General features: G+C 40.4%; 55 protein-coding genes, 3 pseudogenes and 1 riboswitch (1 of these 59 running past the window's edge). Of the genes and pseudogenes, 8 read left to right on the forward strand and 50 right to left on the reverse strand.

Features of this window, described 5'->3' with window-relative positions; translation table 11 throughout:
* Nucleotides 1-59: 59 nt before the first annotated feature.
* The 6 genes from OCV43_RS09685 to OCV43_RS09710 form a co-directional block, all read right to left on the reverse strand.
* A protein-coding gene (locus OCV43_RS09685) for an IS3 family transposase (RefSeq protein ID WP_255667861.1) occupies nt 60-1,480 on the reverse strand; the annotation gives its coding sequence in 2 pieces (ribosomal slippage) (nt 60-994 and nt 994-1,480; 1,422 coding nt in all).
* A gap of 58 nt (nt 1,481-1,538) precedes the next feature.
* Nucleotides 1,539-2,054: a transcription repressor NadR gene (locus OCV43_RS09690; protein ID WP_227700395.1), complete on the reverse strand. Its 516-nt coding sequence runs from the start codon at nt 2,052-2,054 to the stop codon at nt 1,539-1,541.
* Nucleotides 2,055-2,078: 24 nt separating this feature from the next.
* Nucleotides 2,079-2,345, reverse strand: coding sequence for a hypothetical protein (locus tag OCV43_RS09695; RefSeq protein ID WP_022242313.1), 267 nt, complete (start codon nt 2,343-2,345; stop codon nt 2,079-2,081).
* Between the two features lie 3 nt (nt 2,346-2,348).
* Nucleotides 2,349-3,122 carry a TrmH family RNA methyltransferase gene (locus OCV43_RS09700; RefSeq protein WP_117841733.1) on the reverse strand — a complete coding sequence of 258 codons (774 nt, stop codon included), beginning with the start codon at nt 3,120-3,122 and terminating at the stop codon, nt 2,349-2,351.
* A 9-nt stretch (nt 3,123-3,131) separates the two neighbouring features.
* A complete protein-coding gene (pfkA, locus tag OCV43_RS09705) occupies nt 3,132-4,106 on the reverse strand; it encodes a 6-phosphofructokinase (RefSeq protein ID WP_117841732.1) in 975 nt (324 codons plus the stop codon).
* Nucleotides 4,107-4,194: 88 nt separating this feature from the next.
* The gene (locus OCV43_RS09710) at nt 4,195-7,656 is read right to left on the reverse strand and encodes a DNA polymerase III subunit alpha (protein WP_262623976.1); all 3,462 of its coding nucleotides are present in this window, start codon (nt 7,654-7,656) and stop codon (nt 4,195-4,197) included.
* A 470-nt stretch (nt 7,657-8,126) separates the two neighbouring features.
* On the opposite strand from OCV43_RS09710, the gene OCV43_RS09715 reads away from it, so the two are divergent.
* Nucleotides 8,127-8,984, forward strand: coding sequence for a patatin-like phospholipase family protein (locus OCV43_RS09715; RefSeq protein WP_022242317.1), 858 nt, complete (start codon nt 8,127-8,129; stop codon nt 8,982-8,984).
* Here OCV43_RS09715 and OCV43_RS09720 read toward each other — a convergent pair.
* The 7 genes from OCV43_RS09720 to OCV43_RS09750 all read right to left on the reverse strand — a co-directional run bounded on the left by OCV43_RS09720 (nt 8,981) and on the right by OCV43_RS09750 (nt 18,683).
* On the reverse strand, nt 8,981-11,233 hold the full coding sequence (locus OCV43_RS09720) for a hypothetical protein (RefSeq protein ID WP_262623977.1): 2,253 nt from the start codon (nt 11,231-11,233) through the stop codon (nt 8,981-8,983). The genes OCV43_RS09715 and OCV43_RS09720 overlap by 4 nt on opposite strands.
* A 228-nt stretch (nt 11,234-11,461) precedes the next feature.
* On the reverse strand, nt 11,462-12,220 hold the full coding sequence (locus OCV43_RS09725) for a DUF6577 family protein (RefSeq protein WP_262623978.1): 759 nt from the start codon (nt 12,218-12,220) through the stop codon (nt 11,462-11,464).
* A 40-nt stretch (nt 12,221-12,260) separates the two neighbouring features.
* Nucleotides 12,261-13,760: a radical SAM protein gene (locus OCV43_RS09730; protein WP_022242699.1), complete on the reverse strand. Its 1,500-nt coding sequence runs from the start codon at nt 13,758-13,760 to the stop codon at nt 12,261-12,263.
* A gap of 157 nt (nt 13,761-13,917) precedes the next feature.
* Nucleotides 13,918-14,823, reverse strand: a complete 906-nt coding sequence (locus OCV43_RS09735; RefSeq protein WP_262623979.1) for a hypothetical protein — start codon at nt 14,821-14,823, stop codon at nt 13,918-13,920.
* A 120-nt stretch (nt 14,824-14,943) separates the two neighbouring features.
* The gene (locus OCV43_RS09740; protein WP_262623980.1) at nt 14,944-15,825 is read right to left on the reverse strand and encodes a GDSL-type esterase/lipase family protein; all 882 of its coding nucleotides are present in this window, start codon (nt 15,823-15,825) and stop codon (nt 14,944-14,946) included.
* A gap of 12 nt (nt 15,826-15,837) precedes the next feature.
* Entirely contained in the window at nt 15,838-17,253 is a 1,416-nt protein-coding gene (locus OCV43_RS09745; protein ID WP_117841725.1) for an MBOAT family O-acyltransferase, read from the reverse strand.
* Between the two features lie 104 nt (nt 17,254-17,357).
* A complete protein-coding gene (locus OCV43_RS09750; protein WP_262623981.1) occupies nt 17,358-18,683 on the reverse strand; it encodes an MATE family efflux transporter in 1,326 nt (441 codons plus the stop codon).
* A gap of 78 nt (nt 18,684-18,761) precedes the next feature.
* On the opposite strand from OCV43_RS09750, the gene OCV43_RS09755 reads away from it, so the two are divergent.
* Nucleotides 18,762-19,574, forward strand: a complete 813-nt coding sequence (locus OCV43_RS09755; protein ID WP_262623982.1) for a MerR family transcriptional regulator — start codon at nt 18,762-18,764, stop codon at nt 19,572-19,574.
* A 46-nt stretch (nt 19,575-19,620) separates the two neighbouring features.
* On the opposite strand, the gene pflA is transcribed toward OCV43_RS09755, so the two are convergent.
* The 5 genes from pflA to OCV43_RS09780 form a co-directional block, all read right to left on the reverse strand.
* The gene (pflA, locus tag OCV43_RS09760) at nt 19,621-20,355 is read right to left on the reverse strand and encodes a pyruvate formate-lyase-activating protein (protein WP_227710852.1); all 735 of its coding nucleotides are present in this window, start codon (nt 20,353-20,355) and stop codon (nt 19,621-19,623) included.
* A 147-nt stretch (nt 20,356-20,502) separates the two neighbouring features.
* Entirely contained in the window at nt 20,503-22,755 is a 2,253-nt protein-coding gene (pflB, locus tag OCV43_RS09765) for a formate C-acetyltransferase (RefSeq protein WP_262623983.1), read from the reverse strand.
* A 195-nt stretch (nt 22,756-22,950) separates the two neighbouring features.
* Nucleotides 22,951-23,030, reverse strand: a riboswitch (ZMP/ZTP riboswitch).
* An 83-nt stretch (nt 23,031-23,113) separates the two neighbouring features.
* The gene (locus OCV43_RS09770; RefSeq protein ID WP_022242706.1) at nt 23,114-23,854 is read right to left on the reverse strand and encodes an amino acid ABC transporter ATP-binding protein; all 741 of its coding nucleotides are present in this window, start codon (nt 23,852-23,854) and stop codon (nt 23,114-23,116) included.
* Nucleotides 23,844-24,530: an amino acid ABC transporter permease gene (locus tag OCV43_RS09775; RefSeq protein ID WP_227700414.1), complete on the reverse strand. Its 687-nt coding sequence runs from the start codon at nt 24,528-24,530 to the stop codon at nt 23,844-23,846. The genes OCV43_RS09770 and OCV43_RS09775 overlap by 11 nt, the downstream gene beginning before the upstream one ends.
* A gap of 20 nt (nt 24,531-24,550) precedes the next feature.
* Nucleotides 24,551-25,348 (reverse strand): transporter substrate-binding domain-containing protein, encoded by a 798-nt coding sequence (locus OCV43_RS09780; protein ID WP_262623984.1) that lies wholly within the window; start codon nt 25,346-25,348, stop codon nt 24,551-24,553.
* Nucleotides 25,349-25,595: 247 nt separating this feature from the next.
* On the opposite strand from OCV43_RS09780, the gene OCV43_RS09785 reads away from it, so the two are divergent.
* Nucleotides 25,596-26,459, forward strand: a complete 864-nt coding sequence (locus OCV43_RS09785) for a type II CAAX endopeptidase family protein (protein WP_262623985.1) — start codon at nt 25,596-25,598, stop codon at nt 26,457-26,459.
* Here OCV43_RS09785 and OCV43_RS09790 read toward each other — a convergent pair.
* From OCV43_RS09790 to OCV43_RS09835, 11 genes and pseudogenes are all read right to left on the reverse strand, one after another.
* Complete coding sequence (locus tag OCV43_RS09790; protein ID WP_262623986.1) at nt 26,456-29,227, reverse strand: DEAD/DEAH box helicase family protein; 2,772 nt, start codon at nt 29,225-29,227, stop codon at nt 26,456-26,458. The two genes, OCV43_RS09785 and OCV43_RS09790, sit on opposite strands and share 4 nt — an antisense overlap.
* Entirely contained in the window at nt 29,224-29,856 is a 633-nt protein-coding gene (locus OCV43_RS09795; protein WP_262623987.1) for an NUDIX domain-containing protein, read from the reverse strand. Before OCV43_RS09795 ends, OCV43_RS09790 begins: the two co-directional genes overlap by 4 nt.
* A gap of 345 nt (nt 29,857-30,201) precedes the next feature.
* Nucleotides 30,202-30,402: pseudogene (locus OCV43_RS14030) on the reverse strand (hemerythrin domain-containing protein); the annotation flags it as partial.
* Nucleotides 30,389-31,648, reverse strand: coding sequence for an HD-GYP domain-containing protein (locus OCV43_RS09800; protein ID WP_416906624.1), 1,260 nt, complete (start codon nt 31,646-31,648; stop codon nt 30,389-30,391). The pseudogene OCV43_RS14030 and the gene OCV43_RS09800, both read right to left, overlap by 14 nt.
* A gap of 8 nt (nt 31,649-31,656) precedes the next feature.
* Entirely contained in the window at nt 31,657-32,031 is a 375-nt protein-coding gene (locus tag OCV43_RS09805) for a desulfoferrodoxin family protein (RefSeq protein WP_023920586.1), read from the reverse strand.
* 27 nt (nt 32,032-32,058) lie between these two features.
* A complete protein-coding gene (locus OCV43_RS09810) occupies nt 32,059-33,003 on the reverse strand; it encodes an L-lactate dehydrogenase (RefSeq protein WP_117841718.1) in 945 nt (314 codons plus the stop codon).
* A gap of 27 nt (nt 33,004-33,030) precedes the next feature.
* The gene (gene rbr / locus OCV43_RS09815; RefSeq protein WP_117947600.1) at nt 33,031-33,573 is read right to left on the reverse strand and encodes a rubrerythrin; all 543 of its coding nucleotides are present in this window, start codon (nt 33,571-33,573) and stop codon (nt 33,031-33,033) included.
* Nucleotides 33,574-33,596: 23 nt separating this feature from the next.
* Nucleotides 33,597-33,986 (reverse strand): Fur family transcriptional regulator, encoded by a 390-nt coding sequence (locus tag OCV43_RS09820; protein WP_118639247.1) that lies wholly within the window; start codon nt 33,984-33,986, stop codon nt 33,597-33,599.
* Nucleotides 33,987-34,115: 129 nt separating this feature from the next.
* The gene (yaaA, locus tag OCV43_RS09825; protein WP_262623989.1) at nt 34,116-34,865 is read right to left on the reverse strand and encodes a peroxide stress protein YaaA; all 750 of its coding nucleotides are present in this window, start codon (nt 34,863-34,865) and stop codon (nt 34,116-34,118) included.
* On the reverse strand, nt 34,865-35,320 hold the full coding sequence (bcp, locus tag OCV43_RS09830; RefSeq protein WP_005604299.1) for a thioredoxin-dependent thiol peroxidase: 456 nt from the start codon (nt 35,318-35,320) through the stop codon (nt 34,865-34,867). Before bcp ends, yaaA begins: the two co-directional genes overlap by 1 nt.
* A gap of 332 nt (nt 35,321-35,652) precedes the next feature.
* Complete coding sequence (locus OCV43_RS09835; protein WP_262623990.1) at nt 35,653-37,335, reverse strand: GGDEF domain-containing protein; 1,683 nt, start codon at nt 37,333-37,335, stop codon at nt 35,653-35,655.
* Between the two features lie 237 nt (nt 37,336-37,572).
* Here OCV43_RS09835 and OCV43_RS09840 point away from each other — a divergent pair.
* A pseudogene (locus OCV43_RS09840) lies at nt 37,573-37,873 on the forward strand (flavodoxin family protein).
* A gap of 51 nt (nt 37,874-37,924) precedes the next feature.
* Here the strand turns inward: OCV43_RS09840 and OCV43_RS09845 are convergent.
* The 7 genes from OCV43_RS09845 to OCV43_RS09875 all read right to left on the reverse strand — a co-directional run bounded on the left by OCV43_RS09845 (nt 37,925) and on the right by OCV43_RS09875 (nt 44,407).
* Nucleotides 37,925-39,616 carry an EAL domain-containing protein gene (locus tag OCV43_RS09845; RefSeq protein WP_262623991.1) on the reverse strand — a complete coding sequence of 564 codons (1,692 nt, stop codon included), beginning with the start codon at nt 39,614-39,616 and terminating at the stop codon, nt 37,925-37,927.
* A gap of 46 nt (nt 39,617-39,662) precedes the next feature.
* Nucleotides 39,663-41,189, reverse strand: a complete 1,527-nt coding sequence (locus tag OCV43_RS09850; protein WP_262623992.1) for a methyl-accepting chemotaxis protein — start codon at nt 41,187-41,189, stop codon at nt 39,663-39,665.
* Between the two features lie 367 nt (nt 41,190-41,556).
* Nucleotides 41,557-41,946 (reverse strand): hypothetical protein, encoded by a 390-nt coding sequence (locus OCV43_RS09855; protein ID WP_022242644.1) that lies wholly within the window; start codon nt 41,944-41,946, stop codon nt 41,557-41,559.
* Nucleotides 41,939-42,604: a helix-turn-helix domain-containing protein gene (locus OCV43_RS09860; protein ID WP_262623993.1), complete on the reverse strand. Its 666-nt coding sequence runs from the start codon at nt 42,602-42,604 to the stop codon at nt 41,939-41,941. Before OCV43_RS09860 ends, OCV43_RS09855 begins: the two co-directional genes overlap by 8 nt.
* A 207-nt stretch (nt 42,605-42,811) precedes the next feature.
* On the reverse strand, nt 42,812-43,195 hold the full coding sequence (locus tag OCV43_RS09865; protein WP_262623994.1) for a VOC family protein: 384 nt from the start codon (nt 43,193-43,195) through the stop codon (nt 42,812-42,814).
* Between the two features lie 131 nt (nt 43,196-43,326).
* Nucleotides 43,327-43,953, reverse strand: coding sequence for an alpha/beta fold hydrolase (locus OCV43_RS09870; protein WP_262623995.1), 627 nt, complete (start codon nt 43,951-43,953; stop codon nt 43,327-43,329).
* Nucleotides 43,954-43,981: 28 nt separating this feature from the next.
* Nucleotides 43,982-44,407, reverse strand: a complete 426-nt coding sequence (locus OCV43_RS09875) for a GNAT family N-acetyltransferase (protein ID WP_262623996.1) — start codon at nt 44,405-44,407, stop codon at nt 43,982-43,984.
* Nucleotides 44,408-44,633: 226 nt separating this feature from the next.
* On the opposite strand from OCV43_RS09875, the pseudogene OCV43_RS09880 reads away from it, so the two are divergent.
* A pseudogene (locus OCV43_RS09880) lies at nt 44,634-44,775 on the forward strand (ATPase); the annotation flags it as partial.
* A gap of 242 nt (nt 44,776-45,017) precedes the next feature.
* Here the strand turns inward: OCV43_RS09880 and OCV43_RS09885 are convergent.
* Entirely contained in the window at nt 45,018-46,316 is a 1,299-nt protein-coding gene (locus tag OCV43_RS09885; protein ID WP_012744117.1) for a tyrosine-type recombinase/integrase, read from the reverse strand.
* An 84-nt stretch (nt 46,317-46,400) separates the two neighbouring features.
* Nucleotides 46,401-47,021, reverse strand: coding sequence for a helix-turn-helix domain-containing protein (locus OCV43_RS09890; RefSeq protein ID WP_005604344.1), 621 nt, complete (start codon nt 47,019-47,021; stop codon nt 46,401-46,403).
* A gap of 175 nt (nt 47,022-47,196) precedes the next feature.
* On the opposite strand from OCV43_RS09890, the gene OCV43_RS09895 reads away from it, so the two are divergent.
* Nucleotides 47,197-47,427, forward strand: coding sequence for a helix-turn-helix domain-containing protein (locus OCV43_RS09895; RefSeq protein WP_005604346.1), 231 nt, complete (start codon nt 47,197-47,199; stop codon nt 47,425-47,427).
* 351 nt (nt 47,428-47,778) lie between these two features.
* A complete protein-coding gene (locus OCV43_RS09900; protein ID WP_005604347.1) occupies nt 47,779-49,305 on the forward strand; it encodes a MobA/MobL family protein in 1,527 nt (508 codons plus the stop codon).
* 85 nt (nt 49,306-49,390) lie between these two features.
* Here OCV43_RS09900 and OCV43_RS09905 read toward each other — a convergent pair whose 3' ends face one another.
* The 5 genes from OCV43_RS09905 to OCV43_RS09925 form a co-directional block, all read right to left on the reverse strand.
* Complete coding sequence (locus OCV43_RS09905) at nt 49,391-50,077, reverse strand: SdpI family protein (RefSeq protein ID WP_005604349.1); 687 nt, start codon at nt 50,075-50,077, stop codon at nt 49,391-49,393.
* Entirely contained in the window at nt 50,074-50,343 is a 270-nt protein-coding gene (locus OCV43_RS09910) for an autorepressor SdpR family transcription factor (protein WP_005604351.1), read from the reverse strand. Before OCV43_RS09910 ends, OCV43_RS09905 begins: the two co-directional genes overlap by 4 nt.
* A gap of 257 nt (nt 50,344-50,600) precedes the next feature.
* Nucleotides 50,601-50,840: a DUF6061 family protein gene (locus OCV43_RS09915; RefSeq protein ID WP_005604353.1), complete on the reverse strand. Its 240-nt coding sequence runs from the start codon at nt 50,838-50,840 to the stop codon at nt 50,601-50,603.
* 365 nt (nt 50,841-51,205) lie between these two features.
* Nucleotides 51,206-52,501, reverse strand: a complete 1,296-nt coding sequence (ltrA, locus tag OCV43_RS09920) for a group II intron reverse transcriptase/maturase (protein WP_262623997.1) — start codon at nt 52,499-52,501, stop codon at nt 51,206-51,208.
* A gap of 496 nt (nt 52,502-52,997) precedes the next feature.
* Nucleotides 52,998-53,375: a translation elongation factor Tu domain protein gene (locus OCV43_RS09925; RefSeq protein ID WP_021748087.1), complete on the reverse strand. Its 378-nt coding sequence runs from the start codon at nt 53,373-53,375 to the stop codon at nt 52,998-53,000.
* Between the two features lie 312 nt (nt 53,376-53,687).
* Between OCV43_RS09925 and OCV43_RS09930 the strand changes: the two genes are divergently transcribed.
* Entirely contained in the window at nt 53,688-53,927 is a 240-nt protein-coding gene (locus tag OCV43_RS09930; protein ID WP_008115692.1) for a DUF6061 family protein, read from the forward strand.
* 370 nt (nt 53,928-54,297) lie between these two features.
* Here OCV43_RS09930 and OCV43_RS09935 read toward each other — a convergent pair whose 3' ends face one another.
* The 7 genes from OCV43_RS09935 to OCV43_RS09960 all read right to left on the reverse strand — a co-directional run.
* Nucleotides 54,298-54,924, reverse strand: coding sequence for a DUF3879 family protein (locus OCV43_RS09935; protein WP_262624011.1), 627 nt, complete (start codon nt 54,922-54,924; stop codon nt 54,298-54,300).
* A 121-nt stretch (nt 54,925-55,045) separates the two neighbouring features.
* A complete protein-coding gene (locus OCV43_RS09940) occupies nt 55,046-55,300 on the reverse strand; it encodes an HTH domain-containing protein (protein ID WP_306723472.1) in 255 nt (84 codons plus the stop codon).
* Nucleotides 55,301-55,313: 13 nt separating this feature from the next.
* Nucleotides 55,314-55,964: a hypothetical protein gene (locus OCV43_RS09945; RefSeq protein ID WP_262623998.1), complete on the reverse strand. Its 651-nt coding sequence runs from the start codon at nt 55,962-55,964 to the stop codon at nt 55,314-55,316.
* 26 nt (nt 55,965-55,990) lie between these two features.
* On the reverse strand, nt 55,991-56,170 hold the full coding sequence (locus tag OCV43_RS14035; RefSeq protein WP_317246661.1) for an HTH domain-containing protein: 180 nt from the start codon (nt 56,168-56,170) through the stop codon (nt 55,991-55,993).
* Nucleotides 56,118-56,408: a hypothetical protein gene (locus OCV43_RS09950; RefSeq protein WP_243242036.1), complete on the reverse strand. Its 291-nt coding sequence runs from the start codon at nt 56,406-56,408 to the stop codon at nt 56,118-56,120. Before OCV43_RS09950 ends, OCV43_RS14035 begins: the two co-directional genes overlap by 53 nt.
* 79 nt (nt 56,409-56,487) lie before the next feature.
* The gene (locus OCV43_RS09955) at nt 56,488-57,261 is read right to left on the reverse strand and encodes a hypothetical protein (RefSeq protein WP_262623999.1); all 774 of its coding nucleotides are present in this window, start codon (nt 57,259-57,261) and stop codon (nt 56,488-56,490) included.
* 46 nt (nt 57,262-57,307) lie between these two features.
* A protein-coding gene (locus OCV43_RS09960; RefSeq protein ID WP_262624000.1) for a DUF6033 family protein crosses the window boundary here: on the reverse strand, nt 57,308-57,671 show its 3' portion. The gene runs 257 nt beyond the window's last position; 364 of the gene's 621 nt are visible here — the last part of the coding sequence; the start codon falls outside the window, past its right edge; its stop codon occupies nt 57,308-57,310.

Genomic DNA, 57,671 nt, shown 5'->3' on the forward strand with positions numbered 1-57,671 from the left:
TTGAGGTGACCCCTCAAAGTTAGACTTTTACGAGGCGACTTCGGTCGTCTCGTTTTTCTTTATGCAGCTAAAAGATGGAGCCTGTATTGAACAGGACTCATCCATCCCAACTTTTCTTTTATTCGTTTCTCGTTGTAGTATTTTATAAAACGTTCTATCTCTGATTTTAATTCCTCGTAGCTGTAATAAACAACACCGTAGTAAATTTCTTGTTTGAGCAGTCCAAAGAAATTTTCCATTACGGAATTGTCCAGACAGTTTCCTTTTCTGGACATGCTTTGAAATATCCGTTCTTCTTTTAGTCTATGGGAATATGCCTTCATCTGGTAAGCCCATCCCTGATCTGAGTGAAAAGTTCTTCTGTATGGGCAGTCCGCAGTAGTTTCAATTGCTTTATCTAAAGCATCCATTACGTTTTTGGCAGAAGGTCTCTGATCTATCCCGTAGCTAAGTATTTCACCATTACACATATCCATAAACGGATCGAGATAAAGCTTATGCATAGTCACATGTCCTTTCTCATCAATTTCATAATACTTGAACTCACTGGTATCTGTAGTGATTTTCTGATGAGGTATATGTGTATCAAAACGTCTGCGAATCCTATTCGGTGCAACGGTGCCAATCTTACCTCTATAAGAACTATACTTCCTGCTTTTACGAGTATAGGATATCACCTGTAATCCGAGCTTTTGAACAATACGTTGAACTTTCTTTTTATTTATGGAATATCCTTGATTACGAAGTTCTCCGAGAATCCTACGATATCCATAATCCTTATGTTCTTTACGAATTTCGAGTATCTTTTCCTCAATTTCCTGATCCGGATTTTTTCTATCAAAACGCTTTTGCCAATACATATATGTGGCTTTTGGCATTCCAGTATATGAGAGAAGGTCTTTTAATTTGAACTGTCTTCGGAGGCTGCTGATGATTCTTGCCGTTCTCTCATTTTTGCTTCGTCCTCTAAACGCAGTCTCCTCAGTTCTTTTAAAAACGCATTCTCGATTCTTAATTTAAGAAGTTCTTCTTCTAGTTCTTTTACATGCTCTGCACTTGTATCAACAGAAGATTCTTCAACGAGTTTGTTTTGTGTATTGTCATCAGATGTGTTCAATGTTTTCTTTCGTCCTTTTTTACGTGGTCTCAGCGCATCAGGACCCGCCACTCGAAAGCGATTAACCCAATTGACAATCATTGACGGATTAGTAATTCCTTCTTGTAGAGCCAAATCTTGATACGAGATTTCACTTGATAAATATAACTCTACAACAGAAAGCTTCTTTTTGAAAGAGTAGTTCTCTTTTTTTCGAGAACGTTTTAATCCTTCATCTCCGAATTCTTTATACGCAGCAAGCCATTTCCTGAGCTGAGAATTTGATCCAAGCCCATACTTTGTAGAAAGATACTGTGTGCCACCTTCTCCATTTATGTATTCTAGAACTACTTTTTTCTTGAATTCAAAAGAATATTTAGCCATAAAAATACCGACCTCCAATCGTTAGATTTTTAGGTCTAACTTTTGGGGGTCGGTACAGTTATCTTGCGTAGCCTTTTTCCCGTAATTTTTCTTCTATGATGTCAAGTAATTGTTCTGAATCTGCTTCTACGGTATGAAAGTGTTTATTTCCGGTCAGTGTCTTAAGCGGCTTTGCCTTGCTCTTTGCAACCTTTGCAATAAATTCGTCCACATCCTGACGGCTCTTTAAAATCAGATCCACCGTTATCTGTCCGTAAATATCATGCTCGATTACGACGTCTAAGACTTTTCCACCGAAATCCACGATGGTATAAAGCTCATCCTGTGTCTGTTCATCACTGTGGCTTACTGCAATGGTTCTTCTTGCTTTCTGTATCTCTTCCGAAGGGTCATAGAGCACATAGCCTTTGTTGGTGCTTAAAATATTCTTATTTACTGCACGAAGCAATGCAATATCCTGTACAATCACCTGACGGCTGACTCCTAATTCTTTTGCCAATTCTGTTCCGGACAAAGGTTTTCCCTTCTCCCCCAGCATCTTAATGATGGTATCCCGGCGCATCTGCCCTTCCATTTTCTTTCCTCCTGACACAGTTACTTAATCCTCTTCAATCACATGAATTTCCAAAAAATCAAATTCAATTTCTTCCACAAAATTATCCTGATAAAACCTGGTCTTTGCATGCCGCTTAAATTCATCCACATTGCGGTCTAACCAGATTGGTTTTCCCAAATCAAAGGTATAGCACACCTCATCTAATGCCCGGAACACCTTATGGGTTCTGGTATCCCCGGAGTCATCACAGATGGTGGTATCCTTTAACATATGATTGTCTTTAAATTCTTTTGCCCATAACCGGAACATCCCTTACCTCCTCTGACGTGCTGCCTCATACATCAGCAGTGTTGCCGCAATTGCTGCATTCAGTGATTCTACTTTTCCTGCCATTGGAATGTGGATATAGGTATCTGCCATTCTGGCAATCTCATCCGATAATCCATTTCCTTCATTTCCAATTAAAAAGCCTGTGGGTTCTTTATAATCCGGCTCCTCATAAGAAACACTGCCCTGCAGATGGGCACTGTAAAGCTTTATTTTCCGGGACTTTAACTGCATCAATATATCCTGCAGGTTTTCCGTCACGAAAAATGGTACGCGAAAGATACTGCCCATAGTGGAGCGGATGGTCTTTGGATTAAAAACATCTACAGTGGTGCGGTTCATGATAATTCCGCTGATTCCCGCTCCCTCTCCGGTCCGGAACATCGTGCCTAAATTGCCCGGATCCTGAATACTTTCTAGAATCAGAAGATGGGCATTTTCCTTTGGTATTACTTCTTCTAAGGTATAATCCGGCATTTTCACAAGACAAAGGATTCCCTGCGGCGTCTTGGTATCAGACACACTTTCAAACACATGATTGGCAAGTACTTCATAATTTTTCCCCTGCAGAACTTTTACATGGGATTCCTCTTCCATGAAATGCTCGGAAACATAAATTCTATCAAGCCAGCCTTCCGGGATTTCCCGGAACATACGGATTCCTTCCACAACAAAAAGCCTCTGTTCATTACGAACTTTGGCTTTTTTTACTAACTGAATTAAATTTTTTACCTGCGGATTTGCTGTACTGGTAATCATAATAACATCCTATCTGGAAAGATTTCTACAGATTTCATACTGATATTCCGGAATGGATTTGGTCATTGCCAGTGCCTCGTCAATATCATAATCTACGAATTCACCATTTTTATATGCTACAAGACGGTTGGATTTGCCTTCGCACAGCAAATCTACGGCAATGCATCCCATGGTAGATGCATAAACACGGTCTTTACAGGTCGGGCTTCCACCACGCTGCATGTGTCCTAAGATGGTCGCTCTGGTTTCAACTCCGGTTGCTGCTTCAATTCTCTTTGCCATGCTTGCGGAATGACCGATACCTTCTGCATTTACAATAATATGATGCTGCTTTCCACGTTTTCTGTTCTCTATAATATTATTTACAAGCTTCTGCTCGTCATAATCATATTTCTCCGGAAGCAGGATATCCTCTGCTCCATTGGCAATACCACACCACAGTGCAATGTAGCCTGCACCTCTGCCCATTACTTCAATGATGGAGCAGCGCTCATGGGAGGTTGAGGTATCACGTACCTTATCAATGGCTTCCATGGCAGTATTTACTGCGGTATCAAAACCGATGGTATAATCGGTACAGGAAATATCAAGGTCAATGGTTCCCGGTAATCCGATGGTGTTGATTCCAAGTGCTGCCAGCTTCTGTGCGCCCTTAAAGGAACCGTCTCCACCGATTACGATAATTCCATCAATGCCATGTTTTCTGCAGATTTCAGCACCCTTCTGCTGTCCTTCCGGTGTTACGAATTCCTGACAACGTGCAGTCTGTAAAATTGTTCCACCTCTCTGGATAATGTCTGCTACATCTTTTGCTTCCATATCAATAATCTCTTCCTGCAAAAGACCTGCATAACCTCTCTTAATTCCTTTTACTTTCTTTCCCTTTGCAATAGCTTCCCTTACTACCGCACGGATAGCAGCGTTCATGCCCGGAGCATCCCCGCCACTGGTTAAAACACCAATTGTCTGAATTTCTTTTGACATTCCCTGTTACCTCCTATATGTAAACACTTCTCTTTGTTCTTTATCCAATCATTTTTATTCTAATCCTTAAACTGTGGTTTTGCAATGGCTACAACGACTTTTCTACAACTTTTACATTGTCTTTACCTAAGAAATTCCCAAGTTCTTCTAAAAGCTCTTTTGTAATTGCAACATTTCTGTTTTCCGGCAGACGCTTCATCTGTTTTTCTGCTGCAAGATAAATAACGACATGCTCTGAGCCATCGGCATCCATCATTTTTCCATAAAGAGTACCTTCTTTTTCTTCGAAATCGCTCTTACTTGGAAACTGCAGCCACAGCTCCTGTTTCACTTCATCAAAGGAAATGATTTTCTCACAAATAAGCTTGCCGTTACGGTCTTCTTCTGCAGTTACACGGCCTTCCACAAATACTTTGGCATCATTTTCAAGATATTTTGCATAACGCTCATAATCCTTCGGGAAAATGATGATTTCCACTGTTCCCACCAGATCTTCTAACGTAATAAATGCCATTGCCTTATTACTCTTGGTATACTTGATGACTTTATCGGTAATCATTCCACCGATACGCACCTTTGCGCCATCCGATACCTTAAGGGTTCCGGTCTCTTCATCCAGTACAAAGTCTGTGGTAACGGCATTGGTATTCTTCTTTAAACGCTCCATATATTCTTCCAGCGGATGTCCGCTGATATATATGCCCAGGACTTCCTTTTCAAAGCCAAGAAGCACTTCTTTGTCATACTCTTCTACATTCGGAAGCTTGATTTCGTACTCTGCCTTGTCCTCTTCCGGTGCAATATCAAAAAGTGTCATCTGACCAGCCATTGTGGTCTTCTTTTCCTGATTCAGTGCATCCAAAAGAGAACCGTATATCATCATCTTCTGACGGCGGTTTCCTTCCAGTCCGTCTAAGGCTCCCGCTTTGATAAAGTTTTCTATGGTCCGTTTATTCACTTCTCTTCCGGAAAGTCTTGTAATAAAATCCTTTAACGTGGTAAACGGCCCACGGATTTTACGCTCCTCCACAATGGCATCAATCACCGGTCTTCCGATACTCTTAATGGCAGAAAGTCCATAGCGGATTGCTTGTCCGGATACGGAGAAACCACCCTCGCCTTCATTGATATCCGGCGGCAGAATTGCGATTCCCATCTGGCGGCAGGTGTAGATATATTCTGAGACTTTGGAAGTATTGTCTAAGACTGATGTCATTAACGCTGCCATAAACTCTACCGGATAATAGTATTTCAAATATGCGGTCTGATATGCAACCACTGCATAAGCTGCCGCATGGGATTTATTAAATGCGTATTTGGCAAAGTCAATCATGTTATCATAAATCTTGTTTGCCACTTTCTCATCGATTCCTCTTGCAATACAGCCCGGAACATTTTCTTCCGGATTACCATAGACAAAGTTCTTCCGCTCCTGCTCCATTACCTTGCCCTTTTTCTTAGACATGGCACGGCGCACCAGGTCAGATCTGCCCCATGTATAACCGGCGAGGTCACGTACAATCTGCATAACCTGTTCCTGATATACGATACAGCCATAGGTCGGCGCCAGAATCGGCTCCAATTCCGGGCAGTCATAGGTAATGCTTTCCGGGTGGTCTTTTCCCTTGATATAAGCCGGAATAAAGTCCATTGGACCCGGACGGTAAAGAGAAATGCCTGCGATAACATCCTCTAAGCTCTGTGGCTTTAACTCCTTCATGAAGTTCTTCATTCCGGCACTTTCCAACTGGAAGACACCATCGGTTTTGCCAGTTCCAAGAGAGTCTAGCACTTTCTTATCGTTATAGTCGATGGCATTCATATCAATTTTTTTACCGCTGCTCTTTTCTGCAAGACGGACTGCATTCTGGATTACAGTCAGTGTCCGGAGTCCTAAGAAATCCATTTTCAGAAGTCCTAATTCTTCAATGGTAGTCATGGTAAACTGTGTGGTTATGGTGCCATCGGATGCTCTTGACAACGGAACATATTCATCCATCGGCTTCTGACTGATTACAACACCTGCTGCATGCATGGAAGTGTGCCTCGGCAGGCCTTCTAATCTTCTTGACATATCGATAAGTTTCTTTACTGACTCGTCGGATTCATACATGCCCCGAAGCTCCGGGTTCATCAACAGTGCCTTATCAATGGTAATTCCCAGTTCATTTGGAATTGCCTTGGCAATCGTATCCACAAAATTATAAGGCAAATCCATGACACGCCCCACATCACGGATTACTCCACGGGCTGCCAGCGTACCAAAGGTTACAATCTGTGTCACACAGTCCTTGCCATATTTTTCTACCACATAATCAATAACTTCCTGTCTTCGTTCAAAGCAGAAGTCCACATCAATATCGGGCATAGATACACGTTCCGGATTTAAGAAACGCTCAAAAATCAGATTGTAACGAACCGGGTCAATATCTGTAATTCCGGTGGTGTAAGAAACAAGGCTTCCTGCGGCACTGCCTCGTCCCGGTCCCACCATAATATCATGCTCTCTCGCATAATGGATAAAGTCCCACACAATCAGGAAATAGTCCACATATCCCATATTTTTAATAACGGCAAGCTCGTCATCTAATTTCTGTAAGTATTTTGGTGCATCGGCTCCATACCGCTTATCCAGTCCTTCATGACACAATTTATTTAAATAAGTCCAGGAATCATAGCCTTCCGGCACCTCAAAATGCGGTACCTTGGTATGTCCGAATTCAATTTCCACATGACAGCGGTCTGCAATCTTCTGGGTATTTTCCAGTGCCTGCAGTGCATATGGAAAAAGTGATTTCATTTCCTCTTCGGATTTGACATAATACTGTCCGCCTTCATAACGCATTCTGTCTTCGTCCGCTAATTTTTTTCCGGTCTGAAGGCAGAGCAGGATGTCATGAGGCTCTGCATCCTCTGCATTGGTGTAATGCACGTCATTGGTTGCTACCAGCTCAATTCCGGTCTCCTGACTCATGCGAAGAAGCTGCTGGTTTACCAGCTTCTGCTCCGGAATTCCATGATCCTGCAGCTCTAAAAAGAAATTGCCTTTTCCAAAACAGCGTTCATAGCGGTAAGCTACTTCTTTTGCTTCTTCATACATTCCACGTACCAGATTACGCTGTACTTCACCTGCCAGACAGGCACTTAGGGCAATGATTCCCTCATGGTATTTTTCTAACACTTCCATGTCCACACGCGGCTTATAATAGTATCCCTCCACAAAGCCTTTGGATACAATTTTCATCAGATTGCTATAGCCTGTGTTATTCTCTGCCAGAAGCACAAGATGATAGTATCTGTCCTCTCCATGTACCATCTCGCGGTCTAATCTGGAGCCGGGAGCCACATAGACTTCACAGCCAAGAACCGGGTTAATTCCCGCCTCCCTGGCTGCCTTATAGAAATCAATGACACCATACATAACACCATGGTCGGTAATCGCCCCTGCTGTCATGCCAAGTGCCTTGATTTTCTCCACATATTCTTTTATTTTATTTGAACCGTCTAACAGACTGTATTCTGTATGTACATGTAAATGGGCAAATGCCATTCCCGCTTCCTCTCTTCCACTGTTTCTATTCTTCGCCTTTTATCACTGTCTCATATTATAGCGTTTTTTGCAGAAGGTTTCAACGACTGGAAGGAGATTCTGTGTGGATTATTCCGGGGAAATTATATCAATTTGCGGCATTCGTGCTGCTACCCATATATTAACGAAATTGTTTAGAGACTCTTAGAATTTCTCACCAAAACTGGCAATGCTGGCACATGGACGTGCCAGCAAGGCACAGATGAACATGGATGTGAATTTGTGCCGGTTGCCGGAACTTTTTTTATATTTCATGAAATTCTTAGAGACTCTTAACAATGCAGTGACATATGGGTAGCAGCCCGAATGCCGCAAACTCTTATATTTTCCCGGAATATACATACAATAAAAAATGTATTTTGACTTTCTTCTTCAATGTGCTAAACTATATGTGAAAAAATTAACGAAGTATATCTCAAGAGGTGAATATCATGGAAAAGTCTGGATTGATTGTAGAAGGCGGCGGTATGAAATGTGCTTACAGTGCCGGAATTCTGGATGCCTTCTTAGACGACAATGTTACATTTGATTATTGTATGGGGGTATCTGCCGGTGCGGCAAATACTGCTTCTTACCTTGCCGGGCAGCGTGGCCGTAATCTGCGTTTCTATATAGAGCATGTAAAAGACCCCCGCTACATCAGTATCAAAAATCTGATTAAAACCGGTTCTCTCTTCGGGCTTCAATATATTTACGGAACCTTAACCAATTCCACAGGAAACGACCCGCTGGATTATGATGCCTTAGCAGCAAATCCAAGTGAATTTCATTTTCCGGCAACCAATGCTGCCACCGGAAAGGCAGAATATTTTTCCAAAGAAGATTTAGGCCGTGATGATTACCGCGGCATTATGGCAACCTGTGCCCTTCCGGGCTTCTGCAAACCGATTTCTTTTCACGGCAATTATTACTATGATGGCGGTGTTGCAGATTCCATTCCGGTTGAACGTGCCATTGCAGATGGCTGCGACAAGGTAGTAATTATCTACTGCCGTCCACTTGGCTATGTCAAGCAGCCGGAGAGTTACCGTTTTCTTTACAAAAAGATGTTACGGAAATTTCCAAATACGATTACTGCAATTGATAACAGACACTTAAATTACCGGCACTCGGTAGAAGTTGCTGCAAAATTACAAAAAGAAGGACGGGCATTTCTCTTTGCACCGTCCCATCAGGTTAAGATTGGCACTTTTACCACTGACCCGAAAATCATGCAGGAGCTTTATGATTTAGGAATCAGTGATTATAAAGCACAAAAGGATGCGCTGCGTGCCTTCTTAAACAATTAACAATATTTCTTTCTGCCAGCAGCTGCCACAACCAGTAATCCAGCTGCGGAAAACATCAGAAGCAGTATTCTTCCAACCGGTGTTTCATCACCAGTTTTTATGGTTGCCGTCTTCTGTGTTGTTCCCGTCAGGGCTACCGTATTGGAACCGTTTCCAGTGGAAGGGTCTTCCTTTACGGCAACTGTCACCTTTGTAGATGCAGAAGCCAGATAGTTCCCTGTCTCTGCATACCGTACGAAATAGTCACCTGCTGTAAGCTGGTTTATCTTTGTACCATCTGTAACCTTGGTCCAATGAATTTCATCTGTGCTGTATTCCATTGCAGTAGTCAGGTTTTCAATGGCTCCATCACTTGCACCTGTTTTACTGATATTTACAGCCTTCAGTCCTGTTGGTGCCGCCTGACCTGCCTTCCCTATCGTAAACTGCAGATGTGCTGCTTCATGATACACTCCAATACCTGTTATTGTTACCTCTGCATTTCCTGCATTTTTGTTATCCGAATAAGCAACGGTATAATCCGTATCCTTTGTCAGTGTCTGTCCGTCATATACCACAAGTACTTCCGGTTCCTTTGCTGTTCCATCATAAGTATAGGTCGTTGGATTCAATGTTGCTGATAAATCTGCATCTGTCATCTTACGATAACGAAGCTCCACATTCTGGGCAATCTGACCATCTGCATCCACAATGGTATTTCTGTAATCAACATCTGCCGGATTTCTCTTCCTATTTGCGATAGAAAAATCTTTTGGCAGGAATCCCCGGATTGTTCCCAGGCTTTCTTCCAGTGCAACATTAGCATAATTCGAAATACCCTGGCTTACATTCTTTAATACCAGCTTTGAATCTTCATCCATTGTAAGCTTCTCTAACCAGCACTGTCCAGAACCGTCATTTCCGGATACTGTAACTTCACTTCCCTCAAGCTTTACTCCATTGTTCGTCATCCACTGTAAATCATTCAGTGCTGCTTTTGCATTTTTAAAGATCAGTTCCTTTGTAAGTCCGACACCGCTATTAGTAATCTTTCCCTTATAGTTACCATTTGCAATGGTAAGATTGTTCCCTGAGGAAATCGTATCCAGAATCAATGTATGTCCGTTCAGGTCAAGGGTTACGGCTTTACTGTCTCCGATTGCTGCGGTTCTTCCATTTCCATAAATATCCTTCACAAATTTGATGGTATCTCCATCTTCCAGGTATCTGAAATCATTACGTGCTCCGGTTCCACCGAAGTCTCCATTCAGCATTCTCTTAGTCGTTCCATCCGTTCCAATCAGCTCTGCATATTCTATGTCATATTCTCCACAGACCATACATCTGCCAGAATATCCTGCTAAAATCGGATGTTCACAGTTATCTGCATCATATGTCTCGCCGGTTGCCATTATCTGTACCCAGTTTTCCCCGCCATCGCTATATTTTACGATATCATTCTGCGTCTGCAATGTTCCTCCCAGAAGTGGCGGAGTATCGGTAGCAGCACTTCCGGTTCTGGATATGGAAAGCTCACCGCCTGCTGCATTCATTAAAATGTTGCTTCCCCCTATTACAGAATGCCCTTCTGCTCCCAGAAGTGTAATGTAATTTCGTGCCTGAAGGTCTGCATCCCCTGCAATTGCTGCATTGTTCGCACTCTGCATGGATATTATATTTGCATTTATCTTTGCATTTCCCTCGATTATGGCAGCATCTCCATTTGCCTGCAGCATAACAACTAATGAAGATGCCGTAATCTCTGTACTTCCGGTTGATACCGCTCCCCCTTCACTGGTTATCTCAACACCATATCCATTTTCTGCATTGACAGCGAGATTTCCTTTTACCGCAGTCTTCTTTGCGCGGATTGTTACATCTTTTACTGTTTCTAATTCAAGATTGCCTTCTGCTATTGTTTCACCCACAAGAACTATCCTGCCACTCGAACTGTTCGAATTACTGTTTCCATTGGATGACAGGAAAGTATCTGTTGCTTTAAAAAATGCCTCTGTTACATTTATATTATTTCCATTTACCAGATTAAACGAATTCAGGGAACCAGTCTTTTTCAGGCTGATTTCTCCATTCTGCTCATCCGTTGCCTCTATCAGATACTTCACCGCTCCACCTGATAAATAGATATCCAACAGATCCGCCTCAAGCTTAACTGAACCGGCAGAGATAAATGCATCACCAGTAACATCGTCTGCATCTAAAGTTATCTTCCCGGCGGTTTTTAAGTCCACCAGAGATGTTCTTTTTCCCACTCCTGTCTGTATGCCTTATTGCATATTTTATTACGGTCCGCCTGAGCAATCTAAAGCTCTGGTATTTATATTTATGTGCCACCGCAGCCCTTTCCTTTGGCTGCATTGCCAACGATTATATCATTGCTTATACCGTCCCTGCTTCCAATGCAGATGATAGCTCTGTTCCGGGACTGCTCTTACAATACGCCATGCTATAATTCTCTCTAGTAATCATTGATAACTACTCTACTCCAATCGTAATTTTGCATCCGTTTCTTCCTGTATAAATTTCTTTATCTTATCTGCGCTTTTTCGTCTTTTAGCATACCTGAACATCTGACTCTCATCCACAACATAAGAATTAAATGCTGTTTCATATATTACTGGATACTCTGATTCACTAAACATTGCTTTTATCAGCTTCTCCGAAAAAATGTCTACCAGCAATTTTTCTAAACCTGTATGCCAGACCTCATTTTTCCCTTTTGGTGATTCCGTCAAAAGATTTCTTACAACAATCATATCTTCTCGTCTATAATTAAAAAAATCTTCTTCCGTTGGATTTATAAGTATGTTGCCTTCATACTCTTTTTTCAATCTTTCAAAGGCAGAAATACACAATTCTTTCTCTACGAAGACAAAAATAACATTATGTGCAATTTGATGATTCAAAAAACGATTCATTTGATACAGCTCTGAAATTCTGAAATCTAAATCGTAAAAATCCTCCTTCAATATTTTCGCTATATGAACTGCTATATCAGAATAATCATATTCATAATCTTTTAGTTTTCCTCTGGCACAATACGCATTTCTTCCAATACGCACTATTTCACCAGATTCCAAATACTTTTTCAAATATTTTTCCAAAGTACTTTTGCTCAATACACCAACATTATCTGTAATTGTATCAAAAAATGTCTTCTTGTTAAAAACTGCTGCAAGTCCATTCGACCATTCTTCTGAAATAAAAAGAGGACCAAACCAGCTGATGGAATATTCCATCACAAGTGCTGATTTAGTCCTATTTTAACATCTGATTTAATTACTGAAGATCCTCATCTCTTAATCCATCGGAACCATCCGCATGCTCAAATGCTGCAAGTTCCGGATGTTCTCTCTTTTCTTCCGTATAGTTCTCATAAGGTGCTTTCTTATGTTTCTGTTCTGCCCAGATACGGTCTGCAACCGGTCCCCACTCTTCTGCATAGTGGTCACACTTAGAGCAAAGATGCTCAACAGTCTCTTCTGCCTCAGCGTTTGTTCCCTTCGCACCAGTCTTGTTTACCATTTCCCTTAAGAGCTTTGGATTCTCAAGCATCGGACATGGACGCAGGTGGTTTCTGTTAAATGGCTGTCCTTCATGATATGCCTTAAACAATGGACTCTGTAGCATCTCAAGGATTGACTTATCATGGATATTCGAATCCGAAAAATGGATAAATACGCACGGTTCTGCGTCTCCCTGTGCATTAATATGGAAGTAGTTACGTCCACCGGCAATACATCCGCCAACAAATTCTCCGTCATTCTGGAAGTCCATTGGGAAAAATCCGATATCATTGTCTCCGGTACGAACCCAGCGAATCTTCTTAATAATTTCTTCCCGCTGTTCCAATGTCGGCATCAGCTCCGGAGCTGCGTTCTGTCCTACCGGCATATAATGGAAGTAGAAACCGAAACGTGCGCCCTTATCAGCAATGAAACGTAAGAATTTCTCATCGGTAACAGCCTCAACATTGGCTCTGGTATAGCAGATAGAAGTTCCGAATATGATACCATATTGTTTCAGCAAATCCATTGCCTTCATAACGGCTGCATAATGTCCGTCACCACGACGTCCGTCATTTGTCTCAGGTGTTCCCTCAATGGAAAGAAGGAATGTAATATTTCCAAGTTCTACAATCTTCTTACATAACTCCTCATCAATCAGAGTAGAGTTGGAGAAAAGACCGAACATACAATCATTATGCTTCTCAGCAAGTTTTAAAATATCATTCTTACGAACAGTCGGTTCTCCACCTGTCATAAAGTAAAGATAAGTTCCAAGTTCCTTACCCTGTGTAACAATCTTATCCATATCCTCATAGGACATGTTATTCTTGTGGCCATATGTGCCAGACCAGCATCCTACACAATGCATATTACATGCGTCTGTCGGGTCAAAAAGAATCAGCCATGGAATATTACAGTTGTACTTCTCACGGTTTGCCCTGATTGTCTTTGTTCCACGGAAAAATGCTTCATATCCTAAATTCAGAAGGAATTTCTTAGCATAATTTGGATTTGTCTCATCCAGAACACGGTTTACAAACTTCACCCATCTATTCTCCGGATTCTTTACATACTCTCTGACCTTATCCAATGTTGCCTTGTCTGCGCCATTTCCCCAGAAAGTCTCTGCCTTGTCAATAAGTTCAAGGAATGTTTCCTGTCTTTTCGCGATATCATCTGTCTTAGTCAACTTACCTACGATGCTATTGGTCATTATCTCAAAAGCTTTTCTTTCTACTTTGTGCTGTGTGTTTTCAACGAATGAAGCCATGCTAACTTCCTCCCTCTTTTTTCTTCTATGTATTTTAACATTTATTAGTATAAGAAACAATGCGTTTTTTTGACATATACAATAAAATTTTTTTGTATGGTCAAGTTATACTTTTTCGATAATTTGTATATCTGACAGCACAAATTGTCCATTTTGTTTATAACTGCTCATCATAGACAAGTCCTTTGATATCGTCCTCGGCAAGTTTATGCTCCGCAACCTTTTTCTCTGCTTCACTCTTTAAAAGGCTGCTCTGGGTTTCCTTGTCTAATTTTGTATCAGTCTTCTTATCCTCTTTCTTGTCTGCATCCTTCTTATCCGTATCTTTCTCATTTTCTTTGATAGTCTCATCGATGTGGTCTACTGCTTCCCCAATCAGTCCTAATGTTGCTTCATCGGATGCATTGTCTAATATTTCTTCCGCTTCCTTCTGGCTGTCTATCATATCATGATGCTTTAACCGTTCCGTATGTACTGCCCGGAGGTATCCGTTATCCTCGGCTCTTTCCTTTCCAAGGTCTTTTATCTTGCTTCTGTATTCTGACTCCATTTTATAGTAGTCCATGGACTCTTTCTGATAGTCTGTCATTCCGCCTTTCTTTAATTCTGAGACATGCTCTAATTCTTCTTTGGAAAGCATGCTTCTTCCTTCTGCTGTACTGGCTTTCTTTAAAAGGTCAAGGTCTGCCTCTTCCTGGCTGCCATCCGCTACCTGGTAACGTCCCTTTAATTCAGCTTCCTTATTCTGTAAGTCGCGGATTTCACTCTGATAATCTTTTATCTCGCTGTCAATTTCCTTAATGTGGGCACGCCGCTCGTCCATCTCTTCATCCACTGCATGCTCACCGGAAAATGTATCCATAATCTTCTTTAATGCTTCTTTCTGGGCATTTGCCATCTTCTGTCCAATCAGATCTGTCTGATTCAGGTTAAGACCGGCACCTTTTATTACATTGCTGTCATTCTTATTATCCTGCTTCTTATCATCTGACTTTGCACTTCCCTGTGTCCCGTCATTCTGATATAAGCTCTGTGTCCTAAAGCTGGTATTGATTCCATTCATATACGCTTCCCTTGCCTTTCTGCAACGCTTATCCGGTTATCGGATATTTCTTTCGCTGTTGTATACACTTTTATAAATAATATATCGGTTTTCCACTGCGTTTTCCTAAGGGTTTTGGTCTTATTTTTCCTTTACAATAGCTTTCGTCAGAATCCATTCTGCCCACTGGGCATAATATTTTCCTAGAGGATGGGCATCATCACTGGTATACTGGGCATCGAGGTTTCCTGCCCCATCATCAAAGATTTCATTCACATCAATATAATAGGTCTGCTTCTGGTCACATAAGGACTCCACCACACCATTGAGCCAGTCAATATTGGCATTGTTATAAAGGCTGTCTGAATCGGATTTTGCCTTGGAAACATGAAGACTCGCCTCTAAGAATAAAATGGCATCCGGCTGCATTTCCCGTATTTTCTCTACCACTTCACGATATTGCTTTTCTATGCTCGCATGTGGATATCCCAGTTCATTGATACCTAGCATCAGATAAATCTTTCCGTAATTCTTCCGGCTTAACACTTCATCCAAAGTTTCTTTTCCATAGCCCGGCATATCCACCTCTGTTTCAAACAGCTTAAAGGAACTTAAGCCAATCGTTGCAAATACATCCGCATCCCCAAGGTCTGCATACTCCGATAATCCTACTGTTCTGGAATCTCCAATAAATAAGGCATCGGAAAAATAGCTGATATCCTCTGTTGTAAAGGTTCCCTCCTGCTCCGTATCTGCCACCGTTTCATTATCCTTGATACCTGTTTTATCTTCTGTATTTTCTGTACTATCAATATCTGCCTGTCCTGTACCGGCTTTATCTGTGCTGTTTTCTTCCGTTCCGGCAACTGCTTCCGCCGGCTCTTTTTCTGTGTCTGTCACCTGTGCCAGTTCTTCCTGCCTTGCCTTCTTCTCCTGCTCCGCAGTTACAAGCTTTACGGTAATCACCGGGAATGCAATCACAAATGTCAGCAGTAAAAGTATAGTAAATTTATATTTTTTCATCGTATTTCCTCACTAGAATCTGAAGTATAAGAATGGATCATCCATTCCAAGATACATACAATATACACTCGCCCAGAATAATGCCAGCAGCAGTAAGATCACCCAGAGGCGGTTCTTATTCTTCTTAAGGAGTTTCTCCTGAACACCTGTTGCAAACAGGATACCAAGCACCAGATAAATGCCATAGGTCTTACCATATTTCAGATAATCTCCCTGAAACAATACCGTTCCGGTACTGCCAAAGAATGGAAATAATTTCTGTAAATAAATGCCAAGCTGGCTTAAATCCGTAATCACAAAGACCAGCCAGGAAAGCGGTATCCAGAGTATCATATAAATATGACCAAGCGCCTTATGCCGTTCCAGCACTTTTCCAAGTCCGGCTTTTTCCACGAATAATAAGACAAAAAGCAAAAGTCCCCACAGTACAAAGTTCCAGCTTGCGCCATGCCAGAGCCCTGTCAGAAGCCATACCACAAACATATTGCGGACGGTCTTTGCAAAACCACCGCGGTTGCCGCCCAGCGGAATGTATACATATTCCCGGAACCAGCCACCCAGTGTCATATGCCAGCGGCGCCAGAAATCCGTCATGGACACTGCCATATACGGATTGTTAAAGTTCTGTGGGAAGTCAAAGCCCATCATCCGCCCCAGTCCGATTGCCATCAGGGAATACCCATAGAAGTCAAAATATAACTGCAGGCTGTATGCCACAATGCTCATCCATGCCAGCGGTGTGGAAATGCTCTCATAACCGATTGCTGTCACCTCTGTCCAAAGATGTCCCACCCGGTTTGCCAGCAATACTTTATAAGCAAGTCCCAGTGCAAATACCTTTAGTCCGGATTCCACCTTTACCATGGAATGTTTTCTCTTATGAAGCTGTTCCTGAATCAGATGGTAATTGACAATCGGTCCTGCAATTAACTGCGGGAACATGCAAAGATACGTTCCCAGTGAAATCAACGATTTTTCCGCTTTTGTTTCCCTCCGGTACACGTCCACCAGATAGGAAATAATCTGGAACGTATAAAAGCTGATTCCAATCGGCAGAATCAGATTCCATGTTTCCAGCTGTACCTTAACGTGCATTGCACCAAAAAGGGCATTCAGATTCTCTATAAGAAAGCCCAGATATTTAAACAGAATGAGCCATCCTAAATCATAGACGATTCCAACCACAAGCCAGGCTTTCCTCGCCCGCTTCGTCTTCTGTGCTTCAATCAGTTTTCCAGCCACGAAATTGACCACCACAGACATAATCATAAGTAAAAGATAACCCGGATTTCCCCTGACACCATAGTAATAAAAACCAAGGCTGGCAAGGAAAAGCCAGGCATTCTTATAAGAAGCCGGCAGGATATAATAAACCAGAAAAAATACCGGCATAAAATACATGATAAATGCTATGCTGCTAAAAACCATCTTTCGTATCCTCTCTTTACTATCTTAAAATAGTATTATCCATTCATTCTTTACCATTCATTATACTCTTTATAGATTAGACGTTCCAGATAAAAAAAAGTTTCTTAAATTCCGTATTTCGATAAATTTCTTCTCTGACAGTAAAAAGAAAGTCCTGATGTCACAAATTCTGCCACCGGAACTGCCAGCCAGACTCCCTTTAATCCGATAATTTGCGGCAGAATCAGTAAAGAGGCCAGAATACAGACAAAGGTTCTGCTGAAGGATACCAGTGCAGATGTTTTTCCATCAGAAAGTGCCGTGAACAGCGAAGAGGTAAATACGTTATAGCCGCTGAAAAGATAGTTGATGCCAAACAATGCAAATCCCGTAACTGTCATTGCAAAGGTATGACTGCTTTCTGAGACAAATACTGATGTAATCGGCTTCGCCAGAAGGATGGATGCCACCGCCATAAAACCGGAGGATATTTTTACAAACCGGTTGCTGATATGGTAAACGTTACTTAATTTTTCACTGTTCTTTGCTCCGTACTGGAAGCTGATAACCGGTGCCACACCCATGGAAAATCCAAGATACAGCGCATTGAATAAAAACTGTCCGTATAAAATAATGGTAATTGCAGCTACCCCGTCCGCTCCAACCATACGCATCAGAATAATATTAAAAAGGTATGTAATTACTGCATTGGAAAGGTTCGTTACCATCTCGGAAGAACCGTTGGTGCAGGACTGCCACAATGCTTTTCCATCCCAATGGAAGCGGGTAAAATGAAGTCCTTTTCTTTTCACCAGGAAATAGATGACTCCCACTACCGCAGGAATCATCTGTCCGATGCCTGTTGCAATAGCTGCTCCGGCAATGCCGAGCTGCATTGGCCCCATAAAGACATAATCTAAGATTGCATTGGCTACACCTCCGGCAGTAATCAGTCCGAGTCCATATGCAGGTTTTCCTGCAGTCACAAAGAAGCACTGAAATAAACTCTGCAAAATACAGCACGGTCCAAAATACATCATATCAATAAGATATGTTTTCCCATTTTCGAATAAAGAGTCGTCTGCTCCTAATGCATATACAATCGGTTTATGAAAAAGTAATACAATAACCAGCAGCACCAGGCTTACAGCAACTCCTACCACTGCAAGAAAAGTAAAGTTCTCACATGCTCCCTTTTCATCTCCCTCACCCATTTTTCTTGCTACCACTGCACTTCCACCGGTTGCTAACATAACACCGATTGCAATGAGAATACAAATAACCGGCCATACAATATTGACTGCAGAAAGAGCGCTTTCTCCTATCAGTCTTGACACAAAGATTCCATCTATGATTGTATACAATGACATAAATACCATCATAATCATAGATGGCAATGCAAATTTCAATAAGGATAATGTTTTAAAGTTCTGATTTAATGAATTCGACATGATAACCTCCTTGTCTTATGAATCACTATTTGCTATCATAAACTATATGGCAACCATATAGTCAAGGAGATTTTTTTAATGAGTAGAAATGAATATCTGACCACCGGAGAAGTTGCCCGGATGATGGGCACTACAAAAAATACACTGTTTCACTACGACCAGCTTGGCATTTTTTCACCCGAAGCAAGAGGGGGCAATGACTACCGCTACTACACCGTCCGCCAGATGGATGTGTTAGATGCCATTATCACGCTGCGGGAACTTGGCATGCCTCTGCCGGAAATTAAAGAATACATGGAACACCGAAGCCCGGAAAATTATGCCACACTTCTTACGAAAGAAAACGCTGTCATCGAACAGCAGATTCGTGCATTAAAAGAAAAACAGAAGTGGATTCAAAGACAGCAGAAACGAATTAAAACCAGCCTGACTATAAATCCGGATATCATTGAAGAAGTCTCTCTGCCAGGATTTTATATTGCAGCACACCCTATCAGTTCTTCCGATGATAAGACCATCTCCGTAAAAGTCAGTGAACTTCTGAACTCCTATTATGAAAGTAAGGAAACTACCGGTTTTACAGTGCTTTATATCCAGATGGAACGTGACCTTGCCCGGGGTGCCCATAATCTTTATCACGAGGTATGCCTTGCCATGCAGACCCCTCCCAAGAAAATGCCTTACCGGATTCTTCCGGCTTCTAAATGTCTCGCCGCCTATCACCTGGGAGACTGGGATGATATTTCACTTGCCTATGACAGGCTGCGCAGCTACATGAAGCAGCACCAGATTGCTTCATCCGATGGCAGATTCTATGAAGAAGAATTGATTAACGCTACCATGACGGATAAACGAAGTGAATATCTTACCCGCATTATCGTCAGAATCTAAAAAGCAGCATTACAGTTTCATTTTCCTCTACATTTGCTTATCTATTTTACAGTGCCCCGAGAATCTCTTTTGCCCGGTCTATCTGCTCCTTTGTAGGCGGGTCTACGCCTTCTAACTGGTATGGAATTCCAAGTTCCTTCCATTTAAAAACGCCTAAGGTATGATATGGCAGCACTTCCACCCGCTCTACTGTCTTAAGGGTATCAAGAAAACTTCTTAAGCGGTAAAGCTCGTCCTCTTCTGTTGTAATACCCGGCACCAGCACATGGCGGATCCACATTGCTTTGCCATGGTCTGATAAATAAGCTGCCATTTCCAAAATATTCTGATTCGTCTGTCCGGTGAGTTTCCGGTGTGTCGCATCATCCATATGCTTAATGTCTAACATAAAGAGGTCTGTATATTTCATCAGCTTATCAAATTTACTTTTAAATGGTTCTTCCATGGAAAATGGATTGCCGGAGGTATCGAGACAGGTATTTACCCCTTTTTCTTTTGCCAGCCGGAACAGTTCTGTTACAAAATCTATCTGTAAAAGAGCCTCTCCACCGCTTACGGTGATTCCGCCCTTTTCTTTCCAATATGTTTTATAGCGAAGTGCCTTTTTTAACACTTCTTCCGGTGTCATCAGCTCTCCGCCATCTTTCGCCCAGGTATCCGGGTTATGGCAGTACTGACATCTCATGTTACAGCCTTTTAAAAATACAATATATCTTACACCCGGCCCGTCTGCCGAGCCAAAGCTTTCTACGGAATGGATGCGTCCTTTTATTTCACTCATATTGCCTCCTATACACCAAAATACTTACAGCTGCTTAACAACCTATGATAAAAATGTGCAGGCTTTTTTTCATTAAGCCTGCACATTCTGCTTTACCTGAATCGCGGAAAAATCGTATGCTCCCCGCAGTTCGGTTACTGTCTTAAATTACATACGCTCATGACAGGTACGGGCAATAACATCAAGCTGCTGCTCTTTTGTCAGGTCGATGAACTTAACTGCATAGCCGGATACACGGATTGTGAAGTTTGCATACTCTTCTTTCTCCGGATGCTCCATTGCATCAATAAGCTTTTCTTTGCCAAATACATTGACATTCAGATGATGAGCACCCTGGTCAAAGTATCCGTCCATTACATTTACAAGGTTATCGATTCTTTCCTGCTCGTTGTTTCCAAGTGCGTCCGGATTGATAGTCTGTGTATTTGAAATACCATCTAATGCCCACTCATATGGAAGCTTGGTCAGAGAGTTTAAGGAAGCTAAAAGTCCGTTCTGTTCTGCACCGTAAGATGGGTTAGCTCCCGGTGAAAGCGGTTCGCCGGCTTTACGTCCATCCGGCATAGCTCCGGTTGCTTTACCATATACTACGTTAGAAGTAATGGTAAGGATAGAAGTTGTAGGCTCAGAATCACGATAAGTATGATGTTTCTTTAATTTATCCATGAAAGTCTTAAGCAGCCATACTCCGATTTCATCTGCACGGTCATCATCATTTCCGTACTTCGGGAAGTCTCCTTCGATTTCGAAGTCTTTTGCAAGTCCGTTCTCATCACGTACGACTTTTACTTTTGCATATTTGATTGCAGAAAGAGAATCAATAACATGTGAAAATCCTGCAATACCGGTTGCAAAGGTTCTCTTTAAGTCGGTATCCATCAGAGAAAGCTCTGCTGCTTCATAGTAATATTTATCATGCATATACTGAATCAGGTTCAGTGTATTTACATAGATGTCTACTAACCAGTCCATCATCTTGTCATATTTTGCCATTACTTCATCATAGTCAAGATATTCCGCTGTAATTGGTGCGTAGTTTGGTCCTACCTGCTCGCCTGATTTCTCATCAACACCACCGTTGATTGCGTAAAGCAGACATTTTGCAAGGTTTGCACGAGCGCCGAAGAACTGCATCTCTTTACCTGTCTGTGTAGCAGATACACAGCAGCAGATTGCATAATCATCGCCCCATACCGGTTTCATTGCATCATCGTTTTCATACTGGATTGAGCTTGTTTCAATCGAGATACGTGCTGCATAATCACGGAAGGTCTGTGGCAGTCTGGATGAATAGAATACAGTAAGGTTTGGTTCCGGTGCCGGTCCCATATTCTCTAAAGTATGAAGGAAACGGAAGTCTGTCCTGGTTACCATGGAACGTCCGTCTACACCTGTTCCTGCTACATCAAGGGTTGCCCATACAGGGTCACCGGAGAATAACTGGTTATAAGAAGGAATACGTGCGAATTTAACCATACGAAGTTTCATTGTGAAATGGTCAATCAGCTCCTGAGCCTGCTGCTCGGTAAGAATTCCCTTATCCATATCTCTCTTAATATAAATATCAAGGAAAGTAGAAACACGTCCTACTGACATTGCTGCACCGTTCTGTGTCTTGATTGCTGCAAGGTATCCGAAGTATAACCACTGAACAGCCTCTTTTGCATTGGTTGCAGGTCTTGAAATATCATATCCGTAAATCTCAGCCAGTTTCTTCATGTCTTCCAGACATTTAATCTGCTCTGCAATTTCTTCTCTTAAACGGATGACATCATCTGTCATCTGTCCGCATCCGCAGTTGGCTTTGTCTTTCTTCTTCTCAGCGATTAAGTAATCCAGTCCGTATAATGCTACACGGCGGTAATCACCTACAATACGTCCACGACCGTAGGTATCCGGAAGACCTGTTAAAATCTTAGCATGACGAACCTTCATCATTTCCGGTGTATAAGCATCAAATACTGCTGTATTGTGTGTCTTATGATACTTGGTGAAAATTTCTTTTAATTTATCATTTACTTCATAACCGTAGGTCTCACATGCCTGAACAGCCATCTTGATTCCACCATATGGCATGAAAGCTCTCTTTAATGGTTTATCAGTCTGAAGACCAACTACCTGCTCTAAATCTTTTAAATTTTCATCAATATATCCCGGACCATAAGCTGTAATTCCGGTTACAACCTCTGTCTCCATATCAAGAACGCCGCCCTTGGCACGCTCTTCTTTCTGTAATTTCTGAAGTGCCCCCCATAGCTTGTTGGTTGCATCTGTCGGCTCAGCTAAAAAGCTCTCATCTCCATCATATGGAGTGTAGTTGTCCTGAATAAACTGACGAACATTGATTTCCTCTTTCCAGAGACGTCCTTCGAATCCATCCCACTCTTTCATTTCAATCATTACGATATCCTCCTAAAAAATGTATTCAGTATGAACACTGAATGGTTACTAAATTTACTGTCAACAGACTTTTTATTCATCGGCTTGAATTAGTCTTGTTTAACTGTAGTTAGTATATACTGACCATTATTTTTTTGTCAATATCTTTTGATGTTCAAAATAACATACACAAAAGAAAACGAGCCAGTCCTCCAGGTTCATCGCCCAGACGGTCGGCTCGTTTTCGTTATACTTCATGTGGTTTTTCCACTTATCCGTCAGTCATATAACGGTTTTATCATAGACTATTTCTTTTCTGATTGCAATAGCTTGTGAAAACTTTTTATCAACTATTTTTTCCGTTTTATCTGTTCTTTCGCTACAATACTTTGGAAAGGAAGTCGCAAAGACGCGGATTCTGTGGATTGGCGAAGAATTCTGCCGGTGTATTCTCTTCCTGAATCTGTCCTTCATTGATAAACATGACACGGCTTGCCACTTCTCTTGCAAATCCCATTTCGTGCGTTACCACTACCATGGTCATTCCGTCCTGTGCCAGTTCTTTCATAATTTCAAGAACTTCTCCTACCATTTCCGGATCCAGTGCGGAAGTCGGCTCGTCAAATAACATGACATCCGGATTCATTGCCAGTGCTCTTGCAATTGCAATACGCTGTTTCTGTCCACCGGAAAGCATTGCGGGATAGGTATCTGCTTTATCAGACAGTCCGACTCTCATCAAAAGCTCGTCCGCACGCTTAGATGCCTCTTCCTTATTCATAAGTCCGGTCTGAACCGGTGCCAGCATGATATTTCCTTTTACGGTATAATTTGGGAACAGATTGAACTGCTGGAATACCATTCCAATCTTCTGACGCATCTTGTTGATGTCTACGGATTTATCCGTGATATCTGTTCCTTCAAAAGTAATCACACCGGAAGTCGGTTCCTCTAAAAGATTTAAGGAACGTAAGAATGTGGATTTACCACAACCGGATGGTCCGATGATGGCTACTACCTCTCCCTGGGCGATTTCTGTGGAGATACCATTTAATACATTTACATTTCCAAAGGATTTACACAAATCCTTTACTTCAATCAATACCTTCTTATCGCTCATTTGTTCTCAACCTCGTTTCCAGTTTATGTACACCAGCCGTTAAAATCATAACGATTATCAGGTAGATAATTGCAACCCCGAACAATGGTAAGAATGGGTCATAAGTCTGGCTACGGATGATATCGCCGCCCTTTGTCAAATCCGGGATTGCAATATATCCACTGATGGAAGTCTCTTTCAGTAAAGTAATAAACTCATTTGCCAGAGCAGGAAGTACATTCTTAAATGCCTGTGGCAGTATAATCAGACGCATGGTCTGCGAATAATTCAATCCGAGGCTTCGTCCAGCTTCAAACTGTCCTTCGTCTACAGACATGATTCCGGAACGTACAATCTCTGCTACATAGGCAGCCGAATTCAAACCAAAAGCGATTACAGCCACTGCAATCTTATTATCGAGTGCAACCAGAATAATATAGTACATAATCAAAAGCTGTACCATCGTAGGGGTTCCACGCCATATGGTAAGATACATTTTACATATAAAATTCAAAACATTTAATCCACCATGTTTATCATGGGTGGAACGGATAATTGCGACTAAAAATCCAACCACAATACCCAGAAGTACTGCAAGCACTGCAATAAGCAGTGTATTGCCAAGACCACGTAACAGATAAAGATATCTGTCTTTCTCTATAAAATCCTGTTGAAAGCTGCTTAAAAAATCGCTCAAGGTCTTTCCTCCTATACCGATTATTTATTTCTTACTACAATAACCTGGCTTGCTGTTGCATAAGTATCTGTAAAGTCAATGTTCTTAAGACGGTCTTCTTTTACAGTCATTCCTGCTGCACCAAAATCTGCTTTACCGGAAGATACTGCTGCGATGATTGCATCAAATTCCATATCTTCAATCTCTAAATCATAACCAAGCTTGTCACAGATTGCTTTTGCGATATCTGCATCGATACCAACTACGTTGTCACCATCATAATATTCGTATGGCTCAAACTGCGCATTGGTTGCCATGGTAAGTTTTCCGTTTGGATATTCTGTTCCCTCCGGAGTCTCATATGGATGCTCTCCTGTTTCATCACCAATATAGTTGCTGATGATAGTATCGATTGTTCCATCTGCTTTTAACTCTTCGATTGCTTTGTTGAATTCGTCTGTTAAATCTGTATTATCTTTTGCGATACAGATTGCATATTCCTCTGCATCAAAGGTGTCATCTAAGATTTTCAAGTCATCATTCTTCTCAACAAATGCCTCTGCTGGCTGCTTGTCGATGATTACACAGTCGATCTTACCGGTCTTTAATGCCTGGATTGCATCAGAACCTTTGTTGTAACGCTCTACGGTGCTTCCTTCGTCCTCATATGCTGTTGCATCGGCATCTCCGGTTGTTCCAAGCTGAACACCGATTTTCTTTCCCGGAAGGTCATCCTTGGAATTTACTGTGTTTGCAGCTACAGATGAGCCACATCCTACCATTGCTACTGTCATTGCTGCAGTTAATAAAAGTGCTGCAAATTTCTTCATGTTCTTCATATTTATTCCTCCTCTGATTATAATTATGTGAATTTATATTTCATACAACATCATAAAATATATCAACATAACGCCTAGTATAGCATGATTCCGCCTATTTCACAAGTACCCGGAGAGTATTTATCTGCATTTAAAAATACATTTTTCCATGTATTTTTAAACAGGCGGTACCTCAGTAGTTTGCATATTCGCTTCATAATTGTTATAATGTGCCAAGAAAAGCGATGATACTTGAGGAGGTTTTTTCATGAAGCGATTTGGCAGAATTATGTTCTGTTTTCTTCCGGCTCTGCTGGCATTTGGCCTGCAGCAGCTTATCTCCATTCCGGCAGTAGGGCTTGCTCTGCTGGGTGGTTTTTATACCAAAGGGGCAACTTCTATCGATGACTGTATGGATGCATTTTTAAATATTATTTCCACCGCCAATTTTAATGCCGGTGTCAGTGCAGCCTACGGTACTGTTGCCCTTGTGGTATTTGCCTGCTGGTATTATAAAAAGTTCCGGCCGACAGAACCGGAAAATGTACGGAAACCATTTAATATTCCGGTTATCTTCGGCATTCTTATTACTGCAGTAGGATTACAGTATATTACCAATTACATTGTATCTTTTACCGCAGCCATTAACCCGCACTGGCTGGAATATTACAGTAACCTGGTAGAATCGGTGGGACTGGATGAGCCTTCCCTGATTCTGGTTCTCTATTCCGTTCTGATTGGACCTGTCTGTGAAGAACTGATTTTCCGTGGACTGACTTTGAAATATGCAAAAAGAGCAATGCCTTTCTGGGTTGCTAACTTCTTGCAGGCACTGCTCTTTGGTGTGTTCCATATGAATATGATTCAGGGTGTTTATGCTTTTGTGGTAGGAATTGTTCTTGGATTTATCTGCGAGAAAAGCCGCAGCATTTATCCTTCCATGCTTTTCCATATCCTCTTTAACATCTGGGGAACCTTCTCCCCGGACTGGTTTATGTATAAAGCAGATACCGTTCCGTTCTTCTTCCTGTGGTTCTTTGTTGGTGCCGGACTACTGGTTGCAGGACTGTTCCTCTTTTTCTTTGGAGTAAATAAAAAATATCCCAAAATTGAAAATTCTTATTATTCTTAATATCCTTTTGCAATTTTCTTTCCCTGCAAAAGGCTCTGGTTTTGATTTACAAAGGAGCGTGTCCGCTCTTTTAATAATAATTTTCGTCCTTCCGGGGTTCTTGTATATACCACATGGTATGGTCCAAGAGCCCTTTTCATATGCTTTTCAAAAATCAGGGCACGCTCCTTTTGTCTTCCGAATATTTCCGGGACACTGTAACACTCTCTTGATGTGCCAAAGATTTTTTCCCGGATAAGAAGATACCTTGGGTTATCAATAACACCCCACAATTCTTCCATGCAGGCAGAATAGGTTGTCTTATCTCTGGTGGTTCCACCTTTAAGCCAGGTACCTACCACAAATCCATTAAAGGATTCTACTTCTGTCCTGCAATGGGCACCATCCTCTAATTCCCCGCATTCCCTCAATGCATCTAGCATTGCTTCGCTAAGCTGTTTCATCCGTCTTGCCGGGGTGCTGAATTTAAACAGACGTATCCCCTGATAGACAATTCCGGCAAATGCGGCTAACAGCGCAATTCCAAGTAACAGGAAAGCCGGATGATTACCAAGCTTCTGTGCCATCATTCTTCCACTCATTAAGAGTATTGCAAGTATCACCTGTATGATTTCTATACAGACCGCATTAATAAAGATATATCCGGTTTCTATTTCTTTTGCTGCAATTTCATCTATCTGTTCTATTTCCATCTGATTTCGCACTTCCTGTAAGGACTGGTTCCATCGCTGCCTCAATGCATTTCTGTCCTTTGCACGCTCAAGCATCATGCGGTTTGCTTTATCTACCTCATATTTTGATGTTATCTTTGGAATGTCCAGCCGACCGATTCCGCTTTCGATTACATCTTCCCTGCAGGATACTCCTAAAAATGATTCAAACCGGCGTTCCAACATTTCATAATCGCCCTCTGCATCAGTATTACTCTGCTGTCCTCGCTCTTTTGGAAAAATGCAGGCAAGATGCCAGATGTTTCCGGTCTTATCCGGCTGCTCTCTGTCGGTACGGATTGCTCTTCCACGCATCTGGTTACTCAGCATAAAAGACCCTACATAGGTTGCCAGTATCAGGGAATTGATGCACGGTGCATCCCAGCCTTCTCCCAGCAATGACTTGGTTCCAATCAATGTATGAATCTCTCCCTGGCGGAATAACTCCGTCACAACAGCTACGGTGTGGGTGCTCTTTCCCTTTATCATAAGCTGTCCGTATCCGGTATCTCCCAGTGGATTTAACGTTCCGCTGCAGCCATACTGTGCCAGCAATTCCGGAAGTTTTGCTTCGACTTCCATTGGAACTATTATCACTGTTCCACTCAGCACACCAAGACGGATTCCAGCCATGTTCTGCCGCCTTAAATATTCAAAAATCGGCACTGCACCAAGCTCTGTGACCAGTGTATCTTTACTTCCAATCTCCGGCAATTTGTCTTTCTTAATATAATCGCAGAGAACCAGAAGGCGTAAATCATTTTCCAGTGCCTCATACTCAGCCTGCACAATGGTATGGATGCTCTCCATCTTTCCCTGGCTTTTCATAAGTACCTTTTTAATGGCTTCATTATCCCGCAGTGCAACCTTGTTCCGGTAGATGGCTCCTGCCTCTTTTAATTCCTGCAGCAGGCTTTCCCGCTCTGCTTCCATCATGGTATAGGATTCTCTGTCCTCATAAAGAACACCCTGCAGTAACACTTCCATCCAGTGTGCATCCATCCCCGGCAGTTTTCCCTTTGTCCCGATGAGCTTCCTTAAATAACCAGAAAATGGAATCCCTTTTGCCTGGCAGTATACCAGCAGCGCTGTAAAATACTCCGGTTTATCTAAGAACCGCTCACTGTATTCTTCCGGATGCATAAGCCCCTGATGGGAAGATACGATTCTTCGCAATGTCTCATCTGCCATCATTTTCTGCACCTGCATCTGCATCCGCTTCTGATGCTCCCTGACATATGCTTCCTCTTCTCTTGTCGGCCAGTTAAAATAAACGTAGTCCTGATGCGGACAGAGACTTCCTTCTCTTACCAGTTCCGGTGTAAAGATTTCTTCATCAATCGGTCCGCACATATCGATATAACGCTTCCACTGTGCTGGTGTACTGTCATAAGGTGGTGTTGCTGTCAATGCAATGATTTTCACATCCGGCAGCTTGTCTAAGAAAGTCTCCAGTGCCTTCCACCACTCACTGCGAAGGTGATGTGCCTCATCCAGACAAATTGTTGTAATACCAGCTTCCTTTACTGCCTTAAAAATATCGAAATCCCGGTAGTCAACCTGCTCCGTTTCCTTCTCTCCATCTGCTTCTTCTGTCACTCCGCCGGCTGCCACTTTACTGTCTGCCGCATCTACTCCATCCACCGCTTCACTGGCTGCTGCATCTTCCTCTGCCGCTTCCCCGCTGTCCTCTTCCAGTGTGCCCTGCTCCCGCTTCATGGCACTGTACAATGCCTGATAAGTCGTTGCAGTCATCTGTTTCATCTGTTTCAAATTATTGGATAATATTTCCTGCGGATCTGCCTCTTCGGTTAAGAAGCCCTCCTGTATACGCATCAGCCATTGCTGGCGGATGGTAATGCTGGGTGAAAAAATAAGGCAGGGTGCTCCCAGCCTCCGAATCAGTTCTATTCCAAGTGTAGTCTTGCCGGAACCCGGTGCTGCCACAATATGTATCTTTCCATCCTTCAAATACTGCTGTGCATGTAAGAGTACTCTTTCCTGATAATCTCTCCACTTTCCCCGAAATTGCAGGATTCCCTCATATCCTGTGTTCATAAATTTCCCTCCATCAACATTTTAATAAATGCAGTATCGCGATATATCCACGGTTCCTTCGAAAATGGCTCATTTGCTTTTACAATCTCTTCCGATGTCATCCATTCCAGATGATAGCCTTTTGCCTTCTCGCTTTCTGTCATATGCGGTTCTGTTGTTCTCTCCTCAACTGTGCAGGCAAAGAAATAGGTGTGACAGTGATATATTTTATCTGTTTCAAATAAATCACGGCGTTTTTCTTCTATCTCGCCCAACAGCTGCATACTTCCCGGGCATAATATCAATCCGCCCTCTTCTAATACTTCTCTGGAGAGTGCCATTTCAAAATCTTCCTCACCATCCATGCCGCCGCCTAATATTTTGCAGTCCCCTGCCCTGCCGCGCTGGACTGCAATTTTTCCATTCTTTTCTATGATTGCCCGGACGCACTTTCTTTCAAATACCGGCATGCCATCCTCATAATCCTTTTTATCTAATACCAGAAGTATCTTACTTTCCGTCATTTTCGTTTCCTCGCTCTTGTCAAAGTTACCTAATCTGCCCACTGAAAACTGTTTACCATGGTCTCTGCTGTCCGTATAGGTACCTTCACCATTTACCCGGGCAGCACTGCCCTGCACCTGCATCATAAGCTGTGAAAGAATAGTCCTTTGTATTAATTTCTCATCATAATATGTAATGTCGGTTGAAATCGCATTACTAATAGCTAGTATACCATAAACATACTGTTTTGGGGAAGAAATGTCCTATTTCATCCAATAAACAGCTATCTTGTCGCTTTCTACTCTCCAAAGTCATAGTAAGCAGTTGGTTTATCACCAAAGATACCTCCTCTTACTGCCAGCACAAAGTTTCGCTTAGCAAGCACTTGATGCGTTTCTTCTACGTATGCATATTGTCAAGTGTATGTGTCATATTTTATATTCAAAATAAAAAAGCTGCTACTCTGAAAAATAACAGCCTTTCTTACTATATCAGCCTTTTGGAATTTGACCATCGACATACAGAATGTGATTAACTAACCACTCTGTGAGATATTTTAAAATTCCCATAATCTGTTCATCTTGATCTTCTACCTCATCATTGTGATGTTCCATAAATTCATCAAGTTTATGTATAAATTCCTGATGTTGAACTTTCTGTGTAAATATCTTCTTATAATTAATAGATTCCACCAAAACATTCCCTAATTTTCCTGGAAATATCAGAATCAACAAAACCTTTCTGCGCCATGTCATTGAGCATCTCACACGTTTTTTCGTGCGATAAACCTTTCTTATATGGTCTGTCCTCGGTTAATGCCTGATAAATATCAATACATGCCATAATACGTTCCGGCTCATTTAATTCAGCTGCGGTTTTTCCAAAAGGATACCCTTTTCCATTTAATTTTTCATGATGGAAAGCTGCCCAGTCTCGTATTTCTTCAAAATCATTAACCTCTGATAATATAAGGTATGTATAGCCAGCATGATTCTTCATTTTTGAAAATTCATCATCCGTAAGCTTATCCGGTTTTTCCAAAATTTCATTGCCTACTGCCATCTTCCCAATATCATGCAGTGCACCAGCCAGATACATTTTTTGCACATTAATAGAATCATATCCGATATATTGAGCAAAAAAAGCTGCTTTTTCAGCCACTCCTATAGAATGTCTGCTTGTAAAAGAAGATTTATAATCTACAATCTTTGCAAAAAAATCTGCGACATTTTTACACGTTTTCCAATCAAAAACCCGTTTTTGTCTTGGGATAATCTCCCATAGCTTCATTTCAAAAGAATTATCACTTAAACATATAAATGATTCAGAATGTGTGAATGCATGAAAAAAGGCATTCACACATTCTGAATCGAATAATCCATCCTTATTTTTCAAAAGAAACTGACATATAAAATTCCAACTGTTATTTCCAGTTCCCGTGTTATTTCCTATAATATCAATTGTATCTGCAAGATGAATAATCCTTGCAAACAACGGAATTTCATTCCACTTTTTTTGAAAAGGACCAGTTCCATCGGCATGTTCATGATGATACAAAATCACATTTGACACATCTGTTTTAAATGGAATTTTAGTAATATTTTTTTCTCCATAAATACAATGAAGATTTGTTTTTTTCTCGGATAAATCTTTTTTACAATGAATGACGGAATCCTTTTTCAGTTCTTCCGAAATATATTGTGTCAAAGCATTATCATGCAGTAAAGCACACATGGCTAAATCTTGTAATTCATCACCTTGAATTTTCCAATATTCAGCCATGCATATACTTATATAAGCCACTCTTTTTCCATGTTTGTTTTTAATATTTACCAACTCTGCTTCTATACAGTCCAACGCATAAGAACAGGCTCCTGCAAGTCCGATGATATCTATACTTAGTTCTTCTTTCATTGGTATAATCCTATCATAATACATTTATGCTTCTAGCATTTCCATAATCCATGCAGGTTACAATATGCATATACTTCTTCTACCTGTTCACCATCGCAAAGACAAAAATCTGCTACCGGCTCCTGCCCTGGATTTAACTGTTTTCTATATATTCCCTGGTTTGTATTTAATGTAATCCACTCAATAAAATGCTCTTCAAGCATTGGATGTTTTGTCTCTCCGACCACGACATGAACATGACTGCCTTCTATCGTATATACAGGTACATGCTTCTCGACAGCAGCATCTGTCACTCCGGCTTTTAATTCCTGCATAGGTTCTCCGCAACAAATTACAGGTACACCCTTATCCTTTACCTTTTCAACAATGTTTCCACAATGCTTACAAATATAATATCTTACTTCCATGCCTTTTTCTCCTTCCATGTGTAAAATTTATAATTCAATTGTCTCCATAATCTTTTTCAATGAATCTGCAGATTCCTTAAGCTTTAACGCTTCCTCGCCACTTAAATTAATAGGTATATCAGACTCAATACCATCTGCACCTACAATAGCTGGCATACTTAACGATACTCCGTCAATATCATATACTCCATGCATCATGTGTGATACAGGAAGTATTGATTTTTCATCTCTCATAATCACTTCGCAGATTCTTTTTACAGACATTGCAATTCCATAATATGTAGCGTGCTTTTTGTTTATAATCTCATAAGCACTGTTCTTGACTGCTGTAGCTATTTCTGCCGTGTTTTCCTTGTGCTTGTAATGTCCACGCATTTCACACATTTCACTTAATGGAACACCAGATACATTGGCTGATGACCATGCTACAACTTCGCTGTCTCCATGCTCACCTACTATAAATGCATGAACACTCCTGCTGTCCACAGATAAATGCTCACCAAGCTTATATCTTAATCTGGCACTATCTAACACAGTACCCGATCCAATAACCCTGTTTTCTGGAAGTCCTGATAACTTTATGGCTACCTGAGTCAGGATATCTACCGGATTCGCAACTACAAGCATGATACCTGCAAAATTTCTCTTTGCTATTTCAGGAATGATTGACTTAAATATTGCTACATTTTTATTTACGAGATCAAGCCTTGTCTCTCCCGGTTTCTGTCCCGCTCCGGCAGATATGACAACAATTGCAGCATCAGCCACATCATCATAATCTCCGGCATATATTTTCATCGGACTCGCAAATGGAATACCATGACTGATATCCATCGCTTCTCCTTCTGCCTTGTTCTTATCTGCATCGATAAGGACAATCTCTGTAAACAAGCCACTCTGCATCAGAGCAAATACCGATGCAGAACCAACAAAGCCACAGCCTATCATTACTGCTTTTTTTGAATTAATCACTTTCTTCTTCGTAATAATCTCATCTCCTTAATAATTCTCTTCATGTACTTCAAAATAGCTCTGTGGATGATTACATACCGGACATACTTCAGGCGCCTTAGTTCCTACCACAATATGTCCGCAGTTACGGCATTCCCATACCTTAACTTCGCTCTTTTCAAATACCTGTGCAGTTTCAATATTCTTAAGAAGTGCACGATATCTTTCCTCATGGTGCTTCTCAATCTCACCTACTGCCCTGAATTTTGCTGCAAGCTCAGGGAATCCTTCTTCCTCAGCTGTTTTAGCAAAGCCTTCATACATATCTGTCCACTCATAATTTTCGCCTTCTGCCGCTGCCGCCAGGTTTTCCTTTGTATCACCAATTCCTGCTAATTCCTTGAACCACATCTTTGCATGTTCTTTCTCATTATCTGCAGTCTTTAAAAACAATGCTGACATCTGCTCGTAACCTTCCTTTTTCGCTACAGAAGCAAAATAGGTATACTTATTTCTTGCCTGTGATTCCCCTGCAAATGCCTCCTGTAAATTCTTCTCTGTCTGTGTTCCTGCATATTTGTTTGCTGCCATCTCTTTTACCTCCATTTTCTTTACTACTTTTTCTCCCTGCATTTTTGGCAAATGCCTTTAAATGAAATATCATAATCCACAAATTCAATTCCATGAGTGTTATGAATTCTTTCCAGCAAATCCGGTATTTGATCCATATCCACATCAAAAATTTCACCGCACTTTATACATCTTACATGGTAATGATTTTTCAATGTAAAATCAAATCGGTTCGGTCCATCCGGAACTTCAACCTTTCTTAATGCACCTTCCTCTACCAATATATCAAGATTTCTATATACAGTTCCTTTTCCAATTGTTGGATATGCTTCTTTTATAAATTCATACACTTCATTTGCCGTAACGTGTCTTCTCATTTCGTATACGGCATTTCTTACAAGATCTTTTTGAATGGTATTTCTCCTACTTGTCATTTGTCCTCCTTATTAGGATTAGTTCTTAATAAGGATTATATGTCACTATTATCCTGTTGTCAATAAAAAAATAGTAATAATTCTCATTATCATAAAAGATGCCAAACTGAGCATCTTTTACCTGAATAACTATTTTATTTTGCGTTCAAATACATATTCTGAATCTGAAGATAAATCAGACCTAAACGAATATCCGAGTCTGTCAAATTTCTGAATCTCCGCCGGATTTTCAATATTATTTTCCGCTATGAATCTGACCATTTCACCACGAGCCATCTTGGCATAGGTACCTTTTGTTACCAATTTATCTCCGGATAACTCACAAAATACAATCGTAATATATCTGTCCTGTGGTGTCAGATACTTTTCTATACATTTTGAGTATTCTTTTGATGCAAGATTAATGATAATCCTACTGTCATCGATTACTGCGCGGTATAACAATTCTCCCCAGTACTCATACAGATTTTTTGCATCTCCAATTCCAACCTTTGCCTGCATTTCAAGACGATAAGGAGTCACACCATCCATTGGTTTTAAAATGCCATAAAACGCAGACAAGATTCTTAAATGATTTTGCAAATACTCAAACTGCTGGATTTCAAACACAGATGGTGCCATATATTGAAATGCAATCCCTTCATATGCTAAAACAGCCGGAGTAAGCCTGTTATAAAGATCCATATTTTCCAATCTGTTAAAGTTCTGCTCTGCAATCTTGTCATTACATTTCCAGATAGCTTTCAGTTCTTCTTTTGATTTGCTTTTCATCCAGTTTAATACTTCTGCTGTCTTATCAATATAGACAGGCAGTTTAACCGGTGCTAAGTTATCGGTATCTACAATCATCTTTTTTGCAGGTGATAAAATAATCTTCATTATGCCAATTCCTTAAGCATATTTTCAGGATCATCTGCCGCCTTGACTTTATCATTTGCCTTTATAATGATTCCCTGCTCATCAATAAGATATGTAGTTCTTACTACACCCATAGATACTTTTCCATAATTTTTCTTTTCTTTCCAGACATCATATGCTTCAATAACTTTACGCTCCGGATCTGCTAATAGCGTAAATGCCAGTCCATATTTTTCTTCAAATCTCTTGTGAGACGCTACAGAGTCCTTGCTTACTCCGAGAATAACAGCTCCCTTCTCAGTAAACTGTGGATAACGCTCAGAAAAGCCACATGCCTGCTTCGTACATCCTGGTGTATTATCCTTTGGATAAAAATATAGGATCACTTTTTTTCCTGCATAATCGCTTAATTTATGCATTTCTCCATTCTGATCCGGCAATTCAAAGTCCGGTGCTTTTTTTCCTACTTCTAACATATTTTATACCTCCAAATTGATTAAGCTGTTTCCAAAATAAATATCTCTGGATCATTAACAATATTATACATTCCATCCATTACTTCCGACAAGCAGGGAAAGAAAAATAATCAATCCAAATACAAAAGGATGTATCACGATAATTCTTGCATTACCTTGACACATCCTTTCGTGTTGTATTTTTTTATTCTTCTTAATGACAGCTATGGTTTCCACATCCATGCTCACCACATGTATGTCCATCCCCATGGAACACGGAAGGTCCAGAATCGTTTGATGGCTTCACGCAAGGATGATGCTCCGGTGATTGCCTCCAGGTCATTTTTTCTGGCCTATGCATCCGTCTGCTGTTCCTCAAGCTTCTCATAAAACCGGTAACTGTTCTTACCATTCTGTTTGACATAATACAATGCCTTGTCCGCTCTCATATAATATTCTTCAAAGTTTCCTCCCTGTCTGCACATGCACAGACCGCAGGACAGGGATGCCGGTGAAGTCTCTGCCGTGAGATTTTTTGCCGCACCAAAGCTTTCAAACAGCTTTCTCATCCGCATGTTCATCTCTTCTTCTGATGCCTCCGGCAGATAGAACAGGAATTCATCTCCTCCCAGCCGGCAGACCACTGCGTTCTCCATGCACTCTGTGAGCATTGCTCCTACCAGCCTGAGAGCACGATCCCCCGCCTTATGTCCATAGACATCGTTGATCTTCTTAAGATTATCCATATCGACAAATCCCAGACAGCCATCATGCTCCTGCATTTTCTCAAGGATCAGCTTTTCACCCTTATGACGCATAGGAAGACCTGTCAGATAATCCAGGCTTTCCCTGGCCTCTCTCTGCCTGGCCAGCTCCAGCTCGCGGATGCGGTCCATTGTCTGGATCAGCGTAACGACCAGCAGGACCACCAGTCCGGTTGCGATAAAAATCCCTGACATTGACACCACTCGATACACCTCTGTCACCTCCAGCATGACTGCAATCATGGCAACTACCAGTCCGATCAGCGGAAGCTTGTAATGTTTTGCCGTTCCCTTGATGAGATCCCGGCAAATGGTGATAAATATTGTCAGGAACGTTCCTACAATCACTAGGTGGGACAAGAACATTGTCGAGATAAAATCTGCGATATTCAGTAGCTGTAAGGATGTGCATAGTACAAAGTTCACACAGGTGATACACTCTGCCACATGATAGACCTTCCGGTACCTTCCCTGCTGCACACTGTCAATATAGAACATGAGCGGAACCGGACAGAGCATCACAACGAAGAAGCACATATTCGACAGAATAGAAGCATTGGAAACGAACAGCTGACGCAGCTTCGATTCTCCCAGCATCCACACTGCTCCCAGAATCATGCACCATCCCAGGTACTCCAGATCAAATCTTGTCTTATATATAATATCAAGCACCAGACTGATGATCAGCACGACCAGTCCGGCAAACAGCATGGCGCAGGCGATCAGAGTTACCATAAAATAGCAGTGGAGCATATATGCCCAGATATCTGATTTGTCCCCACAATATACCGTGTTGACGACACCGGAATACTTGTCGGTAAAGGACTGCAGTTCAATCCGCACTTCCTGCCCCGCATCCTCGCCGGATGTCTCGCAGAACACATACCCACTGGCAGAATTTTTCCCAAAAGGTCTGGTATTCTCCGTATCATACACCGCCCTCAGTTCCCCACCGATGTAAATGCGCACATTCTCCAGAGAGGACCTGATGGCGATCGTATTTTCATGATAATCCTGTGGGAGCACTGACCGGATGACCAGAGGCTCTCCGGCAGGCACATCACATTTGCCCGGAACCGGGATTTCCTCTTTGGTTCCGTCTGCCAGCACCCGGTAAAAGGTTCCGGTATAAGTAATGCTTTCCTCCGTGACCGTTTCCCTTTCACTTGGGTAAATATATTGTCCCAAAAGGAATGCCGCAAGCAGCACACATATCACCACATAAAATAAAATTCTTTTATACTTTCGGATTGTATATTTCTCTTCTGTCAACTTTTCTACTTCATTAAATGATACCGGGACAGCCCGGCTTTTATTCCCTTATCGGGGTTCTGTCCATGATCTTTCCCCCACTTATGAACAAGTTTATCACAAGCGGCAGGAAAAGCAACTATCCCTTTCGCTCTGTAAAATGTTTATGGAAAATTCATTCGACAAATCATGCTTTCCGAACTAAAATAGGAATGCGATATGATAATTTCATGATCCTATGAAAGGAGACAACATGATATGAAGAATAAAAAATATTCCATCGTTTATAGCAGCTTAACAGGTAATACCAAGGTGCTGGCTGATGCGATCCACGAGGCATTACCTCAGGATGAATGTGAGTAATGTTATCGTCGGAGAGTATATGTGTCAGGGCAGAATGCCACAGTCTGTCCGGGAACGCTACTTGAAAATGAAGGATGCTCCCGATCATCCGGCAAATCTTGATGTATTGATCCAGAATTTTGACTGTGCATTGTCTCACCCTGATGCAGATGACCTGGAGAGACTCAGACAAGCCGTTAGGAACTCATCCTTCTGATAAGACCATAAAATAAGGCAGCCCCACATATCTGAGTCTGCCTTACTCTCTTTATTTAACATTGATGCCACTGACATATTGCTGTAGAAACTGTTTCTTTCCACATGGTCTTCCAAAATAATATCCCTGCAGATAATCAACCTTCATTTCTTTCATTTTCAGAAGCCATTCTTTTTCCTCGATGCCTTCTGCGCATATCCTGACGTTAATACTATGTACCATTGGGATGATATTTTTATATAATTCATAATCCCTCGCACTGTTCATCGCCTTGGCAGTAAAATCCCTATCCATTTTCACGTAACTTGGATTCATATCACGGATACAATGAAGATTCGAATATCCTGTTCCAAAATCATCGACCACAAAGGGAATCCCATTCTTGTCCAGAGTTTTACGAAATTTACAGAACGAAGGTGTCATATCCATAAATCCGCTTTCTGTCATTTCAACACATAAGCATTCCGGCTGTAATGAATATTTTTGAATTGCATCCAGAATATCCCGCTCCACATTGCCTTGCAGAATCTGAACATAGGATACATTTACATTCATCCGGAAGTCAGGAATATATTTCTGCATTTCACAGCACATTGCTGCAGCTTCGTTCAAAATATATCTTCCAGCGGGAATGATCAATCCGGTCTCTTCCAATAATGGGATAAACTCCATTGGTGAAACAAACTCCCGCCCTTCTTCCGTTATCATGGAAAAACGCATCAGTGCCTCTGCTCCAATGATCTGTTCGGACTGACAGTCCACGATCGGCTGGTAGTATACTTCAAAGCCATCATAATGGTTCACAATAGCATTACGAAGTGTTGCTATGATTCTTCCTTTTCGTAAAAAGACCTCATAGTCATCCTGGTCAAAAATATAGAATCCATTTTTACCCATGCTTTTTGCCTGTTTCAAGGCAAATTCAAACTTTTTACGGCATTCTTCGGTTCCCTCACAAAATGTTGCTGCATCTATAACACCAATAGAAATAGAAAATATAGCTTCATAATTTTCGGCTACTATGAAATTATAAAGTTTATCTGTGATCTTTTCTTTCAGTACCACAGCGTCTTCGGAGGAAGAAGCTTCCAGATCCACGATCACATACTGATCCGCAACCAGATGGTAAAGCCTTTGATTATCAGAAAGACAGCTCTCCATGCAGTCGGCAACACTTTTTAAAATATAGTTACCATAATCCGCTCCTCTGGAACTATTGATTGCTCCGAAATCATCAATTCCTATATGCATAAAAAAACCCTTGGAAATGGGTTCCTTTTGTGCACGCAGGTAAGCAAGGAATTCCGGCCCGCCAAGCAGTCCTGTGACATTATCGGCTCTTCTCCTGTTGCCAGTCTCATTCAGACACCCAACCAGATACTCTGCCTTTCCCTGCTGATCAACGATCACGATACCACGGCAGTTAATCCAGACTGGCATACCTTCTTTATCAAGCCACCTGTAATGAAGATTATGTACATTTTCTCTTCCTTCGCATATATCCGCAAGATGCTTTGCAAGCATCCTGCGGTCTTCCTCATATACTACCTTCATAACTTCATTTGCAGCATCTGTCAGAACATTTTTCGACATATTAAACCGTTTCACAGCTGACTGTGAAATCTCAAAGGTATTATTCTGCAAATCAAATATATACAGGTAATCATCCATACATCCTGTAATGATCTCAAATAAGATTTCTGCTGTCTGCTCTCCAAACACTCTAAATATATCATTAATCACAACAAGAACCTTCCTTCCGACAACTTCACTCTATTCCTGCCATTTTCTAGAATAGCTTAAAGATATTCACACGGTCATGCATCTTGGATGCTCCCTCTGCCAGATTAATACTGATTGCAGTATTCTCTTCGGAGGATGCAGCATTGCCCTGTACTACGCCGGACAGCTGTTCAATTCCCTGGCCAATCTGCTCCAAGGACTCTGCCTGGGAGTTGGCTTTCTCCATGGTGTTCTCTGCAAGCTCTGCAAAAGACTCCATATCTGCAATGATCTGATTGAATGATTCTGCTGTTGTTCTTGTAATCATATTGCCCTTTTCGATTTCCACTAAGGTCTTATCGATCAGATCTCTTGTATTTACAGCAGATTTTGCACTGTCTGCTGCCAGCTTGCCGATCTGATCTGCCACTACTGCAAATCCTCTTCCTGCTTCTCCTGCTCTGGCAGCTTCAATGGAAGCATTCAGGGATAACAGATTGGTCTGGGATGCAATATCCTCGATATCTGTGATAATATTACCAATCTCCTTGGAGATTTCTGTAATGTGCTCCATTTCCTTCAGCAGATCGTTCATTTTTTCTTTTTCTTCATTCGCTTTATTTGCAGAGGCTTTTACACGTGCAGATGCACTCTGTGTTTCCTTCGCCGTATTTGCCGCCAGATCCACGACCGTATCAATGGTGGCATTCAATTCCTCGATGACTCCTGCCTGCTCTGTTGCACCGTCCGCCAGGGATTTTGATGCATTTTCCACCTCGGATGAATTCGATGATACCTGTTCTGCCAGATTGCTGATCTCGGTCAGGGTACTGTTAAACCGTTTCAGAATATACAGCAGTGATGACTTCAATTCCGAGAAATCGCCTAGGAAATCTGTAATATCATCACCATTTCTGGTCAGGTCACCCTGCGCTATTGCCTTTACCTCCACAGAGATCTCGCTGACATAATCTGCCAGAATACCCATGGCTTCTTTCAGATTTCTGATGGTATCGCCAAGCTCATCCTCAGACTCATAGGTAAGCATTTCTACATTAGACAGTTCGCCCTTACGCAGGCTGGCAACTGCTGCCTCTATCTGTTCTACCGGCTCGGTAATGGAATTGGTAATGATCTTTCCGATCAGTGTCGTCACTACAGCAATCGCAAGACCTGTTGCCACGATCACGACAAATATGATGATGGTGCATACATTGGCCATGGTCTTTGCCTGATCTAATTCTGCCTGGAACTCGTCACGTAATATAGTTAATTTTTCAGCAAAAGCTTTATATTCTTCATACACCTCTCCGGTCATCAGCTTCGATGCTTCCTGCTGTTTACCCTCACGGCTCAACTTCAGGATTTCATCTGAAGCAGTTCTGTATGTTTCCCATGCAGCGCTTGCTGCTTTGTAATCATCCTGTCCTTTTTGAGCATCACTGTCTGCGGACATGATTGCATCCAGATTCACACTGGTATCCTGGATCTGACTCTCCAGCTTCTGGATTTCTTCTTCGCAGGAGTTCATGACTGCATCATCTGATTCTACCAGATGCTGATACTGTTTGATTCTGTATTTCGCAGTCACCATGATAGTTTTCTCTTCCTTTGTAAATTATTGATCTTTTATCACATTTGTTTATCCATATATAGAACTAAAATAGCATACTTTATTGGAAAAATCTATTAAAAATAGCATTAAATTATTTTCTACGGTAATTTTTCATATCTAAAGTAACAAATCGTTACCTTTACTTTGAAAAATATCAGTAAAAATATATCCACTTATAAGATTGTCCTTACAAGTGGATATTTCTTTTTAGCTTATTTTTTTACAACCGTAATTAAGTAATGATGGTAGTATAACAACCTCATTTGAAGGTATTTGTTCCAATCCGAGCAAGACAAAGAAATCCTTTGATTTTAACGCAATCACTCTTTCCCTTTATGTCCTATTTCTAATTTGGATAAAACGTACATATTTCATGATAATTTTTGCCTTTATATTTATATGTTACCTCTACTGTAGCATAACTTCCATCTGCACATATTTTAGGTGTACTTGCTTTCATATTTGATACTCCTGTTGCTAACGAGCCGCATATTTCTACATTTGATATTCCCACTATCTGGCTATATGAATCTTGAATCTGTAATGTTGCCCGTACACACACTCTATCAGAGGGACTCCAAACATCTTTTGTAATTATTAATATAGTTCTTGCGTTTCCTTTTTCTATATCCCATGCCTCATTTTCATTCTGTAATACTTCTTTTGCATTTACTGGCATACTCCCCAATATTGCCAATACTATCACACAACAAATTACTTTTTTTATTCTATACATCTTTTTTAACCTCCTTTGTAATCTCTACTTCTTCTACTCCCGGTATCCATGCATTTTTCCATAATACCCGGTGTCCCAAATACCAGATTTCAATATGTTGTCCTTCTTTAATATCTTTAAACCTTCCGGCACTTCCATCCGGTAATGTTACCGGGATTGCATCATCTTGCGCCAGACGATATACCTTTCCAGGATTTTTTCCATTTGCATCTGTCTCTCTTACATAAATCACTTCACCCTTCGATTCAACCACTGCATTCATACATAAATGATATTCTAAAATATAATTTTTCTGAATGTTCTCTACACTGTATCCGATTAAAACTCCAAATAGCACAAACAGAATACACAACACCCACCGGTACTTTCGTATCTGTCTTTTTTTCTCCCTCTTTGCAATATCTATAGTATCTTTTACCAGCTCATTTACCGTATGTTCTGCCCTGCCAGCCTCTTCTCCCCGGATAATATCAGCAACATCCACCTGAAATACCTGTGCCAGCTCTTCCATCAATTCAATATCCGGAAATGAGATTCCGCGCTCCCATTTCGAAACTGCTTTGTCTGAAATATGAAGCTGTTCTGCAAGCTGCATTTGTGTCCAGCCTTTCTTTTTCCGAAGGTTTCTGATATATTCGCCTGTTTTTTCTTTATCCATACCCATCCTCGTCCGTTTGCCGGACTTCTTCTCCTCCCTGATATTTTGATACCTTTATTCTATATGAATTTCGATATTTTTGCACTCTACTCCTGGTTTAGTGCGTATAAAAATGCAGGATTCAAGGTTTTCCCTCTCTTCCTGCATTGCCTGCTTTTTTATTATCTCTCCAAACCTCGTCCATTTCCGATTTGTGCCTCCTATTTTTCAGACTGTAATTTCAATTTGGTTATCTTCGAATGCAACAATACAACTTTCATAATAACCATCTCCAGTCTTTCTTGGACCGCTGACAACTTCATAACCATCTGCCTTTAACTCTGCCGTCAAAGTATCAACCTTTTCTTTGCTGCCTACGCTAAAAGCAATGTGCGCATATCCGGTACGAGTAAGCTCTTTTGGACAATCCGACATTTCTGGTTTATTCATAATCTCTATATGTGTATCATCATCAAATGAAAGAAAATAAGAGCGGAAATCCGTCTGAAAATTATGATATCCATCGTTTGATTTTGCATCAAAATATTTCACAAAAAAATTTCTTGCTTCTTCCAGATTATTTACATATAATGCAATATGTTCGATTTTCATAGTTTGTTTTTCCTATCTTTTTATTAATTTTCTTTTCCTGTTCTGCTTCCATTTTAACTTCTTTATATGTGAGTACAACTCCAATTACAGATGCAATAAGAACAAATGGTGCAATCCTCACAAACAGGAAGTTAACTGATACTATCATAAAATCTTTGCAACACAATCGCCAACTCTTCCGGGGCTTCTATGTTTGCTTCATGACCTGTTTTCATAAGTTCATGGAAGTAGGAATTGTTCAGATAATGGCAAAGTTCTTTTGAAGTTTTTTTGTTTGCATTGTCCTTCTCTCCACAAACGATTAATACCGGACAAGACACCTTATGCAGTGAGTCACTGAAATCTAATTCAGCCATCGTACCACATAGTTTAATAACATCTGCTTTTTTGAAGCCCATTTTATTGAATGCCGAATTCGGCATAAGATGAAACAATATATTCTGAACTTTCAATAATTTTCGGGGCATTTTATATTGTGCTGCAATTAATATGAGTGCCTTTACTTTATCTGGGTGGTCTATCGCATAATTAAGTGCCAGAACAGCTCCTAGAGAAAGCCCACACAAGACAATTTCTTCGTTCTCCTTGTCGCATTCTGATGAGAATGCTGAATATAATTCCTTATATGTAGCAGATTTCCTTTCTAACAGCTCTGATAAACTCAAACTGCAACTGCTTTTCGATACTTTCGTCTCTTTTATTACTCTATTCCAACTGTCTGGTTTTTGCCCTAATCCATGCAAATATAAATACTTCATATATTGTCACTCCGTCAAATTTTGATTTCTATTTTTGTTTCCATAGCATAGTGTATTCTTTTTCACCAGTAGCTTCATCCAAACCTTTACATTGAATAATGAACCCTTCTCTTTGGTAAAAAGAAATTGCTCTGGCATTCTTCTGGTATACATTTAATTGTAATCTATCTTTTTTATCCTTAATATAATTCAATAAAAGCTTACCTATGCCACATGACTGCATTTCTTCAGAAACAAAAATACCTTCAATATATTCATTATTTAGTCCTACAAATCCTTGTATCATCTTATCCATTTCAAACACATAGACTTCGGATTGTGACATCATTTCTTTCACTAATTCATAATTACTTTTCCAGTATTGATTGGAAATAAAATAATGCGTTTTCAGATTTGTCTTTAACCATATGTCAGCAACTCTATTGATATCTCCGTTCAGCAACTTTCTAATCATAACAAATATTCTCCACAACTGCATCCTTTCTGCTTTTCTCTTTTTTCATTCTATAACAAGCTCACCATTAATCATCAATTTTTTGATATTTTTTCTTTTTCCCCACTGTAAAACAGCCTCTGAGCGTTTCTATAGGCTTTGATGTCCGGGCAGCCTTCGGGTTGCCTTTACATAGTTTCCACTTTCAAAAAATAAAAAAATTGTGTTTTTAAAAGTGGGGGACTATATAAAAACAATCACGAGAGCAAAATATATCGATAGAATCATTGAACTGAATGGTACTACTGACATCAAGATTATCTTCATCGACTTCATGGATTTGGCGTATGAAAAAAATCAAGGAACACCATTCCTTACACGCCTATGTGTAAGAACATTATCAGGAAGGCAAAACGAACTATATAAAGGCGTCTTCCTGAAAACATACAAAAACTATATAACATAGGGCATGAATGATTTTTTCTCCATCAAACTGGAATTTATCTATTAACTCTCTTAACTTTCCCCTATTTTCAAGGCTTCCCGCCATTGAAAATTCTATATATGTATCCTTTTCCCTTGTTTTTGCCCTTATGGGATAATTACAAGGGAAAATTCATTATTCAGTTGTTTAATCGTTGCCTGCCACTTTATCAAGAAGTCTTGCGGAAGTCCGCTTTGCTTCCCTTGTAGCATGGGCATAGACATTCATGGTGGTACTCACGTCTGAGTGTCCTAACAGTTCCTGCACATCCTTAGGCTGAGCCCCGTTGGATAAGAGGTTTGTCGTGTAGGTATGCCTCAGTGTGTGGAAATGGAAACCTTCAAGCTCCGGTACTTTTCTTCCTGCTGTCCGGCAGGCTGTTTCTATGGTTGCCGGAAGTTCCAGACAACCATCCTCCCTTAAGCATACAAAGAAGATTTCGGTGTAATCTTCCGGCACATTCTCTGTCATTCCCAAATGATAATACTCGTAATGCACCCGATTCTTTTCCATTACTTCTCTGTAAAAATTCCGCTGGTAGAGTTCCCCATACTGAAAACGGTTTTTGTGCTGTTCCTTTTTTGCATTCCTCAAAATATCTGCGAGGGTATCGCCAAAGTCAACAACCCTGATCTTTTTCCACTTTGTCGGACCGATTTCGTGCTTATGGGTAGCACCATTGTAGCGGATGCTCCTGCGTACAGTGAGATACTGTTCTTCAAGGTTGATATCCTGCCATGTCAGACCTGCTACCTCTCCAAGTCTGAGACCTGTAAAGTATGCTATCTGAACCGGAAGAATCGCATCCCCACTTCGTTTTCCAAGCTGTTCAATCAGTTTCCGGTACATTTCAAAGGAAAGCGGTTTAACCTTGTCTCTGTCTGTGGCTGTTTCATCCGCAAACAAATCTGTTTCTTCCTTTTTATGCCTCATCACCACATACTGCATTGGATTGAAGGTAATAAACTGTTTCGGAAATACCGCAAACCGGAATGACTGTTGCAATACTGCTGAAAATGACCTTACATAATCAATGGAATATCCTTTTGATATAAAATCTCCCACAGTGCCTCCAAATGAGAGCAAATCCATAAACTCCTGCAGGTGTACCGAAGTCACCGTTTTCAGTTTCCTTTTGCTGATAGGGTGTTGTTTGATTCTCCCAATTGTCTGAAGATAATTGCCAACCGTTCCATTACTCAATGTGCCTGTCTTTAATTCTTCCTCAGCCCACAGGTCAAGCAACTCTCCGAGTGTGATGTTTTCAGCCTTTGCAACAAACCGCTTGGCTTCATAATCCTCCATTGCCTGCCTCAACAGCTTTTCCGTCTCGCTTTTGTTTTCCGTACCTGCAAATTCCTTCTGCACCAGATTACCGCTTGCATCTTCCACATAGAAGCGGTAGTACCATTTCTTGCCTTTCTTTCTTACAGAACCTTTTGCCATAATCGTTACTCCTTTCGATATCGACAATCGGAACTGATGAAATGCTTTCTGCGTGTAAGTATATCATAACTCCGGTTGTCTAATCTATACCGGTTCGGAGTCTTTCTCTGAAAGAAGATTTGCAAGCCTTACGGCTGCCGTTTCGGGATTCTTGGAATAGAGCCTTACAATGTCGCCCATGTCGTTCAGTGCGTTTACCGTATGGGTGATTTCCCTAAGGAACATAATCTCATTATATTCCTGATTGGATTCAAACCCCATTACTTTTGCAATTGTGGCATCTTCCGTATTCCCTTTAAAATTCTTACAGGCATATTGAAAGGAATCAACGAATAATTCGTATTCCTTCAACATCAGCAGCAGTAAATCTTTGGAAAAATCCGCTTCGTCTGCCTTCATATCATAAGGCAGTTTGGAGAGAATGGAAGTCATGGTATCACGAATCTGTAATTCCCTTTTATCCGTAACATCACTTGTCATTTCTTCCGTCTCGCCCTTCAGCCACTCCACTGATACATGAAGTGCTTCCGACAGACCATCCAGAACAAGCTTCTTGGTGTTGTCAATCGTTCCTGCCTCATACCGCTGTATGGTGGAAGCGGTAACTCCCATCTTTTCTGCTATATAAGGCTGGTTGACACCTAATTCCAGTCTGCGTTGTTTTGCCCTGCTACCGATTAACTTGCGTAATTCTTTATCTTTCATTCTGATACGCCTCCTTTTTCGGTATGGCTAAAGTATAACACAGTAAAAGTAGCATTGCAATATGCAAGTTAATAATTACTTTTAAAATTTCGTAACGCTTGACAAGAAGATATAAAAGTTATATAGTAGGCATAGTTACAAAATTGCATTATGCAATTCAAGAGGAGGTGTTTTAATGACAGAAGTGAAGATTGCACTGTCCATTGAGGAAGCTGCCGACTATACGGGTATCGGCAGAAATACCCTGCGGAAACTGGTAGAATGGAAAAAGCTTCCGGTATTGAAGGTAGGACGGAAAGTCCTTATCAAAACGGATATGCTTGAAAAGTTCATGACCGCCAATGAAGGCAGGGACTTAAGGGACAAAGGAAATGTCAGAGCTGTCACAAGAAATGTGACAAATTAAATAGGGACAGTCCTAAGACCATCCCTAAGGTATGTATCTGACCGAAGCCATGATATACCTACACGCAAATAGATTATACCATGTGCTTCCTCTAAGATACAACCGGAAATTTAAGAAGTGGGGAAGAAACTTTTTTATACAAGCCCTCGGCGTTTGAGAGCGAAATACACCCCTCGCACAAATCTTACGATTTGTACTCTGTGTATTTCGCCCTGCTGGGAGCTTTTCGCCGACAGGCGGATATGTTCGTAGACAGGCTACCTATGTAGCCTACTCACTTTCACATTAGAAAGTTTCCCATCCTCATTTCTTGCAGCTTCGTACTTGGCAGATACGGAAAGGAGGAAGCACATGCCAAGAAATTCATTTATTCAGATGACGAAGCTCCACAATGTCCGGGGAAGAATTTATTATATTTCAAGCCCAAAGAAGCAGGAAAATCTGTATGCGGTATATGAAACCACAGACCGTAATTTTTGGACTGACCTTGCAAAATATAATCAGGCAGAATTTAAAAAAAACGGTACGGAGGGGAAATGTATTGAGGCAAGGGAATTGATCATAGCCCTGCCGGAATCTTTTACGGAGTATCCTCCAGACAGACTGTTGCAGATATTTACAGACCATTTCAGACAGACTTACGGAACGGACTGTATCGCAGCCCTGCATCACAATAAGCGGAAAACCAACTATCACATCCATCTCATTTTTTCGGAGCGTACACTCTTGGAACAGCCCATAGAAAAGGTTGCCACCCGCAATATGTTCTATGACGAAAAGGGAAATCATGTACGCACCAAGAAAGAGATACTTGATGAAGAAGGAAATATCCGTAAAAGGTGTAAGGTGATTCACAAAGGTGAGGTATACGAAAGACAGATTTTCTCCATTAAGGATAAACACTTCAAGGCTGAAAATTTCCTTGATACCGTCAAGCAGGATTATACCAATCTTATCAATCAGTATGTGTGGGATAAAAGCCAGCGGTTAGAAGTTTTTGAGCGTGGCGGTATGTATCTTGCCACCAAAAAGATTGGTAAGAACAATCCGAAAGCCACCGAGATTGAGGCAGACAACAGTAAACGCACCTTGTGGAATCAGACTGTTGACAGAGCGATTGTAACGGGTGTTTCCAAGTCAGAAATCATGCAGATAAAAAAGGAACGGATAACGGACAAGATTGTGGAATCCGTATGGCTTTACGGAAACAGACCGAATCTGTTATCTTCCATTATCGGTACTGCCATTGCAGTATTAGAACTGTTAATCTCCAAAGTATTTCTCAAAACTCTGGAGCTTGCAGATAAAGTAATTTCCAAAGAGCTTGAAGCAAGACCGGAGAACACAGATTTCAAAGAGCAGAAAGCTGTACCAGAAGAAAGCAGAAAGCAGACAGATACACCAAAGCCTGCCATACCGCCAAGACCACAGCCATCACCGGAAGCAGTTTCTTACAAGCACTTATGCGAAATTTATCAAAAGCTGCAAGAACAGAATAAAGCAATTTTTGCACTTGAGAAACAGCGAAGTGACCTTGAAATTGAACTGTCCGACAGCAAAGGTATCTTCAAAGCAAAAAGGCGTTCCGAACTTTCAACAGAGATAGCCGGATTGGAGGAACGTATTTCCCGAATGAAAGCCCGATTATCCCATATCGTAAAGGAATACGGGTATCAGAATGCGGAAGCCTTCTACAAAGCATTTCATAAGTCAGAGACAGCTTATGGGGATTATCAGGACAGCCTTAAGAATTGGAAACAACGGTATGGAGAAAAGCCACAGTCTCTACACGATAGGCTTATATCTAAGAAACAGGACATAAAGGAGCGAGAGTTAACAAGACCATATTCTCCACCAAACCGTGGAAGGAGTAGATAACAAACGAAGGGAGGCAATTGCCTCCCTTCGTTTGTTATCTCTCCGTAAAAGACTGGAATTTCACCCTCTCGCATAAAGATACAAATTATTTTTTTATTTCCTTATCATATATCTTTTTTGAGTATACCACAGTTACAATTGTTGCTAATAATAAATAAATCAACATAAAGATTGTGCCAGTCATCCCACTTGTAAATACGGTTGTAATGATAGTCAATAACCCCGTAATAATAATACATATTGCACCAAAGCGGTTACTCTTTCTCCATGTATTATCATTGTGCATACTCCAAACGGTTCGAACTCCCACTACTGCATTTCGTTTTGCCTTTGTCATAAAATTTCCTAATACAATAAATATAATACCACACAAAATACATGAAACTTTTGCAATGTCAATAACCGCATGTTCACCACCTGCATTTGCCTGTATCCAAGAAGAATAAAGAATAAAATAATGCATAATCCCGAACATGATTGCTTGCGAAATTCCTACAACACATAATACCTTTGCAGAAGATTTTGCTTCCATCTGTTCCTTTTCTGTATTTGCATTTTTTGATTTTTTCTCAAACACATAGATTAGCAAGTGCCAAAACAGTGTAATAAACAAAATAATTACCGGAAAAATAAAGCTTTCTGTTTTACTTCCCCATCTGTCAGTGTTTCCCTCCAAGTCATGATGCATAGGTATAATATCAGGCATAAACTGTAGTACAACACTTGTAACTACAACTGGTATCATTGCTACTATCCACATTATTTTTTTCATACTTTTTTTCCTCCAAACTGGTTAACCCATATAATTAATTCATCGAAAACCGTAGTGTTGATTTCATAATAAACAAAGTTTTTCTCTTTATATTCAGATATCAAGTCTGCGTTTTTAAGTAATTTTAAATGATAAGAAAGAGCAGCCGGTGTAATCTGTAATTTTTCAGCAATCTCTCCGGCATTTAATCGTTCATTTCTCAACATAATAAGAATGTCTCTTCGCTGGCTATCTGCCAATACTTTAAAAATGTTAGTTTCTCCCATATCTTTTACCTATTTAAAACTTTCTTTAAATAGATTTTAGCATGCTATTTGTTTTTGTGCAAGAACTATTTAAAAATAATTTTAAATAGAGGGGATACACTGAAAAATCAATGTGTCCTCTCTATTTACCTTAAGGCAAAATTCAAACATCTAGAAACTTAAGATTCCTGCCTCTTATTATGGAATAACCGTACGTTCTATATATTTTTCTGGAATTTTTAGTACTAGACCTCTATCATGATATTATATTAGCAAAATCACCACGTATCTAAACGATCCTCTGCATCAACCCATACTTGCATTTCTCCATCCAAGTATAATCTTGCATATTCTAATGGATTATCAATAGCCAAAGCATTCAACGAACACTGGGAGCCGGGAGTAGTTCTCAATCCTTCCTCTGCCTTATTGCAATCAATTCTAAGCACTACATTTTCAAACGTGGTTACATCTATGCTATTACATTGCGGATTATATCTTGCATAAATCAATCTCATATCTTATCTGTCCTTTCCTTAATTTTCTAAAAGTTTTGAAAGCATTTCAATCCGTTCTTCCTGCCATTTTCATTTCATGTTATAATTTGTTACTGGATTTTCTTTCCCTTAATTTTGCCCTTGTGAGCATTCGTAACATGAGGGAAAAGGATATAACACAAGGGAAAGCGTAAGGGCAAACTCACTCGCTACAAATTTAGCATTTTCAAGGGGTTGCGGACTTCACGAGGATAAGATATAACAGTTAATAAATGTTATGAATTAAGTCAAATCAAGTCGAGTAGACTAAGACCTCTCAATCTTAGCCCCTCACAGATCCGTACGTGCGGCTTTCCCGCATACGGCTCCTCATAGTAACATTCGCTTCAATATAAACAATAGTACGTTTTAGGTTTTGCTAACGGGTAATACTTGAGCATTTCCACAAATCCATTCCATGTGTATGCCCGTCTACAACCTCTTCGATTCATGGCTTTGAATAGAAACTGTTGTACTCTATGCAGGAATGTTGTTATCTTCCGAAAATTCCATGTAACACCATAATACCGATAGTGTCCAATTAGTTTTACGTTCAACTCTTTAATTATTTCTCGCATTGGTCGATTTCGATTGTCATAAATCCAGTTCTTGTATGCTCTAACCTTTTGCTCAAACTTCTTTCTTGAAGTCTGTACCTTTGGCACGAAACCTCCCTTTCGAGTTTTGCTACAGTAGAATGTAAACCCCAGAAAATCAAATATTTCAGGCTTACATTCTCCTCTTGCTCTACGATTCTGCTCTGCAAATCTCCCAAATTCAATCAGTCTGCTTTTACTACTTTCCAGCTCCAGTCCAAACTTTTCCATTCGTTCCTTTAACTCTTTATAGTATCTTTCAGCTTCTGACTTATATTGAAATCCTGCAACAAAATCATCCGCAAAGTTGACGAGAAAACACTCTCCCTGCATTTCCATTTGCACCACCAGCTTAAACCACAGCGTCAGCACATGATGCATGTATATATTTGCAAGCATCGGACTCATTACTGAGCCTTGTGCCGAACCTTCCTCTGTTGGCTCGAATTTTCCTTCCTCCATTATTCCTGCTTTAAGGTATTTACGTATTAGCCACAATAAGTTCTTATCCTGTATATTCCATTCAAGGAACTTCATCATCCAATCATGGTCGATATGGTCAAAGAAACCTTTGATATCGGCATCTACGATATAGCTGATTTTTCCATAGCTTATCCGTTGGTATACTTCTTTTATTGCTTCGTGACACCCCCTATTCGGTCTGAATCCATACATGCAGTTTAGGAATCTCGGTTCATAAATAGCTCCCAGTATTTTCTTCACTGCCATTTGTACAATCTTATCTTCATAGGAAGCAATCCCTAATGGTCGTTTCTTTCCATTTCCTTTAGGTATATATACCCTCAGTGACGGAAGAGGCTTAAAGGATTTGTTTTTCAACCTCTGTACCAGTTCCTTGATATTTCTATCAAGGTTCTTCCCATACTCATCCTTAGTTACCTTGTCAATTCCGACTGCTTTGTTCCCATCTAATTCCTTATGGCATTGCTTTAGCATATCTTCATTTATCAAGTGGTACACTGATGTAAATATAGGATGTTTTGATGTTGCCGATATCTCAGCTATTCTTACTAATTTCGTTTCCATTATTTCCTCCGTCCCTGAGTACGGATAATGTGTCCTCAGTAAGACCTTTACTATGCAATCCCCTTCCCTCCATCGGCATTGCCCGATTTCTACAGTACTATGGGATTGTCCGACCACCTACCATTCATTTGAAATACTCCGTTTTCAGTTGCAATTTCATACTCTTCTTCGAGAAATGGCAGGTTCTCCCCAGTTGATGTGTATTCACAATGTAAAACATGATTGGTTCTCTGACTCCGCAGTGCCACATAACACTCGCCATATCGCATTACATGATATTGTCTTCCGCACCAGTTAAGACGTCGACCGACTGAAGTTAACGTTTCGAAGCTCAATCACTATTCAACCCTGCTTTCTTGCTGTCTACGCTTGTCAGATGCCGTTACCGGCATCATCCCAAGACTCGCTATTATCTGGTTGGCTAAACCTTGGATAAACCGGAATCCCACCGGCTTGACTACACACCCTTAGCTGGGCGCACAACTGGAATTTGTAATTACATTCCATACATATTGGCATTCTTTACAATCACTCTATCTCCTTTTTCTAATTGTTCCTTAGAAACTCCTCTTAACCCAAGTCCAACATGCTCTGTTTTATATCCACAACCATTTGATTTTCGTTCTTTTGTATGTATATCGATGGTAGTAATTATAGTCTCTAATACACCTCCATTTGTTTTATAAACACACGCATTTTCTCCTTCTCTACACATTCCTGTTGATATGTTTCCTGTGGCAACTGTTCCAACCCCCATAATTGTAAATACATCATCAATAATCAATTCAAAGTCTTCTTTTAAACATAATGGAACATCTAATCTGTTCATATACTCTTTTTCTCGCTCTTTTTTGCTTTTACCAAATAATCCCATAGTGTTTCTCCTTTATAAATCCCGATTGAGATTTCACCTGTTTTAGGGAATTTAATAACTGTTATATTTTGTTATTAAATTCTCTGCAAACCCTTGAAAACACTGGATTTATCGCAGGTGAGCTTTCCCTTATTGTTTCCCTTGTGTTATATCGTCCCGTCAGCGTTTACGAACTCTGATAAGGGCAAATACAAGGGCAAGAAAAATCTATAAAACAGTATAACACAAAATAAAAGTGACATGGTGAACTGATTGAAATGCTTCTGATTTTTGTAACAAATGACTGATTGAATGATAAGGAGATTCTATACGATGAGAACAATATTTGCAGAATACAATCCACACAGAAACAGCATTGATATTTATACTTCTGCTGGTTATATGCTCCGCATTGACTGTTGGGAAGCCGAAAAGGATTTAAAAACCACACCCGGATCAGACTGTGCATTGAACGCACTTGCCATTGATAAACCGCTTGAATATGCAAAATTATATCTTGATGAAACAATGCAGATATGGGTAGATGCAGAAGATTCATTAGAACTATGGTGATTTTTTCAACAGCACTAAGGTTACTTTTTCCCAATCTCATTTATTGAGAATCGTCTTTTTACCGTGCATATATATTCAATATCTTTTTATCTATTATAATGAAATCAAGGGCTGGTCTAATGCCAGCCCTACAAAAATGAAAATTCACATAGAAAATAAATTTACAATTTTTCCGATATAAACCTGTTATCAACAAATACAAACATAATTTATATTATCGTATCTATTGATATGATATGTATTTCAAAGAGTTACCAGAAGTTTTTGAAAACTTTTCCCTTGTGATATTATCTAAAGCTCCTAATTTTATACTTTTCCCATGATGGAGCAGCTTATTTGACCGTATCTCTAGCACCAAAGATGTTGTATTCTATACTGATACATCAATAGAATTGCGAACTAACCTATTACCATTTTTGACAAGCGTAGATTCCACTGATTCTCTTGTAACGTTATCAAGAATGCTTGTATCAAACTTTTGTCCCGGCTTCCAATTTGGATTAGCCGATTTCACTGCTGCATACATAGCAGCTCTATACTGTCCTTCGTATTGCTCTAAAGTCCATGTACCACTTAAACGTTTGTCTTTACTTACGCTTAACTGATAATCCTTAAAAATATCTGAACGCTTAGTTGTATCACCATTTGAAATACCGTTTTCCTTAATAAATTCCCTCTTCACATTATCAAACATCTTTTGACGATATTCCTCGGATACACTCGTGAGCTGCTGCCATGATGTACCTTTTCCGGTAACATCCATTCCCGCCACTCCATTTGCATTCAGCAAATCACCTTCTGAATCAAATTGCTTCATCAGATTCTTAATAATGGTATCTCTTCCACCGAATGTTTCATATATCATTCTTTCTTCTGGTGACATCATGGCTTCATTTTGCATAATACCAGATAACCAGCCTTTTTCTTTCAAAGCCTTATATTGTTTGCTATTTGTATTGATGCCATTATACGTGTTACCTAATCCGCTGATATTCATTGCCATATAAAAACCTCCTTGTAAATAAATTCAAAATCCGTTTAGAATTAACTCAATGTTATATGGTATATATCGTCATAAATCTCCAAGAAATAAATTTCACCGTTAAGTGCCCTCACAATTATACAGGTAACTCACAATCCTTTAGCCAAAATCGCAGTTCCATAACAGTCACAGCAATTTTATATTTTACTTCGATTTCAACTTTTTCTGGCGGATTGGCTAAAAGCCTGTCAATATCCTGTTCCTCAACATCAGCCATTTTTGCTATCGTTAGCTTGGATATGCCATGATAGGAAACAAGCACTTCCAAAAAACCGCTTAATTGCTTATCCTTATCTTCAATCGCTCCAAAATACAGAAATCCTACTTCTATTTAAAATTCTGAATTATGAACTCAATTCCGTTACCAGTGAAGAATATCTTTTTGTCCGGTTCTTTATATCCTCCTCACTGACACCATAATAACAATATAAATCTCTGGCTATTTTCTTAAACCTTTTTATGACCGACTTATTTCCAGAGTAAGATATTCCAAATATATTCCAGGTATAATCTACCTCTATTTCCATTAAATCCTCACCAATTTTTATTTCATATAAATGAAAATCCATGGGAATTACATTATCAGGCATTTGGTCAATCAATTTATTTCTAATTTCCATTTCATTCAAAAAATTTTTAACAGATTCTTTATTATGAAAATCTGGTTTTGGAATATCCTTCCTTTGGCCCAAAAGTTCTGGTTTATGCTGCATAATCAAACTAGCTTTTAGATTTTTCTGTCGTTCTATCCAATTTGTTGCGGCAGGATTGATTTCCACTAAATCATAATGATCCTTTGCGTATTGCACCACTTCCGCAAGGGTATGCGGGTTGGCCGCTATTCTCTTTTCTATCCTTTTTCGTCTGGATTGATAGATAGCATTTCGGATTCTAATCTTTAGAGATTGCTTTTGAGCTTCTCCAAATATAAAAACACTTGTGGGACCATCTTCACCATTTATTATAGAAACTTGATTGATACTTTTATTTTTCATAAGTGCCCTCTACTCACAAATCCCGATTATATCGGTGATTCACAATCTTTTAGCCAAAATCGCAGTTCCATAACCGTCACAGCAATTTTATACTTTACTTCGATTTCAATCTTTTCTGGTGGATTGACTAAAAGCCTGTCAATATCATTTTCCTCAACACCAGCCATTTTTGCTATGCGCCGTAACCGTAAGCACATGACCTCCATTAACACGAATACTTTGTCCTTCTGCAATATTAACAGAATTATTCTGTCTGCTAAGTGAAGCACCCTTCGCCAATTTTATTGGTGTTTTTAACGCTTGTGCCAGATCCTCTACCGGATTTAGTAAGTGCTGCAACATCGCCCCATTATATGCTTCCTTATCTTTAATAACTGTATTTTTATAATTAGATGTAAGTGCTCTTGTATTGGGATTAATATAACTTGATATTGATTGCATCATCTCAACCTCCAATTATTTTCATTCCTCTGTCATTCGGAATCTATTCACTCTCCATAACGGTCCAAGTGATCTATTACTTTTATGACCATCTATACCAAGTTCCGCTATTCAAAAGCTGTGACATACTTTCTTTGTATCTTTTCACTGCTTTCTGCTGAATGGAACTAGGCACCACATAATCGTTACCAACTTCACTTATTTTCCCATTTACCAGTTCGCAATGTGTCCCGTTTATCACAAATTCTCTGCTGGTATCCACTCCCTGGGACGCAAGAAAGTCTAAAATATAATCGGTGTATGGATCTGTCATACTGGAAAAATACTGCTGGTCCGCAAAATGTATCAGGGTATTTAATCCCCCGATTATCATATTACATCTTTCATCATCTGCTTTGCTTCCGTTTCCATAGCCCTCGCCCCAGACAAAAACTTCCTGTACCGTCATGCTGTATCCATTTCCAAGATTAAATCTGCTTCCAACCCCAATCGTGATACTGTTTGTACCGGGATCATATAGTTTGTACCCTCTGGTTTTAAATGGCTGCTGTATGGTTCCAAAGGTTTGAATCTCGGATGGGAGATATGACATACCCGTAATGGCTGTAAACGCTTTCTGCCCATTCACATAAAAGGAAGTATGGGTTGCACTGTCTATATCCGCTGTAATCTCGACTTCCTCATCATTGGCAAAAGGATTCTGTCCGGTTATCCCGGTTCCATATGCATACAGCATTCTTGTAAACTGATATCTTGTATGTTCATCAAAATGATTCAGTGTCTCTGTATCTTCTCCCTTTACATCTCCATTGCAAAAATCAACAAATTTATTTTTGTCTATTTTATGTTCTAGCATAAGTCATTATTTTAATTGCACACCTTACGGTTTCATATCAAAGTTCCTATGCCAAAGCATCAAATGCCGAAACTCCATTTTCTGTCACTCCTATAGAAGTTGAAGTACCTAGCAATTCCACCATTTTTCCTGTCAGGTCATCTACATCTTTTCCATCAATTTTCAGATTATATTGCCGTTCTTCCTGATCCTGTTTTTCGGCACGCTGTTTTTCCAGTCTTTCCTCTGTCTCTTTCTTTTCTGCTTTCCTTTTCTCGAGTCTTTCTTCAAGTTCTTTCCTTGCTTTTTCTGTTCCCGGATCAACCTCATCTGTTACCAGTACTTCTTCTGTTATGCTATCATATCCATTTATTGTATCCGTTACACTCAGTACCTTACAGCCACGAGCACTTTGAGCAGCTTTCAATTTT

The organism is Roseburia amylophila, assembly GCF_025567465.1.
In the GTDB taxonomy this organism is placed as follows: domain Bacteria; phylum Bacillota; class Clostridia; order Lachnospirales; family Lachnospiraceae; genus Roseburia_C; species Roseburia_C amylophila.

What these genes read in the sequence shown, in the direction of transcription:
- OCV43_RS09820 (WP_118639247.1), bottom strand. Translation starts at nt 33,986, where the DNA reads ATGACAAGTAGGAGAAATACCATTCAAAAAGATCTTGTAAGAAATGCC.
- rbr (WP_117947600.1), bottom strand. Translation starts at nt 33,573, where the DNA reads ATGGCAGCAAACAAATATGCAGGAACACAGACAGAGAAGAATTTACAG.
- OCV43_RS09930 (WP_008115692.1), top strand. Translation starts at nt 53,688, where the DNA reads ATGAGAACAATATTTGCAGAATACAATCCACACAGAAACAGCATTGAT.
- OCV43_RS09875 (WP_262623996.1), bottom strand. Translation starts at nt 44,407, where the DNA reads ATGATTAGAAAGTTGCTGAACGGAGATATCAATAGAGTTGCTGACATA.
- OCV43_RS09695 (WP_022242313.1), bottom strand. Translation starts at nt 2,345, where the DNA reads ATGTTCCGGTTATGGGCAAAAGAATTTAAAGACAATCATATGTTAAAG.
- OCV43_RS09855 (WP_022242644.1), bottom strand. Translation starts at nt 41,946, where the DNA reads ATGTATAGAATAAAAAAAGTAATTTGTTGTGTGATAGTATTGGCAATA.
- yaaA (WP_262623989.1), bottom strand. Translation starts at nt 34,865, where the DNA reads ATGAAGATTATTTTATCACCTGCAAAAAAGATGATTGTAGATACCGAT.
- bcp (WP_005604299.1), bottom strand. Translation starts at nt 35,320, where the DNA reads ATGTTAGAAGTAGGAAAAAAAGCACCGGACTTTGAATTGCCGGATCAG.
- OCV43_RS09710 (WP_262623976.1), bottom strand. Translation starts at nt 7,656, where the DNA reads ATGGCATTTGCCCATTTACATGTACATACAGAATACAGTCTGTTAGAC.
- OCV43_RS09805 (WP_023920586.1), bottom strand. Translation starts at nt 32,031, where the DNA reads ATGGAAGTAAGATATTATATTTGTAAGCATTGTGGAAACATTGTTGAA.
- OCV43_RS09860 (WP_262623993.1), bottom strand. Translation starts at nt 42,604, where the DNA reads ATGGATAAAGAAAAAACAGGCGAATATATCAGAAACCTTCGGAAAAAG.
- OCV43_RS09690 (WP_227700395.1), bottom strand. Translation starts at nt 2,054, where the DNA reads ATGGAAGGGCAGATGCGCCGGGATACCATCATTAAGATGCTGGGGGAG.
- OCV43_RS09790 (WP_262623986.1), bottom strand. Translation starts at nt 29,227, where the DNA reads ATGAACACAGGATATGAGGGAATCCTGCAATTTCGGGGAAAGTGGAGA.
- OCV43_RS09715 (WP_022242317.1), top strand. Translation starts at nt 8,127, where the DNA reads ATGGAAAAGTCTGGATTGATTGTAGAAGGCGGCGGTATGAAATGTGCT.
- OCV43_RS09755 (WP_262623982.1), top strand. Translation starts at nt 18,762, where the DNA reads ATGAGTAGAAATGAATATCTGACCACCGGAGAAGTTGCCCGGATGATG.
- OCV43_RS09780 (WP_262623984.1), bottom strand. Translation starts at nt 25,348, where the DNA reads ATGAAGAACATGAAGAAATTTGCAGCACTTTTATTAACTGCAGCAATG.
- OCV43_RS09885 (WP_012744117.1), bottom strand. Translation starts at nt 46,316, where the DNA reads ATGGCAAAAGGTTCTGTAAGAAAGAAAGGCAAGAAATGGTACTACCGC.
- OCV43_RS09725 (WP_262623978.1), bottom strand. Translation starts at nt 12,220, where the DNA reads ATGGAATATTCCATCAGCTGGTTTGGTCCTCTTTTTATTTCAGAAGAA.
- OCV43_RS09890 (WP_005604344.1), bottom strand. Translation starts at nt 47,021, where the DNA reads ATGAAAGATAAAGAATTACGCAAGTTAATCGGTAGCAGGGCAAAACAA.
- pfkA (WP_117841732.1), bottom strand. Translation starts at nt 4,106, where the DNA reads ATGTCAAAAGAAATTCAGACAATTGGTGTTTTAACCAGTGGCGGGGAT.
- OCV43_RS09955 (WP_262623999.1), bottom strand. Translation starts at nt 57,261, where the DNA reads ATGCTAGAACATAAAATAGACAAAAATAAATTTGTTGATTTTTGCAAT.
- OCV43_RS09785 (WP_262623985.1), top strand. Translation starts at nt 25,596, where the DNA reads ATGAAGCGATTTGGCAGAATTATGTTCTGTTTTCTTCCGGCTCTGCTG.
- OCV43_RS09915 (WP_005604353.1), bottom strand. Translation starts at nt 50,840, where the DNA reads ATGAGATTGATTTATGCAAGATATAATCCGCAATGTAATAGCATAGAT.
- OCV43_RS09800 (WP_416906624.1), bottom strand. Translation starts at nt 31,648, where the DNA reads ATGTATTATGATAGGATTATACCAATGAAAGAAGAACTAAGTATAGAT.
- OCV43_RS09735 (WP_262623979.1), bottom strand. Translation starts at nt 14,823, where the DNA reads ATGAATGGAATCAATACCAGCTTTAGGACACAGAGCTTATATCAGAAT.
- OCV43_RS09865 (WP_262623994.1), bottom strand. Translation starts at nt 43,195, where the DNA reads ATGAAAATCGAACATATTGCATTATATGTAAATAATCTGGAAGAAGCA.
- OCV43_RS09910 (WP_005604351.1), bottom strand. Translation starts at nt 50,343, where the DNA reads ATGGGAGAAACTAACATTTTTAAAGTATTGGCAGATAGCCAGCGAAGA.
- OCV43_RS09895 (WP_005604346.1), top strand. Translation starts at nt 47,197, where the DNA reads ATGACAGAAGTGAAGATTGCACTGTCCATTGAGGAAGCTGCCGACTAT.
- OCV43_RS09850 (WP_262623992.1), bottom strand. Translation starts at nt 41,189, where the DNA reads ATGGTGACTGCGAAATACAGAATCAAACAGTATCAGCATCTGGTAGAA.
- ltrA (WP_262623997.1), bottom strand. Translation starts at nt 52,501, where the DNA reads ATGGAAACGAAATTAGTAAGAATAGCTGAGATATCGGCAACATCAAAA.
- OCV43_RS09935 (WP_262624011.1), bottom strand. Translation starts at nt 54,924, where the DNA reads ATGAATATCAGCGGATTAGGTAACACGTATAATGGCATCAATACAAAT.
- OCV43_RS09925 (WP_021748087.1), bottom strand. Translation starts at nt 53,375, where the DNA reads ATGGGATTATTTGGTAAAAGCAAAAAAGAGCGAGAAAAAGAGTATATG.
- OCV43_RS09770 (WP_022242706.1), bottom strand. Translation starts at nt 23,854, where the DNA reads ATGAGCGATAAGAAGGTATTGATTGAAGTAAAGGATTTGTGTAAATCC.
- pflA (WP_227710852.1), bottom strand. Translation starts at nt 20,355, where the DNA reads ATGAGTGAAATAAAAGGACGCATCCATTCCGTAGAAAGCTTTGGCTCG.
- OCV43_RS09730 (WP_022242699.1), bottom strand. Translation starts at nt 13,760, where the DNA reads ATGGCTTCATTCGTTGAAAACACACAGCACAAAGTAGAAAGAAAAGCT.
- OCV43_RS09750 (WP_262623981.1), bottom strand. Translation starts at nt 18,683, where the DNA reads ATGTCGAATTCATTAAATCAGAACTTTAAAACATTATCCTTATTGAAA.
- OCV43_RS09745 (WP_117841725.1), bottom strand. Translation starts at nt 17,253, where the DNA reads ATGGTTTTTAGCAGCATAGCATTTATCATGTATTTTATGCCGGTATTT.
- OCV43_RS09900 (WP_005604347.1), top strand. Translation starts at nt 47,779, where the DNA reads ATGCCAAGAAATTCATTTATTCAGATGACGAAGCTCCACAATGTCCGG.
- pflB (WP_262623983.1), bottom strand. Translation starts at nt 22,755, where the DNA reads ATGATTGAAATGAAAGAGTGGGATGGATTCGAAGGACGTCTCTGGAAA.
- OCV43_RS09795 (WP_262623987.1), bottom strand. Translation starts at nt 29,856, where the DNA reads ATGATGCAGGTGCAGGGCAGTGCTGCCCGGGTAAATGGTGAAGGTACC.
- OCV43_RS09905 (WP_005604349.1), bottom strand. Translation starts at nt 50,077, where the DNA reads ATGAAAAAAATAATGTGGATAGTAGCAATGATACCAGTTGTAGTTACA.
- OCV43_RS09945 (WP_262623998.1), bottom strand. Translation starts at nt 55,964, where the DNA reads ATGAAAAATAAAAGTATCAATCAAGTTTCTATAATAAATGGTGAAGAT.
- OCV43_RS09700 (WP_117841733.1), bottom strand. Translation starts at nt 3,122, where the DNA reads ATGATTACCAGTACAGCAAATCCGCAGGTAAAAAATTTAATTCAGTTA.
- OCV43_RS14035 (WP_317246661.1), bottom strand. Translation starts at nt 56,170, where the DNA reads ATGGAGGTCATGTGCTTACGGTTACGGCGCATAGCAAAAATGGCTGGT.
- OCV43_RS09950 (WP_243242036.1), bottom strand. Translation starts at nt 56,408, where the DNA reads ATGATGCAATCAATATCAAGTTATATTAATCCCAATACAAGAGCACTT.
- OCV43_RS09870 (WP_262623995.1), bottom strand. Translation starts at nt 43,953, where the DNA reads ATGAAGTATTTATATTTGCATGGATTAGGGCAAAAACCAGACAGTTGG.
- OCV43_RS09740 (WP_262623980.1), bottom strand. Translation starts at nt 15,825, where the DNA reads ATGAAAAAATATAAATTTACTATACTTTTACTGCTGACATTTGTGATT.